This is a genomic window from Robertmurraya sp., from assembly GCF_036676585.1.
Taxonomy (GTDB): Bacteria; Bacillota; Bacilli; order Bacillales; family Cytobacillaceae; genus Robertmurraya_A.
This window is the reverse complement of sequence record NZ_JAKFCQ010000099.1, coordinates 1-52,604: the sequence shown is the minus strand read 5'-3', so window position 1 is coordinate 52,604 and position 52,604 is coordinate 1. Positions and strand designations below refer to the sequence as shown.

Genomic DNA, 52,604 nt, shown 5'->3' with positions numbered 1-52,604 from the left:
GCTCACTGTCCTGTTTTTTTTACATAAACTTTCTCTCTTTAAGGTTTTGTTAAGGTTGATACAACATAATAGGCTCAACAAGAAAAAAAGGAGCCGAATAATGAAAAAAAATAATAGATTTACAAAGTGGATGGCACCATTGGTATGTGCAACCTTGTTATTTGCTTGTAGCAATAGTGAGGAGTCAGTTACTTCAACATCAACTAGTACCTCATCTGGAGTAAATATTGACAAATTAAGTACCATTGGTGATGGAAATATACAAACAGTTGTAAGTGAGCTAGCTACATACAGCGATGATGATCTTTATACAGAGTGGAAAGATGCGGACCCAACGTATATTCAATTGAATGGGGCAACAGCCACCTATGAAGGAGCAGGAGCTGTGGTTGTGTCTGAAAGTACTATTTACATCCGTACGGGTGGGGTCTATGTCCTAAGTGGAACTTTAGATGATGGTCAAATTGTTGTGGAAGCGGAAGATAAAAGTACCGTTCGACTTGTCTTAAATGGAGTAGACATTCATAGCAGTACTTCCGCTCCAATTTATGTGAAGGATGCTGAAAAGACGGTGATATCGTTACCGGAAGGGACAGAGAATACAATTTCTGATGGAACGCAATATGTATACGATGATACAGAAGAAGAGGAACCCAATTCAGCTATTTTTAGTAAAGATAATTTAACCATTAATGGTGATGGTAAGCTTTCTGTAGAGGCGAACTTTAATGATGGAATAATTGGAAAAGATGAACTAAGAATTACAGGCGGCAATATTGTGGTTACGGCTGATGATGATGCGATTGTTGGACGAGACTTAGTAGCTGTTCAAGATGGGAATTTGACACTTACAGCTGGCGGTGATGGAATCAAATCAACAAATGATGAAGATGCTGAAAAAGGAAATATTGCCCTTGAAGGTGGAACATATAACATTGTAGCAGACAATGACGGGATCCAAGCGCAAACTTCCCTGTATGTATTAGATGGAGATTATACCATTGCAACGGGTGGTGGAAGTCCTGAAACAATTGGAATAAATGAGTTTGCTAGTGGAGGACACTCCGATGACTCCACAACTACTACAGAAACAACGAGTGCAAAAGGTCTGAAGGCAACAACGGAGCTTGCAATTGGTGGAGGAACATTTGCGATTGACTCATATGATGATGCCATTCACAGTGGCAATAGTGTTTTATTTGAAGCTGGGGAACTTACAATCGCATCTGGAGATGATGGGATTCACGCCGATTCTTCGGTAGTAACGAAGGGTGGTAATCTTACAATTACAAAGACTTATGAAGGAATCGAAAGTAAAATTGTTGCGATTGCAGGTGGTACGATCGACATTACTTCTGCTGATGATGGACTAAATGTGGGTGGCGGAGCTGACTCCTCAGGAGAGAACATGGTTGAAAGTACTTCAGAGGATCATCTTATTCAGATTACTGGCGGATATGTATCTGTAAATTCACTGGGAGATGGACTGGATTCCAACGGATCATTTGTTATGACGGATGGTACAGTTATTGTGAATGGACCAACGGATGATGGAAATGGTCAAATAGACTATGTTGAGACGTTTGAAATAACGGGAGGAGTATTAGTAGCAGCTGGAAGTACGAAAACACAAACTAGCTCCGAGACGTCTGGACAATATTCAATTATGATGACTTACCCAGTAACACAGGCGGCAGGAACAATTGTTCATCTAGAAGATAGTGAAGGAAACACGATTGCCACATTTGCACCAGAAAAAGATTATCAGTCACTCTATATAAGTTCACCGGACTTAGCGAAAGATTCTAGCTATACCTTATATTCAGGAGGTTCTTCAACAGGAACTGAAACGAATGGTTTATACACTGACAGCGATTATAGCGGTGGAACCATCGTAGTAGATTTTACAATCTCAGATGTGATGACAAGGCTGAATGGGTAAAAAAAGAGGGTGAAGTCACCCTCTTTTTGATTTTTAATTTCTATGAAAAAATGAAACTATTCATACTCTCGAACGTCTATATACTGTATGATCTACTTTTTGAAAGGAAAGGCAGCTATGAAAAGATTTTGGATGTTCATTTGCATGATTCTGATTGCAATTATTATATACTACCAATATATAAAAAAAGAAGATGTCCCATTACCAACCACTCTTCATCCAGTAGTAGAAGAGCGGACAAATCAACTCATTCAAAATATGGCGGATCAGGGAATTACGGTCGTTATTACGGATGGATTCCGCAGTGTGGAGGAACAAAATATACTGTATGAACAGGGTCGTTCGACAGCAGGAAATATTGTTACGTATGCAAAAGGTGGAGAGTCACTTCATAATTTTGGACTTGCAGTGGACTTTGCTCTAAAGACAGAAGCAGGACAGGTCATTTGGGATATGGAGTTTGATGGAAATGGCAATGGATCGGCAGATTGGCTGGAAGTGGTTGAGAAGGCTAAGGAGCTGGGGTTTGAATGGGGAGGAGATTGGAATGGATTCGAAGATTATCCCCATCTACAACTAGATTTTGGACTAAGTCTTAATGAATTGCAAAGAGGTGAAAGACCAACAGAAGAGGCACTGACAGCCTATTAATGAAATGAATCTTACCTGAGTTTATTAAAAGTAATAGAGAATTAGCCGATTACCTCATTTTGGTAGATCGGCTTTTTTTCTCCATATCAATGCCAAAATGCGCATTTATATTTCCTTGGATGATAGTGGTAAAAACATCTTTACTCCTCGTTTGTTAAATGGCAGTATTTTTAAGTCCCCAATCAAATGACTAATGTAACCGCCTAGACAAGCATAGAACACTCCCTCAATTCTAAGTGAGGACTCAAAAAGGGAAGCAATAAAGCCAAAGAAAACCACTCCAATTAATGAATGGGTATAGCTTCGATGCGAAGATACAGATGCTACTATAATATAAATCCCCAATAGAATAACCCAAAGCTCCTCTATAGAAAATCCACCTACAAAAACAGCTATTCCAGTAATGGTTAACATATGTTTTTGCCTAATTAATGATGAGATCAACATGATCATTAAACCGATACCTACTCCTAACCATCTCTCAATCTCAGACTTCTCAAAGAAACTATAGATAACCATCATTATTCCAATGATTAGAGCAGATAGCCGAATTACTTTATGTGAAAGGGTAATTTTTCCACGAAGCTTTCCGTCAATATCCAGGTCTGGGAATAAACCTGAAATTCCTCCCAAACCGACTAACAAAAGTGTTGCAGTCGGTGATGTTTGTAATGAATTTGCAACGACAAATCCTGTTGCTGAACCTACTGCTGCATGCAATGTACCATTCAATTCTTCCACCTCTATAAATCTATTATGTAGTAAATCAAAACACTTTGTATATTCTACTACAAAACATCTGTTCTGTTTAGAAGAAAATTATTATTGGTATCAAATCACTAAGCCTTTCTTTTTGGGAGTGAGTCTTTTAGTATAGAATTTATACATATCACACTAGAAAGAAGAGGGGATGAGAATATGATTACTGTTGAAAATGATTGGTTGAAGGTAGATATAGACAGTCATGGAGCAGAAGTGCGTAAAGTAAAACACAAGAAAAATGGACTAGATTATATGTGGACAGGGGACAACAAATACTGGGGAAGAGTGTCTCCAGTATTGTTTCCGATAGTAGGACGTTTAAAAGATGATCAATATCAAGTCAATGGTCAAACGTATAAGATGTCACAACATGGTTTTTTACGTGACGTTGAATTCAATGTACTAGAGCAGACAGCAACAAATGCTACGTTTATTTTTGAATCTGCTGGACGTTTTAGAGAGGTGTATCCTTATGAGTTTAAAGCGATTATCCGGTATATGCTTGAAGACGACTCATTGATTGTACATTGGGAAATTGTGAATGAAAATGAGAAGGAAATGCATTTTTCTATTGGTGCTCATCCTGCATTTAAGATTCCACTATTAGAAAATGAAACCATTGAGGATTATCGTCTACACTTTACTCCTGCTGAAGATAAGAGTGTGATGGAGTATGAGCTGCAGAACTCTTTGCTTCACTTGAAAGGGAGTCTTAATAATATTGAGACGCTTCCACTAACGAATTCACTGTTTGCGCATGACGCTCTCGTATTCAGCAATATTGACAAGATTACATTGGGATCAAATAAATCCAGTCATGGTGTAGAAGTTATGTTTGAGAATTTTCCGTTTGTTGGAATTTGGTCAAAATATATCGATGAAGATGGAAGTATTGCACCATTTGTATGCATAGAGCCTTGGTACGGGGTGGCCGATACATATGATACATCAGGGAACTTTAGTGAAAAGTTTGGTAATAATATGCTTGAACCAGGAAATACTTTCCACACTGAGTATTCAATGAGATTTAAATAATAAACAATTTAATTTTAGAATGAAAGAACTCTTACTTTTTTAGGAGTTCTTTCATTTTATCTATTACGTTATTTAATCAATAACTTTTTCCGGAGACTTCTTTTTTTGTAAAGATGTCCCCTTCTAAAGACTGATTACAACTTAGATTATAGTAATGTTCTTAGATACAGAGCCAACATTGAAAAACTAATGTCGTAAAGGGGAACTTACTTCAACGATTCCACCCATTATTGGAAATCAGCAAACAAAATTTTTATCCAACCTCAAAGAGTTAAATATTGTAGAATGATTACTATAGAGAGACTTCACGTTTTGGGGGGATTCATTTGACTGCTACGGAACTGGGGAGAGTACTTATCGTAGATGATGAGATATTAATCAGACAGGGGATTAAGCATTATCTTAATTGGGAAAACGAGGGTTTTACAATTGTTGGGGAAGCTTCAAATGGTCAGGAAGCACTTGAATTAATCGAAGCAACAAACCCGCATATTATTGTTACAGATATTGTCATGCCCGTGATGGATGGGGAACAGCTTACGAGAATCGTGAAGCAGAAATTTCCTCAAATTGAGGTAATTGTTTTGAGCAGTTTTGGTGATTTTGAATATGTTCGCTCTACCTTCCAAAGTGGTGTGGTTGATTACATATTAAAGCCAACTCTTGATTCAGAATCACTTTTAAGGGTATTAAAGAATGCCGTGAGTAGAATTCCTTCACTTAATTTAGTGGATCAACAGGTAGAAAACCTTCTTTCTATCGAACAAATATTAAATAAGTTAATTTCAGGTTATATAGTTGAAACTCCGGAATTTAAAAAAATAACCACAGAATTTTCACATAAGCGTTTTTGTTTACTTGGAACCAATCTTAAAATGGGAAAAGCGGAACTATCTAAAGGGATTTTTGAAAAATTAAAATTCGCTCTCCGAGAGCTAAATTACACGGTTCACTTTGAAGATCATGTACTCCTTGTAAATGGAGATGATTTTACGAAACTGATTGAAATTGTTCAGAAACTATCTGAGTCAAAATCTGGGATTGGCTTTGTTTTGACTGAGGAATTTGAGGATATTTCACTATTAGGCAAAATATATAAAGACGAATTATTAATACTATTAAGCTATCGTTATTATTTTTCTAATTACCCGTTACTAAGAAAGAGTGATCTTCCAAATCCTGCACCGAAATGCAAGAATTTTAATTTGGATGGTTTTACTAGTGATTTTAAACGTAAGCATTTTAATTCTGCCTTTGGATATTTACAAGAACATGTGAAAAAATTATCTACTTGTTATACAACCGATGTTCATGAGTATAAGGATTTTTTCGGGAATATCATTTTTAATATCACCATTCTTCTCAGTAATATGGAGTACAATGTGAAGGAATTAGAACAATCTAGGTATTTGTATCTGAAATCGATAGAGGAGTCCCGTTCTGCACAGGAAGCAATCGAGATTTTAGAAGAGTTTATTTACGAGGCAAAACAAGCGATCTTCTCAATTCAACAACAACCGGAAAACGTACATATAAAAAAAATATTGGATTATATTCATGACCACTTTGCAGAACCGTTAACACTCACAGATGTTGCACAGTATTTTCATTTTAACCCTTCTTATCTATCAAGCTATTTCTCCACTCATACGCATGAGGGTTTTAATGAATACCTAAATAAGGTTCGGATCGAGGAAGCGTCAAAGTTTCTCATGCAAGGGACGGAGACTATTTCGGAGATTAGTGTTAAAGTTGGTTATTCTGATCACAGTTATTTTTGCAAAGTATTTAAAAAAATAAAAGGACTGTCACCAAGTCAATTCAGAAGAAAACAATACATGAGATAAGAGCTGGTGGATGATGAGATTAATTCCCGAACGATTCAAACATAATAATTTGTTTATCACCATGTTTATGATTACGGTCTTGATAATTGTAACCGTTTCCGTAACGATTACCTGGACCACCATTCGAATGTCGGAGCAGTTCTTTTTTGATAAGTTTAGCATTACAAACGCGAGAGTGATGAAACAGTTAAATGAGAGTCTCGATAAGTTTAACTACTCTATTGTTATCGCTTCGAATAACCTACAGCAAAGTGTTACCCTTAAAGAAATTTTAACGAAGGAAGACGAATCCAATGTCGAGCGCTTAAGTTCTATTTATACGATGAGTCAACTAATGAAACGGCTTGAACCAAATTTGGATGCATATGAGGTAAGTATTATTGTTACGGGGACAAATGGGATGAGCTATGCAACCGATCGTTCTTATTGGCCCATTCATGACGAAGAGTTAAAAAATAGTTATTTGACTAAGAAAACGTATGACAATCCCAATAAACTTTTTTATCAATATGACTATCGTCCAAACCGGGAGGATGGACGGTATATAGTTGCTACAAAGGCATTATTAGAAAGAACGTCTGGAAATAATTATGGGTCACTCTATTTCGCTATAAAAGAAACAGAGTTTAAAAAGTTTTATTCTAGTTTTACCAGTCCTGGCAATAATGTATTCTTTGTCAATTCTGATGGAATAATTGTTTCTAGCAATCAATCAAAACTAATTGGGCAAAAATCAAACGAGCTGTTAGGTTACGCTACTAAAAGTGGTGAGGATCCCAATGAAGACTATATAATCGGTGACTTTATGGGGAAGGAACAGATTATCTTAATGGAATATATCCCTTCGTTCGATATGTATATGTTTAATATTATTGATAAACAAACGGCATTTGGTAACTTAATCGATACAAACAAAATTTTACTCATTGTGATGGGGATTGTTTTTATTGCCCTTATTATTGTGCTACTCGCCTCTAGAAGATTAACCAATTCCTTATCAAGGATGGTAAAGCAGATTGAAAATACGCCAAAACACGATTTTCACCAATATGTTTCCGTTTCTGGTACTTACGAAACAAGGCAAATCGGGAAAGCCTTTAACTCTATGCTTGATGAACTCCATGAGTATGTTGACCAACTTGTCGTTTCACAAAAACACCGGCGGAATGCAGAACTAGCCGCATTGCAGCAACAAATAAATCCACATTTCTTATATAATACATTAACATCAATCAAGATGATGGCAAACCATGGAAGTAAAGAAGAAACGGAGTCAATGATTAATGCGTTGATTTCTTTATTACAAAACACCATAGGTAATGTTAATGAGACCGTTACAGTAAAACAAGAAATCGACAATCTAAGAAACTATGTATTAATTAATCAAAAGCGATATGGAAATCGGATAAAAGTAAACTTCTTTGTTTCAGGGGATTGTGAGGAGCACAAAATTCCAAAGCTAATCCTACAGCCTTTTATGGAGAATTCCTTTTTTCATGCATTCAACCATAAGCCAGAGGGGTTTATTCATGTTCTTATCTGGAAGGAAGGAAATTTATTGATTTGTGAGGTTGTAGATAATGGAGATGGTATGGAGGTCTCAGCAGACAGTCATCTACCTCCTTCTAATCGCAAGCAAGAGTTTTTTTCAGGTATTGGTGTCAGAAATGTAGATGAACGTATTCAACTTATCTACGGAGACTTGTATGGGGTGCAAATCTCAAGTGAGTTAGGGGAAGGGACAAAGGTACGAATAACGCTTCCGTTATAAAAAAAATCATATAATCTAAAAAAAATACAATATTTTAAAAATGAAAGCGTATTCAATAACTGAAAAATTTACTAATACTTAAAAATATCGTCCTAACGGTTAGCCTTATTGGGGTGCTACCATAATACTTGTAAGCGAGAGAGCGCTTACAAGAGAAAATACAATGGGGGGCAAATCGATGAAAAAAGTTCTTGCACTATTTTTAGTTAGTATTTTATTTTTGGCTGCTTGTTCTTCAGGTTCTTCCAAGGACACTTCCGGAGAGGCAAAGGATTCAAATGAAATAACTGTATGGGCGTGGGATCCAAATTTTAATATTAAAGCTATGAATCTTGCAAAGGATGCATACGCAAGTGAAAATTCGGATTTAGAGATTAAGATCATTGAAAATGCACAGGATGACATTATTCAAAAGTTGAATACTAGTTTAAGTTCTGGAACAACAAAAGGATTACCCAATATTGTTTTAATTGAAGATTATCGTGCACAAAGCTTCCTTCAAGCTTATCCTGATATGTTTCATGAATTAACAGGTGCTTTTAATGCAGATGATTTTGCACAGTATAAGATCGCACCTACAAGTGTTGATGGTAAAAATTATGGTCTTCCGTTTGATACAGGTGTATCAGGGCTATATGTTCGAACAGATTATCTAGAGCAGGCTGGATATACAATAGAAGATTTACAAAATATTGATTGGAAGCAATATATTGAAATTGGTAAGAAAGTGAAAGAAGCTACAGGGAAACATATGCTTACACAAGATCCTAATGACCTTGGTCTCATTCGTATGATGATTCAGTCTGCTGGTTCTTGGTATATGAAGGAAGATGGAAAGACTCCTAATCTAGCTGGAAATGAAGCACTTAAAGTAGCGTTTGAAACGTATAAAGAGATTTTAGATGCCGATTTAGTTAAACCGATTTCTGACTGGAGCCAGTTTTTAGCTGGATTTAATAGCGGTGATGTTGCTACTGTTCCAACGGGCAACTGGATTACTCCTTCGATAAAGGCCGAAGCTTCACAGGCTGGTAAGTGGGCAGTTGTTGCGCATCCGAGACTTCCGGGAGTACAGGAATCAGTGAACGCATCTAACTTGGGAGGAAGTTCATGGTATGTTCTAAATGTGCCAGGTAAAGAGGATGCTGCTGATTTCCTAGCAAAAACATTTGGATCAAACGTAGATTTCTATCAAACCATCAATAAAGAAATTGGTGCGATCGGTACGTTTAAGCCAGCAGCTGACGGTGAGGCTTATCAAGCAGGAGATGAATTCTTCGGAGGTCAAAAAATTATAGCAGATTTTGCAGCATGGACGGAGCAGATACCTCAAATCAACTATGGTTTGCACACCTATGCGATCGAAGATATCTTAGCAGTGGAAGCGCAAAACTATATAAAAGGAAAAGACCTTGATAAAGTACTAGAAGATGCTCAAAAACAAGCGGAAGCGCAAGTGAAATAATCTAGTCTTCATAAAAATAGCCTCGGAAACTCGGCGGCTTCTCCTATTCAGTTTTTGACTGGATCTGATCAATGAGGGGAACTACTTGTTCCGGGGCTAGTTCTATTTATTAAGGTGAGGAGTTGAAAAGTGTGATCACAGTAAAAACAAAGCAAAATTTCCAACCCATGCATTCTACCCGTAGCCTTCGCATTAAAAATACGGCTATTGGCTGGTCCTTTATTGCGCTTGCAACGGTTTTAATATGTTTGTTTTATTTTTATCCGATGGTGCAAGCATTAATTATGTCGATGCAATCCGGGACTGGAACCAATTTAACTTTTGTTGGATTAGATAATTATGCGCGCTTATTGCAGGACCCAACATTTTTAACAACAGTAAAAAATACGGTTATTTATTTGATCATTCAAGTACCTATTATGATTATTCTCGCTCTGTTTATCTCCGTGTTGTTAAATGATAAAACATTAAAGCTAAAGGGCGTCTTTCGTACAGCGATATTTCTTCCGTGTGTCACATCATTGGTTGCCTATTCGGTTATATTCAAATATTTGTTTGGACAAGAAGGAATTATTAATATTTTTTTATTGAAGTTATCGATTATATCAGAGCCGATTCAATGGCTTACAGATCCTTTCTGGGCAAAGATGGCCATTATTGTTGCCATTACCTGGAGATGGACTGGATACAATATGATCTTTTACCTATCTGCATTGCAAAACATTGATCACTCGATATACGAAGCAGCAAAAATAGATGGTGCTTCACCGTTTCAAATATTTTTTAAGATTACGATACCTTTATTAAAGCCCATTATTTTATTCACTTCTATTACTTCAACAATTGGAACACTTCAATTGTTTGATGAAGTCATGAATATTACACAAGGTGGACCGGGAAATGCGACCATGACGATTTCTCAGTATATTTACAATCTGTCATTTAAATATACCCCTGACTTTGGTTATGCAGCGACAGTTTCATACGCGATCGTCATCATGATTGTGATCTTCTCAATTATCCAGTTTAAAGTGGCAGGTGATAAAAATGCTTAAAAGAGTATTCAGTTATGGATTTCTTACAGTTGCGGCAATTATCTCGTTCTTTCCCTTTTTATGGATGATTATCAGCTCAACTAATAAATCAGTTGATGTTACGAAGGGGCGGCTATTACCGGGGAGTCATTTTTTGGAGAACTTAAACAATCTATTGGAGACGGTTGATTTGGTGCCAGCTTTAATAAATTCAGCAAAAATCTCCATTACAACTACTATTCTTTCATTATTGATAGCATCACTAGCAGGCTATGGCTTTGAAATTTATCAAAGTAAAGCCAAAGATATGGTATTTAATTTCTTATTGTTATCCATGATGATCCCTTTTGCCGCGTTAATGGTACCGTTGTTTAGGATGTTTGGATCGATTTCGCAGACATTGCCTTTTATTGGGATCGATACCTTTGCAGCTGTCATCTTACCGACAGTAACCACTGCGTTTCTTATCTTTTTCTTTCGACAAAGTACGAAGATGTTTCCTAAAGATATCCTGGAAGCAGGGAGAATTGATGGTTTAACCGAGCTTGGCTGCTTCTTTAGAATCTATGTTCCGACAATGAAAACAACCTATTCTGCCGCTGCAATTATTACATTTATGGCTAGCTGGAATAGCTACTTGTGGCCGTTAGTTGTTCTGCAATCACCTGAAAATCAAACCATACCCTTACTAATATCCGTTCTTGGATCAAGCTACTCCCCAGACTTCGGGGTGATCATGACCGCGATAGTTATTGCTACATTACCCGCTGCATTCATCTTCTTTATCATGCAAAAGCAGTTCGTTGCGGGAATGATGGGGTCTGTGAAATAGTTTAGTATGAAGTTACAAAATTTAACTAAAAGGTGTGAAAAAATGAAAACGAATAATCCAACAATTAATTGGCTTACTGATGTAAATGTATTCGCTGTCAATCGCCTTCCAGCACACTCTGACCATCATTATTACGAAACAATGGAGGAAGCAAAAAACTCTGAAGCTATGAATATGCGGAAAAGTCTGAATGGAGAATGGAAATTTAGTTATTCCGTCAACCCTGATAACCGCCCGGAACATTTTTATAAACTCGATTTTAATTGTTCTGGATGGGGGGATATTTCAGTTCCTGGCCATATTCAGCTCCAAGGGTATGGTCAGCCACAATATGTGAATACGATGTACCCTTGGGACGGCCATAATGACATTCGGCCACCAGAAATCCCAACCGATCATAATCCTGTTGGGAGCTATATTAAATCTTTTACTATTCCTGAACATATGAAAAAGAAGCCGGTATATATATCCTTTCAAGGTGTAGAGTCCGCTTTTTATGTTTGGTTGAATGGAGAGTTTGTCGGTTATAGTGAAGACTCGTTTACCCCGGCGGAGTTCGAGCTTACTTCTTATGTAACAGATGGGGAAAATAAGCTAGCAGTTGAGGTGTATCAAAGAAGTACAGGAAGTTGGTTGGAAGATCAGGACTTTTGGCGATTCTCAGGTATCTTCCGTGATGTGTATTTGTACACGGTACCGGAAATACATGTTGTTGATTTACACCTTAAACCGGAATTGGATTCTACTTTCACAAAAGGTACATTGTCGGCCGATTTAAAGCTTCAAGGGCTATCTGCTTCAAAAATTTTAGCTGAGTTAGTTAATAGTAACGGAGACCTTGTCTCTTCAACAAATGGAAAAGTGAACGACGGCAAATGGTCCATTTCAATGTCACTTGATAAGCCCGAGCTTTGGAGTGCCGAAAGTCCATATTTGTATCAATTATATATTCAGCTTTTTAACGAGGAAGGTCAATTGGTCGAGGTTGTGCCGCAAAAGTTTGGGTTTAGAAGATTTGAACTCTTGAATAAAGTGATGTGCCTAAATGGAGAGCGAATCGTGTTTAAGGGGGTAAACCGTCATGAATTCAATCCCCGCCGTGGACGTGCGATTACCAAAGAAGATATGATCTGGGATATTCAAACATTAAAGCAAAATAATATTAATGCGGTCCGTACGTCTCATTATCCGAATCAAAGCTATTGGTACGAATTATGTGACGAATATGGAGTGTATGTGATTGACGAAATGAATCTTGAAACACACGGTTCTTGGCAAAAGATGGGGGCGGTCGAACCTTCTTGGAATATACCTGGGAATAAACTAGAATGGCAAGATATTGTTATGGATCGAGCGATTTCAATGGTCGAACGGGATAAAAATCATCCTTCCATTCTTATCTGGTCGTGTGGAAATGAGTCTTATGCTGGGGAGGTCATTCTAAACGTATCTAATTATTTCAGAGAGGTAGATCCAAGTCGTCTCGTTCATTATGAAGGAGTGTTCCATAACCGTGATTATAATGATACTAGTGATATGGAAAGCCGGATGTACGCAAAGCCAGCGGATATTGAAAAATACTTAATGGAAAATCCAGAGAAGCCATATATTAGCTGTGAGTATATGCATGCAATGGGAAATTCGCTTGGTGGAATGTACAAATACACAGAATTAGAACAAAAATATCCCATGTACCAAGGTGGATTTATTTGGGACTATATTGATCAATCCATGTATAAAAAAGACCGTTATGGTCGAGAGTACCTAGCCTACGGTGGTGATTTCGGGGATCGTCCGACCGATTATGGGTTTTGTACGAATGGGATTGTCTATGCCAATCGAGAACTCTCTCCTAAAATGCAGGAAGTGAAATATTTATATCAAAACGTTAAGCTGATCCCAACTGAAGCAGATGTAATGATTAAGAATGAGAGCCTTTTCTCAAATACAAAAAATTATGTGGTTGAGTATGCCTTGTTTTTAGAAGGGAGGGAGTTGTACAGAAATACACTAGTAACTGATGTGGAACCTCAAAGCGAAAGAAGCTTCGAATTTCAATGGCCCGTAGACATTCAAAAAACGAATGGCGAATATTGCGTTCAGGTTTCATTAAAACTAAAAGAAAGCACGATTTGGGCAGAAGCGGGATATGAAATTGCCTTTGGACAGTTTGTCTACCAAGTTGGTTCAAAGGAAATGGCCTATGGTGACGGAGAACTGCGTGTGGTTCATGGTGATGTGAATATTGGCGTACACGGAAAAGATTTCACTGTGATGTTCTCCAAGCAGGTGGGAAGTTTAATCTCATTAAATTATGCAGGAAAAGAATTGATTGCTCTTCCTCCAGAACCATTATTCTGGAGAGCAACGACGGATAATGATCGAGGTTTTTCACAAAGCTTTCATTCCGGGATTTGGTACGCGGCGAGTTTAGCTAGGAAATGCGTAGATGTTAATATAGAAGAAAGTGAGAATCAAGTAAAGGTATCTTTTACGTATCAATTCTCAATCAATAGTGAATTAGAAGTGAAAATAGCTTACACTGTATTCCCTAATGGATGTGTTCGAGTGAATTCAACTTACAAAGGGGCGGAGAACTTGCCGCAGCTGCCGATCTTTGGCGTTACTTTTAAAATACCGGCTGATTACAACCAATTAGAGTGGTATGCGATGGGTCCAGAAGAAAATTATTCTGACCGTGCGATGGGAGCGAAACTCGGCATCTTCAAAAATCAGGTAACTGACAATCTATCAAGTTATTTAATGCCGCAAGAGTCCGGAAATCGTACAGGAGTCCGGTGTGTTAATGTGACAAACCTAAATGGCCACGGATTAAAAATTTCTTCTGTGGAGCAACCAGTGGAATGTAATTTCTCCCCGTATACAGCGTTTGAGCTTGAGAATGCGAAGCATATTTATGAACTTCCCAATATCCATTATACAGTTGTCACCGTTGCTGGAAGACAAATGGGTGTTGGTGGTGACGACAGCTGGGGAGCGCCTGTTCATGAAGAACATCTCATCAAGGCAGATAAAGACATGGAATTTGAGTTTATGATTGAAAGAATCTGAGTGCGTGAGAAGAGTCCCATAAAAGGGGCTCTTTTCATTTTATAGGGAAGATTATGTATACTGCTCTCAAGGTTCAAGTTTTATTAAGTAAAAACCCAATTGTCGTTCAAATAAGGGATTTTTATAGTATCTTTATTATATGGATAGGAAGAATCAGAATAAATATTTCATACTTTAAGACGGAGGATTTTCACGTGAATCACCACCAACTTGATGAGTACTTGCGTATATATAATGAAGTGGAAGAAATGCAAAAAAAGACGAAGAAAAATATTAATGATATTTCAAATCATGACTGGGTTCATCTGAGCGGTGGTGAAATACCTAGGTTACCAGATGATTTCTTTTTTGATAAAGGGCCAATCGTTATTAGCAAGCATAATCGATTTGCTGATATGCCTCTTCATCTTCATTCCTTTATTGAGTTAAACTATGTTTATTCAGGAACATGTAAACAGATTGTAAATGGGGAAGAACTTGTCCTTCAAGAAGGACAAGTATCGATACTAGATGTGGATGTGCCTCATAGTATCCCTGCTCTTGGTGAAAATGATATTTTAATTAATATCATTATGAAAAAAGAAACATTCTCCACTTCTTTTTTAAGCCAGATGGGAAATACGGGAATTGTGTCTAACTTTCTAGCCAATGCCATGTCAGAAAATCAAAAGCATGACCATTATATACTTTTCCACTCACAGGAAAATGAAAACTTACAATACATTATCAAAAATATAATGTGTGAGTTTTTTGATGAGAGAGAATACTCATTGGAATTAGTAAAGTTTTACATACCTGTCATGTTTACGGAGTTAATGCGAGTATTTCAGTATGATAAAAATTTTGAACTAAATCGATTGTCAGGAAAAGCTTCGATTATCGAAGTGTTACACTATATTGAACTTCATTATAATGAATGTAGCCTGACTTCACTTGCAAGCAAATTCAATTTTAATTCCAATTACTTAGGAAATATGTTAAAAGAACGCACTGGTATGACCTTTTTAGAGCTTGTTCAAATGCAAAGGATGATACGTGCTTCCATCTTATTGAAGAATACAACAAAAGGTATCGATGATATTGCGTTTGAAATAGGATATGAGAGCAGTAGCTTTTTTCATAAAAAATTCAAACAGCATTTTGGTTGTACACCAAGTCAATTCCGAAAAAGAAAGTAGTTTATAACTAAATAAATCATTTATCAAAGCGTTCCTTAACCTGTAAAAGGAGCGCTTTTTACTGTAATCCGTTAATTGTATACGTATTCAGAAAGCGGTTTAATAGAGACATGAACTAGTTCAGAAACAGATACCACAAAACAATAGAAAGTTTTCTGGTTGTAGGAGGACTTATGAAGCAAGAAAATAATCTTTTCTCAAAACTAATAGAAAATCCATTTTATCTTGGTGATAAAGATATAGTGTGGGTAAAAGAAACGCTAGATGATATGACATTGGAAGAAAAAATTGGCCAGCTATTTTGTCCAATTGGCATGAGCAATGATGAGGAGAATCTAAAAAATAACCTCCTTGCTAAACATATTGGAGGGATTATGTATCGCCCTGGACAGAGTGAGGATATGCAAAATACTCATAGATTCTTGCAAACGAACTCCAAGATCCCTCTTCTGATCTCAGCAAACCTTGAAGCGGGTGGAGATGGTATTGCGTCTGATGGAACAGCCTTTGGAAAACAAATGCAAGTCGCAGCAACGAATGAAACAGAACAGGCTTATAGGTTAGGAAAGATTTCTTTGAGTGAGGGAGCAGCAACCGGTTGTAATTGGTCTTTTGCTCCAGTAGTTGATATAGATTTAAATTTTAAGAACCCAATCACAAATGTAAGAACCTATGGAGACAATGCCGATCGAGTACTCGAAATGTCAAAGGAGTATTTACGAGCTGCGAAAGAAGAAAATGTAGCTGTTTCTATTAAACATTTTCCAGGTGATGGAGTAGACGAGAGAGATCAACATCTAGTAACATCCGTTAATACCCAATCATGTGAAGAGTGGGATGAATCCTTTGGAAGGGTGTATAAGGGTCTTATTGATGAAGGCGCTTTAACGGTTATGGCAGGACATATTGCCATGCCCGCCTACCAGAAGCATTTTAATAAGGACTTTCCTAATCGAGTAGTTCCAGCTACTTTATCTCCAGAACTTCTGGTGAATTTATTAAGAGAACAACTAGGATTTAACGGTATGATTGTAACAGATGCCACTCCAATGGTAGGTTTTAGTTCTGCGATGGCGAGAGAAAAGTCCGTGCCAACAGCTATTGCAAGCGGATGTGATATGTTTTTATTTAATAATGATTTTCAAGAAGATTATGAGTTTATGATGAAAGGTTACAAAGAAGGGATTTTGACAGAGGAACGATTGAATGAAGCTGTTACTCGAATACTCGCTACGAAAGCTGCGTTGCGTTTACATGACAAACAGGTTTCGAACACTCTTGTTCCTGAGCCTTCAGCCTTAGAAATCATTGGGTGTGAGAAGCATGTAAGTTGGGCAAAAGAATGTGCTGATAAAGGGATTACTCTTGTGAAGGATACTCAATCCTTACTCCCAATAAATCTTTTAAAACATAAAAGAATCTTGTTGCAAATTTTAGGCGATTTCCCTTCTAATGATAGAGTACACAATCATGTAAAAAAGCGCCTTGAAATGGAGGGCTTTGAGGTAACGGAATACGTTCGAGAGGATTTTGGGAAACCGTTAGACAATGTAAAAAGGTTAAAAGATAAGTACGATTTGGTCTTATATATCGGAAATGTTGAAAATGCAAGTAATAAGACGGTATCCCGGATCAACTGGTGTACATTCTTTGGTTTAGGAAATAACATTCCATGGTTTGTTGAAGAAGTTCCCACATTATTTATTAGTTTGGCGAATCCTTATCACCTATTAGATGTACCAATGGTCAAAACGTTTATCAACGGATATTCTAATAATCAATACGTGATTGAGAGTGCAATTGATAAAATTCTTGGAAGAAGCGAGTTTAAAGGCATCAGTCCAATTAACCCGTTTTGCGGTAGAGAAGATACAGCTTATTGATGGGGGAAAAAGGACATGAAATATCAAGCGATTATTTTTGATTTAGATGGTGTGATTTGCAGTACGGACCAATATCATTTTAAAGCATGGAAAACAATAGCTGATCAGTTATCCATACATTTCGATGAAGAGATCAATAATCGATTAAGAGGCGTAAGCCGTATGGAGAGTTTGTCCATTATATTAGAAAACTATAATGGACAGCTTACTGATCTGCAAAAAAATCAATATGCACATGAGAAGAATCTGATTTACCGTCGCTTACTTAATAATCTTAGTGAGACAGATGCTAGCATTGAAGTAAGAGAAACGTTACATGCCTTAAGGAGTAAAGGGTTAAAACTTTCAATAGGCTCGTCTAGCAAAAATGCTAAATTTATTCTTGAAAAGCTAGGACTTGAAGATTTCTTTGATGCGATTGCTGATGGAAATGATATTAAGGAATCAAAGCCAAATCCCGAAGTATTCTTAAAGGCTAGTGAACTTTTATCGGTTGATCCCCGTGTTTGCTTAGTGATAGAAGATTCGGTCGCTGGAATTGAAGCTGCTAGTGCTTCAAAGATGGATAGTGTTGCTATTGGCGATGCGGTAAAAAGTAATCTTGCAACTTATAATATTAATCAGTTTTCTCAAATCATAGAGCTTATATAGAAGGGTCATGTTGGTCTTTCTTATACAAAAGATTGGAAGCGTATTCGCAAACGTTTACTTATACAGAGAGTTAGGAAGAGGTGTAGGGTATGCAAACAGAAACAATAGAATATAGTCAAAACATTGAATCAACTGGAAGCAATCAGAAACTGAAATTTAAGGAAAAATTTTCTTATGGACTAGGTAATTTAAGTGCGAATTTACTAATTACAACAGCCAATACATTCATTACTTTTTATTATACGGAAGTAGCTGGAATAGCGATTGCAATCGTAGGGACATTGTTACTTTTTGCACGTATCTTTGATGGTGCATCTGACTTAGTTATGGGTGTTGTTGTAGATAAAACCAGAACGAAGCATGGAAAGGGTAGACCATGGCTTTTATGGTTAGCTATACCGTATGGACTTGCCATCATACTACTCTTTAGTTCTCCGGATTTTAGTATGACCGGTAAGATCATCTATGCCTTTGTTACGTATGTACTAGCAGTTGGGGTTATTTATACAGCTATATCCGTTCCTTATAACTCTATGACAGCTTTAATTACACAAAATCAAAGTGACCGAGCTGAGCTAAGTGGATTTCGAACGATGCTAGGATTTACTGGTGCAATGGCTCTTACAATGGGGACCATGCCAATTGTAAACTTCTTTGGTGGAGGACAAAAAGGATGGACCATGACTTCCATTATTTTTGCAGTTGTTGGTATTGCTTTGTATCTTATCTGTTTTAAAAACACGACAGAAAGAGTAGTTCCTCCTGTTGAAAGTAAAACAGCAAAAGGTAATGTAAAAACATCCATCGTATCCCTTCTGAAAAACAAATACTGGATAATGGTTATGTCGGTGATGTTTATTGGTTTTATTAACTCTGGTTTAGGTGGAATCAACGTTTATTATGCACAATATATTCTTGGAAATCCAACTTATGTAGGGATCATTGGTTTAGCATCCTTCTTACCAATTATTTTAGGAACTTTTATCGTATCTCCTATTATCGGTAAGTTTGGGAAAAGAAATATGACTATTTACGGAACCATTCTTTCCATAATTGGTAGCTTAATTATTGCCATTAATCCTAGCAGCTTTCTGTTCGTAGTAACTGGTCTTGTAGTAAGGGGACTAGGGCTGGCACCATTGTTAGTAGCGTCCTTTGCCATGCTTGGAGATACAATTGAGTATGGAGAGTGGAAAACGGGTATCCGTTCAGAAGGGCTTGCTTTCAGTGCAGGAACTTTTGGTGAAAAAGTAGGAACAGGTGTAGGTGGTGCCTTAATAGGAGTAATTCTAGGAGCTGCCGGATATATTGGTGGCCAAGCAGAACAAGGTGCTGGCGTATTAAACTCGATTCAATTTGTATTCACTTATTTACCAATCCTTTTTAGCATTATTACTCTAATCATTTTGTATTTCTATAAACTAGACAAAGAATATCCTTCTATTTTAAAAGAATTAAATGAGCGTAAAAGGACTATATAAATAAAGAGATAAGCGATAGGCCCTTCAAACTTTGTGAAGGGCCCACCGTTTCATCTAGAGGAGAATCTAAATGCGAATTACCAAACTAAGAACCAATCATATCAACAATCCGTTAGGTTTTGAATTGACTAGACTTAGTCTATCTTGGATCACAGAGACCAGTCACTCTAAATATCAGGAAGCAGCCCAGGTTTTTATTGCTCTTGATGAAGATTTTGATCAAATCGTTTACGACAGTGGAAAGAGACAGGACATAAACAGTTTAGCATTTTCCCCTGAGATGAAGCTGAAGCCTCGCACACGATATTATTGGAAGGTAATGGTATGGGGTGACCAAGGTGATGCATCAACAAGTGAAGTAGCATGGTTTGAAACCGCAAAAATGGAGGAAGAGTGGCGAGGGCAATGGATGGCTTCAAGTTTGGATAAGGAGATTCATCCGTTATTCAGAAAAATCTTTACTCTGCCGGAAGATATTGTTTCTGCTCGAGCATATGTATGTGGTTTAGGAATCTATGAGCTTATGATCAACGGTCAAAGAATAGGAGAAGAGTATTTTACTCCTGGCTATAATTCTTATGATTTCTGGCTGCAGTATCAAACGTATGACATAACAAGTCAATTAAAAAGTGGGGACAACGCCATTGGGTTGATGTTAGGTAATGGCTGGTATAAGGGCCGCTTTGGTTTTGATGGAGGCTATCATAAGCTTTATGGCAATCAATTTGCTTTCATAGCAGAGGTTGTTGCAACAAAAAAAGACGGTTCTACCATCGTAATTGGATCAGATCCTGAATGGAAGTGTGCTCCTTCTCCCATTATTTTTAGTGGTATATACGATGGAGAAGTTTATGATGCGAATAAGGAAATTAGTGATTGGAGTCTTCCTACTTTTGATGATACGGAATGGACAAATGTCATACCTGCACACGTTAAAACGGAGAGACTTCAAGCCCGCCTAAGCCTACCTGTGAAAATTATGGAGGAAAGAACACCGATTGACATTATTAAAACACCGGCAGATGAAACGGTTTTGGATTTCGGTCAGAATATGACAGGCTGGGTTCGTTTTAAAACATCTGCAACGAGAGGACAAAAGCTGAAGCTCCAACATGGGGAGATTCTTCAAGACGGATGCTTTTATAATGAAAATCTTCGTACGGCTAAAGCGGAATACATCTATATTTCAGATGGTAATGTAAGAGAAGTACAGCCTAACTTCACCTTTTATGGTTTTCGCTATGTAAAACTTACAGGGTTTGAGGGAGAAATTGATCCTAAGGATTTTACTGGTTGTGTCATATACAGTGAACTAGAAGAAACAGGTTCCATTAAAACCTCCAATCCAGATGTCAATCGTCTATTTTTAAATGCAATGTGGGGACAAAAGGGGAATTTCCTTGATGTACCAACGGATTGTCCTCAACGAGATGAACGAATGGGATGGACCGGAGATGCTCAAATCTTTGCTTCCACGGCTTGCTTTAATATGTATTCTCCAGCCTTTTACACGAAATATCTTCAAGATCTAAGAGAAGAGCAGATCCGAATTAGCGGCTCCGTTCCATTTATTGTACCTACTCTAAAGCCAGAAAATGATCCAGGATTTGTGACAGGTAATGGCTCAGCTGCTTGGGGGGATGCAGCAACAATTATTCCTTGGACGCTTTATTTGCATTACGGTGATAAAGAATTGTTAAAGCAACACCTGAACACGATGAAGGATTGGGTGGATTATATCAAAAGAAAAGATGATGAATCGGGTGGAACTAGACTTTGGAAAACGGGTTTTCACTTTGCAGATTGGTTAGCGCTTGATGGCAAAGAGCCAGGAGGTGTGATCGGGGGAACCGATCCTTACTTTGTTGCATCAGCTTATTATTGTTATTCTGCTAGATTAGTAGCGAAAGCAGCAACGGTATTAGAAAAAGAGGAATTGGCTAAGGAATACTCAAACCTTTCTGAAGAAGTAAAAGCTGCAATTCTCCATGAATATTTCACTCCGTCAGGTAGAAGTGCCATTAATACACAAACGGCGATGATTGTCGCTTTGTATATGGATTTAGTACCAGAGCATTACCGTAGTCGTATTATAGAGGACTTAAAACAAAAGCTTCGAGACGATAACATGCATCTAACTACTGGATTTGTCGGAACACCTTATTTTTGTCATGCTTTATCGGAAAATGGGGCGAAGGAAGAAGCTTATACATTGCTGCTGAACGATGACTACCCTAGCTGGCTGTATGCAGTAAAGATGGGAGCAACTACGATCTGGGAGCGTTGGAACTCCGTTTTACCTGATGGAAAAATTAGTGGAACAGATATGAATTCACTAAATCACTACGCATATGGCTCTATAGCGGAGTGGATGTATCGCTATATGTGCGGGATTAACCCGGTAGAAGCTGCACCTGGATTTAAAAAATTCAAACTTGCCCCTCAGCCTTATGGAAAGCTGACTTATGTGAAAGCAAGCTTTCATTCTGCTTCAGGTCTGATTGAAAGCTCCTGGGAGATAAAAGAGGATGGTGTTTTATCGTTTGTTTTCAACGTGCCGTTTAATACAACAGCTGAATTAACTTTACCAGATGCTGATGTAAATATGGTTAAAGTAAATGGTGAGACTTTGGCTTCAAGCGGGTTATCTTCAGAGCAACTTGCAACGGAAGTATGTTGTACACTTATGGCCGGTAAATATGAATTTACTTATCTTCCAACCAAAAGTTATATATTAACTTATAGTTCGGAATGTACGATTAAGGAAATAATAAATAATGAAGAAACGAAGGCTATCTTTACAAAGGATTTTCCTGAATTAGCGGAAAACTCAATGATTGTTCAATATAATTCTGAGAAAAAACTAACAGAACTAATGGTGTTGCCTTTTACAGCAAGTATTTTGACTGAAGAAAGATTAGAAAAGTTAGATGAGAAGCTTCGTCGTCTGATTAAAATTAGTTAGTTTTATATAAATATGAGGATGTTCATTCATCCATTCTACAATTGATAAGCTCTTCTCTAGCGGGAAGAGTTTTATTTTATTCCATACGGTTTTAGCTCTAGGATTTGGAATATTTTTTATTTTTTAAAAAAGTATTTAAAAATTCATAGTATTCCTATAAGATATATAACATGGCATTAGTAGAAACGTTAATAGATAAATTAGTTAGTATAGGGGAAATCAATGAACACTTTAGAAAAGTCGAATGACAATATAAAAAATCAATCGTTAGAACCATTAATTGTATACCTTAATAAAATGAAAGGAGAATCCAGAAACAATACTAAGTTTGATTATATAGATTCCATCATTAGTGTTGTAGGGGTTTTTCTAGCTGTTAGTATCATTTGTATTTTAGCTTTTTCCTCAAATTATTCTATGGTAATAGGTCCTTTAGGAGCAAGCAGTATTTTAGTATTTGCGGCGCATAACGGTCCTTTATCTCAACCTAGGCAAGTGATTGGGGGGTACATACTTTCCACTGTTACGGGTCTTCTCATATGGAGTATATTTGGGAAGAGTCTGTTTATTATAATATTGTCCTTGGTTATTGTGCTAATTTTAATGGCTCTCACAAAAACCATTCACCCTCCCGCAGCAGCTAGTGCGCTAGTAGCGATTAACTTTGAAACAGGATGGGGATATCTTATACCAGTATTTATAGGCATCTTTTTACTAGTGTTTGTTTCCATGCTATATAATAATCTATTTCCTAAGAGACAATATCCAAAACATTGGCTGTAAATATACGATATTTTATTTTAGTGAAATTAAGTACATCCGTAGATTTAATTCTACGGTTTTTTATTTTGCAAGAATTAGTGTCACTTGTGTTTTAGATAGTCTTTGGATTTATCAATTGATATAATATTATATATTCTTTCATAGAACGTAATTAAGGAATGAAAGGGAGATAGAATGTGAAAATTTTAACGGTTGAAGATTTAGTTAGAAAATTTTCATTAACAATACTAACAGGGGAAAATAAATTAAAGCAACAAATAAAACAATCAAGGTCCCACCGTCCAGGCTTGGAATTTGTTGGCCACTTTGATTTTTTCCCGACGGAACGTGTTCAAATCCTTGGTAGAAAAGAAATTACATATTTGCACAAATTGAGTTTAGAGGAACGTCAGATGCGTATAGGTAATATTGTAAAATACCATCCACCATGCTTTATCGTGACTGCTGGACAGGAGGGACTTACCTATTTGACTCAGTATTGTCTAGAAGAGGGAATTCCGTTGTTATGTACAAACGAGCCTCAGCCTACATCTGAATTTATCACAAACCTTGATGATTATATGTTAAAAACATTAGCTCCAGCAATCGCAGTACACGGGGTTTGTATCAATGTATATGGAATGGGCATTTTACTTCGGGGAAATTCAGGTGTCGGTAAAAGCGAAACAGCACATACGATGATTGGGAGGGGTCACAGGCTTGTGGCTGATGATATTGTTGTATTGAAAAAACTCAGTCCACGAACGATTCTAGGAACGCATGATGGGAAAACAAAAGAGTTTCTAGCCCTACGGAGTATCGGGCTACTAAATGTGGTCCGCTTATATGGAAGAAAAGCTTTTCAGGATGAGACGAGGATTGCACTTGATATTGAATTGACAAAATGGCAGAAGAATTCACTCAATAATGAGTTGGATCACGAAGCCAAATATACCGATTATATGGGAGTACAAATTCCCCATATAGAGATTCAGCTTCAACCGGGTCGCGATGTGGCGGGGTTAATTGAAGCAGCGGCAAATAACTGGCTTCTGAAGCAGCAAGGATACAGTGCAGCGGAGGAGTTTATGCAACGGTTAGAGTCTGATATTTAGTAATTAGTGGCATTAATCATTACGGTTAATGTCCTTTTTTAGTTTTTGTATCAAATTATACGCAGCTGTTTTACTCATTAAATAATTTTTACAGAAATACTATACTTTAGGGAAATTAGGTCGATAAAGATAATATAAATATCTCAAATTCAAAATGCTTATACATAAGAAGGGTACAAAGATGAGTATAATTAAAGATTTTTTGTTTCAACTAACGCTTGTGGTAATACCCATATTTATTTACTATACATTCATTACAGAAAAGGTAAAAAGTACGAAAAATAAAAACATCATTATGACCATTTTATGGGGAATATCTATTATATTTTGCATGTCCTTTCCAGTTAATTTTGGTGAAAATGCTCGTTTAGAGTTAAGAATTATTCCTCTATTATTAGGGACGTTATATGGTGGGGTTTGGCCAGGGATCTTCCTTTCTGTCATAATCGTACTTTTTCGGTTGTCCTTTGGAATTAGTATAGGATTTTATAATACGGTACTTGTCTTATTATCATCGCTTCCTGTTATATTGTTTTTTCAAAACTCGTTTTCACTATCGACAAAAGATAAAAGGGTTAAAATTGCGGTGGGTCTTTCCTTTTACTACAGTGTAAGTGGCCTTACTATTTTCTATATTTTGAGAGGCTTTTCCTATGATTTTTTAAAAGTACAGATTGTTCATCTGATCTTTGCAGTAGTTGTTACTTGGTTTTTTACCATTTTGATTGAAAAAATCAGGGAGATTCACCAGCTACGTCTAGAGGTACAAAATACGGAGAAATTACGAGTGATAAGTGAGTTAACAAGTGTTTTTGCTCATGAAATTAGAAATCCGATGCAAGTTACACGTGGTTTTTTACAACTTCTTAATGAACCCGATTTGCCTAAAGAAAAGAAAGATTATATCAAAATATCAATTGAAGAATTAGATCGTGCCAATGAAATTATTGATGATTTTTTATCCTTTGGAAAACCGTCAATTAATAGCATTGTAAAAATCGATGTAGGTTATCAAATAGATCGCGTAGTAAATATCATTCGAAGTTACAGCATCAATCATAATGTTAAGATTAAAACAGATATTCTTGATGACTGTTGGATACATGCTAATCCACAAAAACTGAACCAGTCGTTAATAAATATTTTAAAAAATGCTGTAGAATCAATGCCGAATGGTGGAACGGTTTGGATTAGCTGTATGTCAACAGATGAAGGGTTTATAAAAATTATCATTAAGGACCAAGGCATTGGCATGACAAAAAAGCAACTAGACAGGCTTGGATCTCCGTTCTATTCCTTAAAGGAAAAGGGAACAGGGTTAGGAATGATGGTAAGTTTTCAAATAATCCATTCTTTCAAAGGGAAAATAAAAGTAAATAGTGAAAAAAATAGGGGAACTGAATTTATTATTCTTTTACCTCAGGTTAATTAGGAATATTAATTTATAAAATATAGGCAGATAGGCAAGCTACCAAACCCAGCCTCGGTTAATAAATTAAATGTATAAGCCGAAGGAGTGAGGAAATGGGCAGACGAATAAAACATAATTCACGTGACGTGGAAGAATTAGCAAGGCTCATGCTGGCTGAAGCGATAGGAGAAGGAGTTCAAGGGATGAATAAGGTGGGAACGGTTGTGGCCAATCGGGTCGAGGCCAACTGTGCTCCTGATTTCAAAAACCTGCGTAATATCAGGCATGCCATTTATCAAACGATACCTGGAACTGGGGTCCCTCATTTCGAACCCGTCTTAAATGGATCATTGTATACACAACGTCCCAGTGAAGAAGATCTCCAGCGAGCTAGGAATTTGTTGCATGGTCATAGGGAACCTCGTGCCAGAATGAATTTGTGGTTTTATAACCCAAGTCCTGGTAAAAAGTTTCGAGCACCTTGTGGCGCTACTATGCCTAGATCACCTATGACGAAGTTTGATTTTGCGTACCGGAATCATTGCTTCTATGTCGCTGTACCGGGTTACTGCACAGAGTTTTATAGATAAAATTTTTAGGAGTTGACTTTTATGTCTTGCCAAGACTTTAATTATTATCCAATGAACTATTATTCTAGTTTTTATCCATCTTCTATGACGAGGGAAAGTGGCACACAACCTGCTGGATTCCCGACAGCTATGCCTTCTGGCTTCCCGGCGGGCATGCCTTCTGGACCCACGTATTCTGTCCCGGTGGTTCCGATGGGTACTGGACAGCAACTTGTAGCAGGAGCGGTGGAAGAATCATTTATAGAAAATATCCTACGCTACAACAAAGGTAAAATCGGAACTTTTTACTTTACTTACCAAGGTAACAGCAAATGGAACTCGATGGTTTACCACGGACGCGTAGAAACAGCTGGTCGTGACCATATCATCATTAGTGATCCAACAAGCGGCAAACGCTACCTGCTGATGATGGCAAATCTTGACTGGGTAGAATTTGATGAAGAAATTAACTATCCTTTTCCGACAATCACTCCAGATGTCCAGGCAACTCTTACAACTTCGGACTGAGTTTATAAAACACTTAAAACCCGCTTAATCCTTATTCGGAAAGCGGGTTTTCGTTGTGAGCTATATTTCTAAAGTAGGTAAAAGCCTTTATGTACTATGTATTTAATATTAATTGTTCAATCGCATAGGCGACTCCATGTTCATTGTTGGAACGTGTATGAAATTGAGCAATTTCTTTGACGCTTTGCTCGGCATTACCCATTGCTACGCCACAACCTGCATACTCAATCATTGTTAAATCATTCTCGCCATCTCCTATACAGATGACTTCTTCACGAGTAATACCTAATTTTTCAGCAAGAAGCTTTACGGCATTTCCTTTGCTTACACTTGGGTGTAAAATTTCATAAAAATAGGGAGCACTGCGCACCATCGTATATTTTCCCTTAAGAGTTGCTGGAATTGTAGCTATCGTTTTCTCTAAACTCTCAGGTTCTCCAACAAACATTACTTTCGGTATTAAGATGTCTGATGGTATTTCTTCAATTTCACGATAGTGCAAAGGCACACCATTTACAAATGACTCCACAACGGTAAATGGACTAATGTCTTTATTGGGAGTATAGATTCTTTGTGAATCAAAGAAATGCATGGATGTCTGGAGTTCCTGACTGACTCCATAGAGTGTCATTAAGTCCTCATGTGTTAAAGAAATTTCTGACGCCACTTCCTTTGTTTCGGAATGTTGAACTAGTGCACCATTAAATGTAACGACATATTGGTCATGAAGGTCTAACTCTTCTATGAACCCATGAACCCCTCCGATAGGTCTCCCTGTACAAATGACCACTTTGACTCCTTTTCGCTTAGCTGCTTGGATTGCCTCATTTACTTCTTTTGTTACCTCTTTACGATCATTGATTAAGGTTCCGTCAATATCAATTGCAAGCAATTTATACATGTTTATTGATCCACTCCATTATTAGGTATTTACCTTATGGTAGCACAAAAAAATAGTGGCTGCCTAATTGGATAGATTAGGGTGGTTTTTTTGTTTTGGTTATGCCATGCAAAGCTACCAGTTAAACTTACATACTAGTACTTTTACGGGTTAATAACATGTAAATTAAGTAGGGGGCACCTATGATGGAGATGACGATACCAACAGGGATATCAGCAGGGGCCAATAGGTTTTTCCCAATCATGTCAGCTAGTAACAATAGGCTAGCACCAATTAATGCAGATAAAGGTAAGTTTACAAAATAATTTGGGCCACAGAGACGGCGTGCAAGATGTGGTGCCAGCAAACCAATAAAGGAAATACCACCACCTACTGCCACACACGCTCCAGCTAGGGCAGCTGATAGACAAAGGAGTAAAAAACGGTCCTTCTCAACTCGAATACCAAGTGCTATCGGAATTTCTTCATTCATTTGGAGGAGATTCGTTGTTCGGGCTTTAGAGTATGTGATGGGCAAGAGTAAGATAATCCATGGACACAGTGCCCAAACATAAGGCCACTGTGTTCCCCAAATACTTCCTGTTAACCAAATGGTAGCCTGTTGAAAATCCTTTGGATCCATTTTTAATTGTAATATAACTAGCAATGCTGCACATAAAGCATTGAATCCAAGGCCAGTTAACAGAAGGCGTCCGGGCTCTATGCCTTTCTTCCAAGACAAAAGATAAATGAGAGTGGCTATGATGAGCGCACCAATAAAGGCGAAGAATGGAAGGAACAAAGGCTCTGTCATTATACTTCTATCTTTTTGACCAAAAAGATAGATAAAAAACACAACCGCCAATCCTGCTCCTGAGTTAATCCCTAAAATACCTGGGTCAGCAAGGGAATTCCTTGATAATCCCTGAAGTATAGAACCCGATAACGCAAGACCCATGCCTATTAAAATAGCAATAATCATTCTTGGAAATCTTAGTTGAAACAATACGAGTTCTTGTTTAGGGGTACCGTTACCAGCTAATGTTTGAAAAACTTCTGTATGGTTAATCGGCATGGCACCAGTTGAAAGACTGAACATAAAAACCACTACAATAAACAGGAGAAAAAAGGCTATCCATTTTCTAGATTGTTTGAGTGCAAGTCTCCAATCCACTACATAACCCCCTTACTATTTCGAGACAAATAGAGGAAAAAGGGTACTCCTATAATAGCAGTTACAGCACTAACAGGTGTTTCAAAGGGAGGATTGATCATACGTGCACCAATATCCGCAACTATAAGTAATAATGCACCCAAAAGGGCACTCATCGGGATGACGAACTTGTAATCTGTACCAATTAGTAACCGTACAATATGAGGAACAACTAATCCTATAAAACCAATCGCACCTACTATCGACACTGCCACGCCAGATAATAGAATCACTGAGAGAAGTCCGATCCATCTTACCGTTTGTTGTGACTGACCTAAACCAATGGCTACTTCATCCCCGAGAGATAAGATAGTCAAAGAACGGCTAATTCCTAGAGATAGCAATAACCCCACTATAAATAGTGGGAGCAGGATAAAGACATGCTGCCACTTAGTTCCAGACAAACCTCCCGCAAACCAAAAACTAAGATCCTGAGCCACTTGAAAATATAAGGCTATTCCTGTTGAAAGTGCTCCGAACAGTGTACTTAAAGCTGCACCAGCAAGGGTGAGAGTAACAGGAGAAACTTTTTCCTTAGAAATGAACGAAAAAGTTAACACAAGGACAGCCCCAATAGTTGAGCCGGCAAATGACCAGAGTAATAGGAACCAGTAAGATAGATTTGAAGTAAATGCTAGAGCAATAGCAATTGATAGTCCTGCCCCATGAGTAATACCGATAATTGATGGATCTGCCAGGGAATTCCGTGTGATTCCCTGCATAATTGCTCCAGCTACTGCTAATGATGCTCCTATTAGAGCAGCTGTAATTGCTCGTGGAATACGAATCTCCCTTATTAGCTGGTGTTCCATTTGATTGCTTTGGAAGGAAACAAAAGAACTCCAAATTTCTTTAGGTGTAATCCAAATAGCGCCCAGTCCAATCGAAAGGAGTAGACTGAATACTACAAGTATGAATCCAAACAAAGCCCATTTTGTAGCTTTTCTTTGAGTTGCAAAGAGAGTTTCCTTTTTATTTACAGCCGTTCTAGACATTTATATCAATCCCTTGTTATAGTATTCTAAGTGAAAATGATAATCGTTATCGTTTGGTAATCGATTTTAATCTACTATTCTTTCAAACCATTTGTCAACATTTTTTCTAAATTTAGGAAAGGGGAGGAAAAATCCATCATGCAAGCAAATGACCTGTTAACTGATTATCACGTTCGACTGGTAAAAGTTCGTAACGGGCTGTCCGAAGTGTTCGAGGCTACGAGCAAACAAAATCACTTATTGTATGTATCTAGTGGGCGGGGAAAATTTATTCTGAATAATGAAGTGATCGCTCTTGAAAAATATACAAGTCACTATATCGATAGAGGAAGGTTCGTAGTAACCGCAGCTACAACCTTGCTATGTGTTTATATTTTATCTTGGCCAAAGGAAAGGGATATGTTATCTGCCTATTTATTAGACTCGTTTGCACAAATACCTTCGTCACAAGTAATACCAATATGGGAGGAATTAAGGCGAAGCCAAAATGAAACATCTATATCAGCCATTTGTCACTTTCAATCACTAGTATGGAAATTGCTAGCGACCATAACAGACGTAGCAAAAATGGATCAAATCGAACAAGTCGTTCATTACATCCGTACAAATTTAGATAGTCAAATTTCTATAAAAGATTTAGCTTCTAAAGCAAGTATGAGTACGGTCACTTTTTCACGATTATTTCGAAAAAGGATGGGGTGTGCTCCTAAGGAATTTCTTATTGAAGAGCGAATAAAGGCTGCAAAAAAAATCATGCTTCAAGAAAAAGACGTAACAGCGAAAGAAGTAGCTTTTCAAGTAGGGATACAAGATGAGTTTTATTTCAGTCGCTTATTCAAAAGCAAGGAAGGGATTCCACCTACAGGGTATTTAAAGAGAGTTAGCCCTCGAGTGGCCGTTGTAAGTCAGCTATTTCTACAAGACCACCTGCTAGCTTTAGGTATTCAGCCTGTTGCGGCTCCATCGTACCCTTCCGTTTATCCTTTAACTAGAGGGGTGCCTAGTTATTTAGAAAAAGAATTATATGGCACGATGTTATTAAATGCAGAGTCGCCTTTTCAACCATTAGAAATCCTTTCCGCACAGCCTGAAAGTATCATAAAAACCCCTTTACATAATGGAGATCTGCAGAGAATATTATTTTCGCATCAGGAAAAGTTACATCATTTGTCGTTAAAGACAAGTTGGAATCAATACCTTCAAGAAATTGCGATTTTAGTTGGTCAGGAAACTAGGGCAGAGGAGATAGAAAAGGAAATTCATCAATTGGAGCTTAAGGTAAGGGATGAACTCTGTCCGATAACAAAGAAGGGCAGCTGGGCAGTTTTATGGATTAGGTCAAAAGAAATTCGCCTTTATGGCAAGGAAAATCATGCTGTTGTTGACCTCCTGTTTCAAAAACTCGGGTTTCAGCCACACCCTGACATACCTTCAGAAGGATATAAGAGTATTACTTTGGATGAGTTAGTAACCCTAAATCCGGAAAAACTACTTATCTTATGGAGCAATGAAACGGATGTATGGAGGTTGGCTCACATGCCAGAATGGAAACTGATTCGAGCAGTCGAAACAGGGGAAGTCTACTATCCAATTAGCTACGAATGGGATCCATGGGGACCAATAGGAAGAAAACAATTACTTCTTCAATTTTCTGATTCTATGAAACAAGGAAAGTTAAAAATATAGATAAACTTGATGCATTTTATTATGCAGCTAATTTCAAGAGTTTGTATTTTGTTAGATAGCTTGTTTGATTTATCTATGTAAGATGTTAAAAAAATCCATGTTCGTCCTAACTGAAAATGTTTACCATTGAGAATGAAAATCATTATTGTTTAGGAGGCAACAAAAGATGAAAAGGTTTTTTACGTTTAGTAATTTATTATTCCTCTTAGTTATATTAATTATCTTTTCCGCGTGCGGCAAGAAAGAGCAATCAGCCGTTAATGGAGAGGTTGTTAACAAAGACAAAGAAACTACGGGGGAAACTAGAACAGTTGAGCATTTATATGGTGAAGCAGAGGTGCCAGCGGATCCTAAAAAAGTTATTTTACTTTCACACGTATCCTGGGAAGGATCGCTTGTTTCTGTTGGAGTGAAACCGTATGCAGTTATGGCATATGATAATGAATTTCCTCCACACTTAACACAGGAACTTGAAGGTGTAAAGGCATTACCTTATGCTGACGAGATAAACTCTGAAGAAATCGTAAAACTTGATCCTGATTTACTTATAATTAGTGACCGTTACAAACCGCTATACGATCAACTAGCAGAAACAATCCCAACTGTAGTTGTAGAGGTTGGCGGAGATTGGAAAGAGGATCACCTCAAAGTAGCAGAAGCAGTAGGTAAACTTGAGGAAGGGAAAAAAGTCATTGAAGACCTGGAGAAAGAAGCGACTGATATTGGAGAGCGAATTAGAGAAGTAACCGGGGATCAAACATTTATGGCTGTTGCGATTAATAAGAAGGACATTCGTGTGTTTGGTCGTACGAATCATGCGACAAATTCACTATTATTTGATGACTTAAAGCTTACCCCTGCTGAAAATCTTCCGGAAGATTTCGGTGAAAATATATCAATAGAAGGTCTTGCGAAATACAATCCAGAGCACATACTGGACGTAACTTATTTTAACAGTGGCGAATTCTATGATTCTGTAACAGAAGGTGAAGTATGGAAAAACCTAAAGGCGGTTCAGAAAGGGAATGTACATACACTTTCAACTACTTGGGGTTTTTGGGATCCGATTGAAAGAAAGAAAGGGTTAAAGGAAATAGAAGAACTCTTATTAAAATAACGAATAAATTTGTCTACGGAAAATTTGATTCTCCTTATAATTGAGAATCAAATTTTTTATCAGTAGATGAGAATAATTATCAATTACTGTGGCGGAAAACTTAGTGAAAGGATGAAAGTATGTATCAATCAGCGAAACAGATTGCGGAATTTGAATCATTTCAAGTATTTATCAACTGTTATTTAAAGGAAATAGATAAGGGGAATTGGGTAGATACTGAGGATTGGATAAAGCACAAGTCAATACCAGTTACACTAACAGGAAAGTCAGTAATAGAATTAGAACTTACTAACCTCACATTAACATTCGCTTTAGAGGTTAATTATCACTCCTTAACTGGGAGACACCTAATAGGACAAGTTTTAAAGTATTGTCCTGCTACATATCAGTGGATTATTCAAGATTATCTTCCGTTTATGATTACTCTAATACAAGACCTTGATCTGGCAGAACAAAAAAATAAATGTACAGATCTATCTCATTTTGATGAACTCACCATTCGCTTGATTGATAGCTTTCAAACAATGACTACATATATTGAGGCAAGAAGGAGAGACGCAGAAAGACTGTATTCAGAAGACGCTACCTTTATTGAAACAGAGCAGTCCCTTCTTTTTGGTCATTGGATGCATCCTACACCCAAAAGCAGACAAGGAATGGCTAGCTGGCAACATCCTAGTTTCGCACCAGAACTAAATGCCAGCTTTCCTCTTCATTATTTTCAAGTGGATAGAAATTTAGTGGAAGAGGCATCATCACTGCCAATGAGTGCAAGTGAAATGATACAAAATAGTTTAGAAAGAAAGGGGCCAGCGTTACAGTTAGGTAATAATGACTGCATTATTCCTGTTCATCCCTTACAAGCACAATGGTTACTTCAGCAGGATTATATTAAAGAGGCAATGAGCCATAATTTGGTTAAGTATTTGGGAGCAATGGGAGAGCAATATCTAGCAACCTCTTCTATTAGAACCGTCTACAGTGAAGTGGAAGAGTGGATGTATAAATTCTCTATTCCTGTTAAAGTCACTAACTCATTAAGAGTCAATCAGACCCACGAGCTAATAGCAGGAACGATTATTTACAACTTAATGAAAAAATTAAATTACTCAAAAGACTATTTTCGTTTCATAGAGGACCCAGCATATATAAAATGTAAGTTTCCTGGTAGAGAAGAATCAGGGCTTGAACTAATTATTCGTTCAAATAAGTTTCTTAAAGGCAATGACATGAATATTTGTTCTATAGCTGCACTGGTTCAAACGCCACTTCCAGGATATCGTTCTAAGCTTCATTGTATCATTGACCGTTTAGCTAAATCGGAATCACGTTCCACCAAAGAGGTTAGCATAGATTGGTTTCAAAAATATTGGAGGTGCTCAATAGAACCTCTCATTCGTTTGTACGATGAACACGGATTAGCTCTGGAAGCTCATCAACAAAACAGTCTATTAGACCTCTCAACAGGGTATCCAGAGACGTACTATTACCGAGACAATCAGGGCTATTATCTTTCGAAAACTCATTGTGAGACTCTTTTCGAGTTAGAGCCTTCTTTAAAAGGATTACCTGAATTATTTTACGAAGATGCACTAATCCAGGAGCGATTTACTTATTATTTGATCCAAAATCAACTATTTTCCATAATAAACCGGTTTGGACAGGATTCTTTGATTAGTGAGGAAAGCCTTGCTCAATGGGTAAGAGAACAGCTTATACAAATGGAATTGCAGTTAGTCTCACTGGGAAAACAACTTGTACAAAAAGTCTTATACTCTGTAACCCTACCTTATAAAGCAAATTTACTAACTCGACTTCATGACGTAGATGAACTATTAGCAGAAAATGAACAAGCCGTATACACGAAGGTACCCAATCCTTTTACCTGTTTAAAAAAGGAGAAAGATTATGAAAAACCTACAACCATTGTCGTCTAGTATATTTGAAAAACGAGTAATGAAACAGCTTGTGGAAGCTATAATTTTTGAAGGAATTCTAGAGTATGACGAAATACCACTAATAAAAGGTGAAAAATTTGTAGGCTTCTATTTGTATGGAAAGAAGAACACCTACTACTGTAAGGGAAAGAGAACAGCTTTTAATCGGGTTCGTTTAAAAGAAGGAAGTAGTATCTATTATATTCAGGAGAATCAGACATTAACGGCAGTCCGTTTAGACGAATTTGTTGTCGACTTTTTGGGAGATTCTATAATAGCTGAGGCATTTCTATATGAACTTAAGCAAACCATACAGTTTAGTGAATGGAATGAAACCTATTTATGTAAGCCAAAATCAAGAAGAAATAGTAGCTTTCAAGAATTAGAGTCGGAATTAACGGAAGGCCACATGTATCACCCGTGTTTTAAAGCACGAACGGGTTTTTCAATCAGTGACCATGCGTTGTATGGACCAGAGGCTAAAGGTGTATTTCCTTTGAGATGGGCTACCGTAAAAAGGACTTCTGCTAGAGTGTCCTTGCTTGAGGATGAAAAGAACTTCTGGAAAAGAGAATTAGGGTCACACCTTTGGAAAAATATAATGGATGAACTAGTTGAGTTAGGAAAAAGCTTTGAGGAATATACCTTTCTTCCTATCCATCCTTGGCAAATGAAGTTTATAGAAGAAAAGTCTAATGAAGAATTAATTCTACTTGAGAGCAGGGGCGATACCTATCGTGCCACACAATCCGTTAGAACGCTATGGAATACTGTTCATCCGAAAAAGGCTCATCTTAAGCTCTCTATGAATATGATCAATACATCTTCCTTAAGAACGTTAGAATCACATACTGTTTGTGCTGCTCCTCATATCTCTAAGTGGATTTCAGAGGTCGTGAAATCAGACGAATTTCTAAAAGATCGTTCTTCATTAATTATTCTTAAGGAATATGCAGGAGTAGCTTTTCAGCCGGAACGAAAAAGCAGTGTGAAGCTTGGAGCAATTTGGAGAGAAAACGTATTAGATTATATGGAAGAAGGAGAAGAGGCAGTCCCTTTTACTGCGCTTCCTTTAGTAGAGCTTGATGGATTTCCATTTGTTAATGATTGGTTACGTTGTTATGGAATAGAGAAGTGGTTAAAACAGTTTCTACAAATAAGTGTAATCCCTGTATGGCATCTTCTTGTGGCACACGGAATCGCAGTTGAAGCTCATGCACAAAATATGATTTTAATTCATAAAAATGGTTGGCCAATCCGTGTGGCATTAAGAGATTTTCATGACAGCATGGAATTTAATAGGGAGTATTTATCCAAGCCCAACAGTACTCCAAACTTTTCGAATATCCATGAAAACTTTCGAACAATAGAAGCTAACCAATTTTACTGGATGTCCTCAACGGAGGCATTAAGGGAACTAGTAATGGACACCTTGTTTGTTTTTCATTTAACAGAGCTTTCTAATTGTTTAGAGGAGCACTATCAGTATGACGAGGAGAAATTTTGGGAACAGGTAAAATCAACAATAAATGAGCATATTACTCTGTTTCCCAACCTACTCTTGCGTCACTCTCTTCTTCAATCTGACGCTCCTAACATTCAGGTAGAATCATTGGTAAAAAGGAAAATCATCAAGGGGGAAGGGGAAGTTAGACACTATGTCTACAATTCCCTTTCCTCTACCAATAAAGCACATAAGGAGAGGTAAGATGTTTTATGTGAATGATCAGTATTACTCAATAGACGATTTAGAAAAACAATTTTGTGTATTTGACAATATTCCCGTTTTAAGAGATTCAGAGAATTTAAGAATAGCAGTATGTATTTCGGATGTCTTTGTCATGCTTAGTTTATATTTTTATATTCGAAATAAAGGCGGCTCCTTCGTTCCTATCAACCCTTCACAGCCGGAAGATGGGGCAACTCGTATAGCAGTAGGAACAGGTAGTCATATCCTTATCTATCAAGAGATCAAAACGCCTATCGTTATTTCAGAAAATACGAACGAGGCAGAAGGAGTACTTGTACAAATGAGTTCCGGTACGACTGGTGCACCAAAATGTATAGAAAGAACTTGGAAATCTATTGAGGAAGAGTTAAATAACTATGTATCACTTTTGGCTTTTAATCATCAAACAACTTCTATAGTAGCCTGTCCGGTTAGCCACTCGTATGGTTTGATAAGTGGCGTTTTGGCTTGTATAAGAAGAGGTGCAGAGCCAGTAATACTTACTAATCTTAATCCAAGGTATATATGGAAAAAACTTAAGGATCACCCACGACACATTTTATATGGTGCACCCTTTCTTCTATATTCTATGGCACTCATGTCTAATGGGGAAGACAAAATGGATTATGTTATTTCTTCAGGGACGACGTTACCTGCGGAATGGCTCAGGTTATTAAAGAGAGTATCGAATAAAGTACTTCAACAATATGGATGTTCTGAAGTAGGTTGTGTTAGTTTGCATAAGAGTGTTAACGAATCCAAGGAGGTTGGCTATCCATTATCACATCTTAGTGTTCATGCTGGAACAAAAGAAAATCCCGAAGAAATCATCATTAACCTTTCCAACAAGTCGATTTATACGAAGGATTTGGGTTATATAGAGAATGGCATACTATGTTTTCTGACAAGAATAGACGACATGATCAATGTGTCAGGACTGAATGTATATCCACAAGAGGTAGAAGATGTACTTATGGCAGAACCGAGGATAGAGGAAGCCGTGGTCTACAAGAAGAGTAATAGTTTCTCTGGTGAGCGAGTTTGTGCGCAATATGTTTCGTCTGAGCCACTGTTGGAGGATGAATTACGAGAGTGGTGTCAAAAATTTTTGGCTCCTTACCAAATCCCTATGGAGTTTAACTCAGTAAACAAAATAGAAAAGTTACCGAATGGGAAAATAAGTAGAAAAATACTTGGAGGAGTTCTCATATGAAAAGAGACGAAATTTTTTCGGTATTATATGACATAATGAAAAATCATCTGGAGCTTCCGACTATATCGAAATTTCATGAACATGCTCGCTTAAATGACGATTTATTTATGGATTCTATACTTATACTTCAGCTAATCCTCCATCTTGAAGTACACCATCAATTTGAAATCCCGGATGAGATGATTGTGGCTAGAGATTTTCAAACAGTGGGTAGCTTAGTAAGTCTACTAGAGAGAATACTTATATCTCAATCAGGAGGGGTACAATGATCAAGGTTCACTGCTTTGTAAGCTGTGTGTGTGAAGTGATAAAGAAAACATCAGGTGTTGATCACAGACCTTATTATTTTGGAGTGTGGGATGCAGATTTTGATGTGTTGGAACAAGGTGTTCTAACCTACCATTCTCATAAAATTAACCATGATTTCTTCCAAAATTGGTATGAGCTATTATATAATATTAAGCTTCGAAAATGGTACGATGAAAAACAATCCAAACAAGGGAATATGAAGAACCTGATCAAGTTAGTTGAAGACAATACACCTAATCAATATGTTATGGTTATGCTTGATTTATCAAAGCTTCCTGAGCGGGAAAATAAGTTTCACCAGAGCCCTTTTCCTCATTATGTTATGTTAGAAGCGACTGAGAATAAAGAGGAATGGTTTATGTACGATCCTGATTTTAGATGGGAAGGAACCCTACCAAAGAATCGAATCTTAGCTGCAATGGATGAACCAACCGTGGGAGGTGGGTACGTATTTGATGCATCAACTTTGTCTCCACCTTCCGATTTAACCGTTAATGCCTATTTTAACACCTGTATGGAATATGATCATAACCGTATGACAGAAGCGGTTTCAGACATTATTAACTTGTATACAATCGGAGAAGAATCTCATCGGATATCTGAACTATCAGAAGCTTTAAGACAACTCCCTGTATTGGCGATAAGAAAGTACGCTTATGAACATGCTTTTGCTTACTTTTATGAATTAATTGGGTGGAACGAGGAAGGTTTTGAAGCCTGGTGTGAGGATATTGAGAAGTTAGTAAAAGGATTTACAGCTATTTATTACAAGGCGATGAAACTGGCAATGACAGGTGATTTATCACTAAGGAACGACTTAATTAATGGTATTAAAGAACAGGATCAACTAGAGTTTAAAATCAAGTTCGGCTTAAAAAAGTGTTACGAAAAATGGTCCAAACTTCATAAAGTAAGAGTTGCTGATAGGAAGGAGGTTGCACAGTGAAACTGTCTGTATGTACTATTTCTTTTCGCCATCATTTATATTCTCTAGACGAGATTGCTAGGTGGGCCAAGCAACAAGGCTTTCATGGAATTGAACTTTGGGGAATTCATGCAAAAAATATAGAAGAGCATAGTTATTATGGGAAGGAATGGCTACATTCTTTAGGTTTAGAAACAAGCATGTTGAGTGATTACCTACCACTAGATGCGCCAATTCCGGTTTTAAGGGAGCAAATGCAAAGATTGAGCTCACTTGCTAAGCATTGGGGAACCAAAAAAATTAGAGTATTTTCAGGACAAAAGGGAAGTGCCGAATACAGCAACCTAGAAAGAATAGAATTAGTCACCCGGTTAAAATTACTTTGTAAAATGGCTGAAAGTGAGGGACAGCAGTTATTACTTGAAACACATCCTAATACCTTTACCGATCATCCTAAATCGACTCTGGAGTTACTCCTTGAGACCAATCATCCTAATCTACGAATCAATTTCGATGTTCTTCATGTGTGGGAATCAGGTGCAAATCCTATTGATGCGTTTCAATTGCTTTATCGATATATATCTCACTTTCATTTTAAGAATATTAGCTCTAGATTAGAGTTGGGAGTGTTTTCTCCGGATAATGTTTACCGACCCTCAGGTAACAGAAAGGGAATGGTATCCATTTTTGAGGGTGAAGTAGATTACCGTGCTTTTCTAAAGGCCGCTTCCAATAAGATGGATATTGAGGCCTCTCTCGAATGGTTTGGTTCAAATCCAAAAGAAATCCTTAAGCAAGATCTCAGAGAATGCCATGGTTTGGCTAGAGAAGTGTTTGTTGAATCTAAGAATTGATCCATTAAATACTATTTCTGCAATCTTGAAGCAGATGCCTATTTATTTTGTGATTACACTAAAGAAGGTCAACCATGTGGAATGGTTACCCTTCTTTGTTTTCCTGGCTTTAATAATCCTAGTAGGCTTATAGATTTCGTTCCAATAATATTCCAACTTGTTCTGCCATCACTTCCGGGGAATACGGCATTCCATTTTTGAACCACCATTCTACTATCCCTACGTAAGAAGTAACAATAAATTGTAGAATAATATCTTTATTTACATCGGAATTTACTCCAGTTATAGCATCTACTTCATCAGTAAATTCCTCAATAAGAAATTCAATGAATTGCTTTCGAAAAGAAGGAGCCCCTTTACTTGCTAACATGGTAGAAAAAAACAAATAATTATTTTCTAGATATTTAAACCACGGTAAATTAGCTTCTCCGTATTCTAATTCAGATGCAGATTCGCATAGCTCCCGCAGATTATTAATATGTTCTTCAATTAGTTTTTCCAATAGATCATATTTATCAACATAATGAAGGTAAATAGTTCCTCGGCTTACATTTGCTTGATCAGAAATATCCTGAATTGTAATATCATCAAAATTTTTTTCTGACATTAATTGAACAACTGCATTTTTGATTGCCTCACGTGATTTAAGTATTCTTCTATCAATTTTACTCATTATATGTGTCACCAACTATCAAAAATAATATATATGATTTTAATTATAAACAAATGTTTAATAATGAAACAAGTTTTATTCAAAGATATTGAACAAAAATCAACCGTTTGTTTATTAATTAACAAACCCCTTTTTTTTGGCAATTGAAAGTGCTTTCCTTTTATATATAATTGAAATTATGAGACACGGGTTGTAACTGTTAAATCAGGCAAAATCGTTACCTTAAAACAGGGTAAGGTTTTGCCTTTCTTATTATTGGAGGTAATAAAGTAAGGTTGAGAAACTATACTGTATCGGAGACAGACGAGAGAAGAACCAGTTTGATTCTATTTAAATATTACTCTAGGGGGAATGACAACATGGAACGTTTATGGACGAAGCCATTTATTCTAATGACCGTGGGGATGCTTTTCCTTTTTACTGGGTTTTATATGCTTCTACCAACACTGCCGCTATTTATTAAACACATTGGGGGAAGCGAAAGTCAGGTGGGTCTGGTAGTGGGTGCGTTTATGCTATCTGCTGTTATTCTTAGACCAATCATCGGAGGGCTATTAGATCGTTACGGTAGGAGACCATTTATTTTATGGGGTCTTCTAATTTTTACATTGGCTATGTATTTCTATAGCTGGGTTGGTGGAGTTTTTGTTTTACTAGGCCTACGGATCTTGCAAGGATTGAGTTGGGCCGTTTCAACCACTGCCATTTTTACCGCCATTACAGATATCATACCATCTACCCGAAGAGGTGAAGGAATGGGCTGGTTCAGCACAGCTATGACCCTCGCCATGGCAATTGGGCCAATGTGCGGAATATGGATTACACAAAACATATCCTATCAAGCGTTGTTTTTCATCTCAGTCGGTCTTTCTTTAGTTGCCCTATTGTTGATGTTCGGTGCTAAAATACCTTTCCAACCGAAGAAAACGGGGACGCAAAAAATAGAGCTTTTTGAAAAATCAGTCCTACCTATTACTATCTCAGTCTTCTTTTTAAATATTGCGTATGGTGGAATTACAGCTTTTGTCCCGTTATTTACGTATTCCCTTGCCGTTAATTCTGGAGCCTTTTTTCTGGTTTATGCTGCCACTCTTGTTCTTAGTCGCCCTATTGCAGGAAAACTTTCAGACCGGCATGGAGAGAAGTTTGTGATTATTCCAGCTCTTGGTATGACAATTATAGCGCTCATCTCCTTGAGTCTAGCGGAAGGATTAATTGGAATACTCGTTTCAGCCGTTTTATACGGTATCGGTTTCGGTTCGGCATCTCCTGCTTTACAAGCAGCCACCGTACGTCTTGCACGTCCAGATCGTAAAGGAGTAGCTAATGCTTCTTTACTTACCGCTACAGACCTGGGTATTGGACTTGGATCAATAGTATTAGGATGGATATCGCAGTATACAAGTTATTCAGTACTTTTCATCGTTAGTGCAGTGTCTGTTGGTTGTGCATTAGTAGTCTTTAGATTTTATGTAAATCGTTTGGTACAGAAAAATAGGAATCTCGATCCAGCCGTTTAAAAGGGATGTCGAACCCAAAATAGGTCTTACCTAATTGATTCAAGATGGACTATTTTAATACTTATTAACCCCTAAATAATATTTGGAAGTGAGGAAGATAAAATGGATTATGTAAAACTTGGAAATACTGGTTTGGAGGTGTCAAGACTTTGTCTTGGATGTATGAGTTTTGGTGAACCGGATCAAGGATATCCTGCTTGGACATTAAATGAAGAGAATAGTCGTCCCATTATTAAAAAAGCTCTTGATTTAGGAATCAATTTTTTTGATACAGCAAACTATTATTCAAACGGAACGAGCGAGGAAATTGTTGGACGTGTATTAAAGGATTATGCAAATCGGGACGAAATAGTTATCACAACCAAACTTTATTTCCCGATGTCTGACGGTCCTAATAGTAAAGGTCTTTCTCGAAAAGCAATTATGAGGGAGATTGATCATAGCCTTAAGAGACTAGGAACAGACTACGTAGATTTATATCAAATTCACCGTTGGGATTATAACACCCCTATTGAGGAAACGATGGAAGCTTTACATGATGTGGTTAAGGCAGGGAAGGTAAGATATATTGGTGCTTCATCGATGTTTGCATGGCAATTTTTAAAGGCGTTACATGTAGCTGAAAAAAATGGATGGACTCGTTTTGTATCAATGGAAAATCAACTAAACCTTTTGTATCGTGAAGAGGAAAGGGAGATGCTTCCGCTATGTAAAGAAGAAAAGATCGCTGTTATTCCGTGGAGCCCGCTTGCAGGCGGGAAATTGACTAGAAATTGGGAAGATAAAACGGTTCGATCTGAAAAAGACAGTACGAAGAGTACTTTTTACAATGCAGATACAGATCGTTTAATTGTTGAAAGAGTGGCAGAGTTGGCAGTGAAACATGAAGTTCCACGTGCACATATCGCACTTTCCTGGGTACTTCAGAAGGAAACTGTAACTGCTCCAATTGTTGGTGCTACCAAGTTATCTCACCTAGAGGATGCGGTAGCTGCTCTTTCTATTAAGTTGACACCTGAAGAAATTGCTTATTTAGAAGAGCCGTACGTACCACATCATGTTGTTGGTTTTAAGTAATAGTATATAAATTTAAACCCCTGAGCCTATTAATGAAAAGGTTTGGGGGTTTACATTTTCTCAACGTACACAACTTGATATTGTAATTGTCATGTAGTAAGACATATTTTTCATTTATGAAGTAGGTGTAATAGTATTGTGCGGCTGTGTTTCACCATGTAACATAATAAGAATTAGCAAAGAACCTTCATAACTATTTTATGGTCGAAGAAAGGGAGATAAGTATGCAAAAACGAATCTTAGGAAAAAGTTTAGAAGTTTCTGCCATAGGATTTGGTTGTATGGGAATGAGCTATGGTTTTGGGCCAGCTTCCGAAAAGAAAGAAATGATTTCTCTAATCCATTCGGCAATCGATCGTGGGGTTACCTCTTTTGATACCGCTGAAGTGTATGGACCATATGCAAATTAAGAGCTAGTAGGTGAAGCGCTTGAACCCTACAAGGGGAAAGGCGTCATTGCTATTAAATTTGGTATTATAACAATCCCCTTAACTCAAAATTTGAAACTATTATTATTGATCGAATGTTCTAATGATGCAATGGAATTTAGTGTTACTGAAGAAGTAACAAAGATTGAAGAAGGTTATCTTGTTATCAAATAATACAAGCATCCGTGTTAATCAATTGAGTCAACTGGTACTGGTATTACATCAGCAATTTGAAGAATATCCTCTCCAAAAAAGCAGTATAAGTCTGTCGTTTTTCCATCCAGGTTCATGTTTCGAATAACAAAACCAGCGTAAGCATGGTTAATAAGTTTTTGACGGAGAGCTTTATTTGCTTCTTCTTTATTTAAAAGAATGGCCTTATCTAGCCAGGTAATGTTTCTTTTTTTTCCTAGATAATCACAATACTTATCACGTTCTTCCATAAACAAATTATACGATTCAAAATCCTTTATATGTGGTTCACCTACATATACTTTATAGACATATCCTTGGACAGGCTTGTCATATTGAACGACTTTCGGTTCACCATCTTCCCAAAACTCTGTATCCGATTTTTCAATAACTGTCTCTGTTCCGAGGGCAAAAGGTTTCGAAGAATGGATATCAGAAGTAAACCAAGTGCCAATCGTATCAATATCGTTGGGTAACTTTTTCTGAACAACTGTTTCATTTTCGAAATGATGAAATTTCCGTATAGAACCGTGATAAACGATCATATAGACACCTCCAATTAAGAGGATGTCCAAGTCCTATCTTTTTCATGACAGCTACCTCATTTAAGAATTTGAAATGGACCCCATAAGAGATGAATTACTTCTTTTGACCTAAACGCCTTTTTAAGAACTGTAAGAAATCATATGTTAGATACGATATAGAAAATATAATAAGTAACTTGAATAGCTTAATTAATAAGCTATCTGCAAGATTAGTCATGTTTAAATGAGATAAAATTAGATCATATATTTCAATATAAAAAACATGAACTACATATATACCCAAGGATCTTCCGCCTATTTCAGTAATAAATAAATTCTTTCCTAAATTATAATTATTTAATGCAAAACAAAAAAGAACGAAAGTTAAGATGATTGTAGATAGGAAATATTCCCCGTGTGCGGCTGAAAGTACTTTTTCTAATAAGTACCCCTCTGTCACTTGAATTGTAAGAAGACAAAAAATGATTATTAATTGAATTTTTATACTTTTTCCAATGGTCCTTTTTAATCTTTCATTAAACGCAAAAAAGAAACCTAGTGTTGTATAAAATAGTCCAATAAATAAAGAATCACGTGTACTTATAGGAAAAGCATAAAACACTGAATACGATTGTCCGAAAAGACCTATTATGTTTAATAGTAAGCTAATAAGTAGTAGATGGTTGATTTTTTTAAACTTATAAAAAACAAAAAGGATGACAAAACTCCAAATTAATGCGGTTAAAAACCATAACTGGTATCCACTCGTACCTTTGCCGTAGTAGACGAGGTCAGGAAACGTAAAATGATTAATATATTCCTTCAATTCCCTTCTTTGATTACCAGTTCCTATAGAAGTCATAAGTACATCTATCACTATATAAAAGAATATCCAGCATAAATACAGTTTTAAAAGTTTTATTATATACCTTGTAAAGGCCCTTTTAGAATCTCTATTGTTTTTCATCTTTTTACCGAAAAAATAACCAGAAGCAGTAAAAAAGAATGGAACCGCGAACCTTGAAACGTTATCGAGAATAAATAATCCAATTTGGTTATCCCTTGGAAATACATGAATCACTAAAACAGATAATATTGCAAAAAATTTAATCAAGTCAATCGCATAGTTTCTCTCCATGTCTGGCTCCTTAAACAACTTTCAATAATTGAATTTATTATTTACCATTTAAAGATGTTTGAACCAAATGCATAAATCTCTAGGAGCCGATTATGTAATTGATTACAAATCATAAAATTACCGATATAACATAATAGGAGGGGGGCTAATGGAATGAAATCATTCTTTGGTCATTATGGCAATTCATTCGAAATGTATTCGCTTCAGCATGTAATAGCACTAATGTTTATTATATTGGTCGTAGGGACTGTCATTTGGTTCCGAGCACATTTTCGCAAACCCGGGTGGAATCGTAATTTCCGTTACGGATTAGCATTGCTAATGCTTTTATTACATATAGGTTTACATTTATGGTACATCAATACCGGCAATTGGACACCTGATCAATCGCTTCCGTTTCATCTATGTACATTAACCCTGCTTTTATCGATTTTGCTGCTACTTTTTCCAAATTTCTACTTGTATGAGTTCGTCTTTTTTGCAGGTACACTTGGTGCACTGCAAGCGTTATTAACTCCAGTGCTTGATGTTGCTTTTCCGCATTTTTGGTATTTTTACTTTTTTATCGGACACGGGGGAATCTTGTTAACGGCGCTTTTTATGACTGCAGTAGAAGGTTTTAGACCGACTTGGACATCAGTTGCAAGGACGATGCTATGGTTAAATGTTCTAATGGTGTTTGTGATCCCGGTAAATGCATTAACAGGAGCAAATTATATGTTTCTCGCAAGAAAACCTGACACTGTATCTTTGCTTGATTTTCTTGGACCATGGCCTTGGTATATTCTTTCACTTGAGATAGTTGCACTCGTTTTATGTATATTGCTTTATTTGCCTTTTATATTATTTGAACGATGTAAGCTGTCCGGAAAATTAAAAAACACAAGAAGGGTTAGGATATAAGTAGAATCCTCAGTGTTTATATAGGGTAGGAAATTTATCATTTGATGCTATTGCAATTTTTCATAGGACTGTACAGATCAACGATAAGACTTTATAGGGAATATTTGCTATAATTGAAAAAAAGAAGTCTGGAGGACTTTAAGATTGGAAAAACATATTGAAAATATAATAATCCAATTTTTATCCAATAAAATAGCTCCTGTACTAATCATTCTCTTCGGATCGAGAGTGACTGGAAGAACTAATAAGGATAGCGATATAGATATTGCTTTTCTATCAGAAAGTGAAATAGAGAAGTATGATCTATTTTTAATAGCACAAGAATTAGCTTCAAAAATAAATATCGAAGTTGATCTTATTGATCTATCAAAGGCAAGTACTGTGTTCCAAGCACAGATTATTCATACAGGAAGAACAATATATTGTGAAGACGAACATATAAAGGCAGAATTTGAACTCAAAACGTTCAAGATGTATGCCAAATTAAACGAGGAAAGAGCTCCCATCTTAAAACAAATAGATGAAAGCGGGTCAATCTATGAAAAATGATGTCATTTTAAATAAAATAAATATTGTTGAACGCTGTATTAAGCGTATTCATGAAGAATATGGAAATAACCCAGAGCATCTAAAAAATTTTACTAAACAAGACTCTATAGTATTAAACCTACAACGAGCATGTGAAGCAAGTATAGATCTTGCTATGCATATAGTAGCTGAAAAAAAACTTGGTCTACCGCAAAACAGTCGTGATGCTTTTACATTATTAGAGCAAGAGAATATTATATCATCTTCATTATCAAGTAAAATGAAAGCTATGGTTGGATTTAGGAACATTGCTGTTCATGATTATCAAGATCTTAATTTAGAAATACTGCAGAAAATTCTAGAGAATCATATAGTAGATTTTAATCATTTTACAAAGACAATACTTCTATTTTAACTCTGAGGGAATAACTGATTATTTAGTAAGTGTTAGTTGGAAAAATAATCCTAATGACACTTATTTCTTGCAAAGTAAAGGATCATAACTTAATCGTATTGCAATATTTACTGGGACAAAACCATAGCGAAAGGGATGTAAATAAAATTACATCCCTTTCGTATTGTACACGTGTATTTAGTACAGTTTTAATGCACAGATCAAAGATTGTTAAAAATAATGGATTTGTTGATATTTATAGGAGGAAGTATCCAATATTAATTAGTTAACATTATTTGTTATTTATCTTCACCATAATATTTGTTATTATATAAACAAGCCAAGACAGAGCTATGAAAATGTGTCAGGACCGGAAGGTAGCAGCACTAAGTAGAATCCTGTTTGTGGCGATACATACGAAGTTTAACCCACAAAGACTCTTTCTTTGTGGGTTTTGCATTATTCAAGAGGGGTGCGCTTTCCTGAAACCTCCTCAACTTCCTTAATGAAATCCTCCTAATGATACAAATTAACCGGTAACCCCTAGTCCTCCATGTAGTGTCATAGCCTGAGGGTGTCCCAAAATAATAAGTTTTGGAGGCACCCCTTTTTGTAACTCGAGAAGTTTCTGAAAATAAGCAAAATAGGCTTTTATATCAGTAGCAACACCCACCCATTGTACATATTTTGTTGGGGAGGATTCGAAATCATTATAATCACCTATTTTTAAAGTACTTTTGTCATACCTCGTTTTTTAAAAATGAAAATGCCCTTGGTTAAATTATTTAGGAGGTTAAATAAATGTACGATTTTCAAAATGAACTTCAAGCGTTAAATCTCGGTGATTTCCAAGCTTCCCAACCAGTGACGTACGATCCAAACCAACTCTATGGTGATCAGGACCGTTTATTCGTAGGTGTGGGTAGTTTTGGCCGTTGTTCTAGTTGCTTTAGCAGCTGTTTCAATTGCTTTAATTGTTTTAATTGTTTCAGTTGCTTTAACTGTTTTAATTGCGGCGGTGGGCATCGATGCGGCGGACATAATTGCGGCGGTGGGCATCGATGCGGTGGTCATAATTGCGGCGGCGGACATCGATGCGGTGGAGGACAACGCTGCGGAGGAAGGTAGTTTTCGCTTGATAAACGGAAAGCCAGTTGCTTATAGAGAAGAGCCCTTGCAATCGTCGCAGGGGCTCTTTTCTATAAGTATAAACATAAGGGACAAATTGCGGTACATAGGATAATAGTGATGATAATTAATGATGAGGACCTAAGGAGGAACGAAAGTGACAAATTTAACCCCTTCTGCGCGTCTGAAAGTAAAAAGGGACACGTTTTTTCTCCCATACCCCCACAGCGGTGTGTTTTTTCGGAACAATGTAAGTTCCTTCCGTATGGAAGGCAGTATGATCGATAAGTGGGTTGAAAAGTTAATGCCGATGTTTAATGGCCAGCACACTTTGGAGTATTTGACAAACGGATTACCGGGTCCATACCGGGACAGAGTGTTTGAAATTGCAGAAACGCTAGTAAGCAACGGATTTGCTCGAGATGTAAGCCAAGAACGTCCGCATCAATTGACGGAACAGGTTATAAAAAACCATGCTTCTCAAATCGAATTTGTCGATAACTTAATAGATTCAGGAGCGTTCCGTTTTCAATGCTATCGACAGTCGAAAGTGTTGGCTGTAGGATCAGGACCATTTTTTATTTCGTTGATTTCTTCGTTACTTACTTCCGGACATCCCAAGTTCAAAATCCTGATAATGGATACGGATCAGACCAATAGACGACGGTTGAACGAACTTGTGGCTCGTGCCCGTAAAACAGACGATGAGGTGGAGATAGAGGAGCTTAACCAAAACAAGGAAAGAGATTGGCAGGAAGTGATCAAACCGTTTGATTACATTTTGTATGTTTCAGAAAAGGCTGATGTAGAGGAACTACGACTTCTACATAAGGTTAGCAGGGATGAGAAGAAGGTGTTTCTCCCTGCTATTTGCTTGGAACAGGTCGGGTTAGCTGGACCGTTCGTGCATCCAAATTCAGAGGGGTGTTGGGAGTCTGCATGGCGCCGTCTTCACCAAACAGCACTCACCAATGACCAGCCATTTTCCGCATATTCTCCGACAGCAGGATCCATGCTTGCTAATGTGATTGTATTTGAGTTGTATAAGCATGTTACAGGTGTGTCTGAAAAGGAACAGAAAGAACGATTCTTTCTTCTAGATTTAGAAACACTTGAAGGCAACTGGCATCCGTACATTCCTCATCCACTAGTAACTGGACATCCGTCTGTTAGATTAGTAGAGGATATCGATGTAAGACTGGAACAGAGAACAGAGAATCGTGATCCGAGCCCATTATTGGTTCACTTTAATCAGCTGACATCCAAAGTGTCAGGGATTTTTCACAAATGGGAGGAAGGAGATTTAAAGCAGTTACCATTATCGCAGTGCTCCGTTCAGGCAGCCAATCCATTAGCGGAGGGACCTGCTGACCTATTGCAGGAGAGGGTATGTTCAGCACTGACACATCAGGAAGCGCGAATAGAAGCAGGGCTGACCGGAATAGAAATGTATGTCTCAAGAATGGCCGACATCTTTGAACTGCCTCCACAAGTGAAAGTAGCTGCTGGTGTTATGTTAGCGGAAGGGGTTTGCCGGGGGCTGCAAAAATGTTTGGAAGAGGAGTTAATCAGACAAAGCCGTGAGCCGAGTTATTCCGTTTCTATAGTGAAGTTGAGGAAGGTAGAGGATCAACGCTGCCGTTTTTATTTGCAGTCCCTAACGACTATGCAAGGTGCACCGACCATTGCCTTAGGCGAGAATGTGTGGGGATTTCCGGTTGTGTGGGTTGGCACAAGAGACGGATGGTATGGCAGTGTAGATATTAATAGAACCTTGGCACTGCGAAACGCGCTGCAGAAGGCTATTGCAAAAGGCCAAAACCATGGAGAATTGGAAACACCGCGATCATTGGAATTTACTTCGTTATCTTTGGATGAAAAAGAACCGCAAAGTATAGAAATTCCTACGTGTGAAGACAGGATTCAGTCCGAGGACCTCCAGGAAGCAATTAAAGTCCTTGAACGGAACAGAAAGCAGCTTCATGTGTATGAACTTGATGTGGAACCTTTTCTTAAACAGGAATTGGCAGGGGTATTCGGGGTATTGGTTCAAGAGGAGGGATTCAAGTGAGTGCTGTTGTGTTAGTGGTCGGAGAAGGGATATTGTCAGACCTCATATGTGAAGAAATGTCCTCTCAATACCTAGTGGTTCGTAAACCTAATTTCGAGAGCATTCTACCAGCCACCATCGATTTGGCATTGGTGCTGCAGGATGTATGGAATCCCTCTGTTTTTCAACAAGCTGAACAGGTTTTTCGTCGTATCAACACTTCATGGCTGCGAGGTTTTGTTTCTTTTGGAGAAGGAGTAATAGGTCCTCTGGTTCGGCCTGGTACCCCGGGTTGCACTCAATGTGCGGAGACAAGACGGCTTTTGACAGGAAACGACCGTAGAGACATGAGGGAGATGCAGAGGCGGTTGGAGTCAAATGGGGGAATGCACGAGGAAGCTTGGGCATCACGCACGGGACTCCAACAGTTGGCTCACTTAATCGAAGCCGAGGTAAAAAGAATCATACAAGGAGAAGAGGCGGCCTCCGAAGGAAAAGTCTGTTTTCTCAATCTGAAAACCCTGAATAGTTCATGGCATAAGTTCCTGCCTGACCCTTTGTGTACCGTTTGCAGTTCAATACCAGTCGATTCACCCGAAATGGCAGGTATTTCATTGAGACATACTCCGAAGTTTAACCGTGACCATTTCCGCACCCGTTCGCTAGATAGTCTGAGTACAGTTTTATTGAAAGACTATCTAGATCCACGTACTGGGCTCTTAAATGAAAAACTTGTCAACCTTGTTCATACATTTGCGGATGTAAGTGTTAATCTGCCTTTGTTCGAGGGAGATGAGGGAACAGCGGGCCGGACCAACTCCTTCGCGGTAAGTGAGTTAACGGCGATATTGGAAGGATTGGAGCGGTACTGTGGACTTCAGCCCCGTGGTAAACGGACCGTGGTCCATGATAGTTATAACCGCTTGAAAAATCAGGCACTCCATCCGATTGAAGTAGGTGTGCACGAAAAAGAACAGTACCAAAGACCTGATTTTCCATTTGAAGAATTTGATCCCGATCGCCCCATCAATTGGGTATGGGGATATTCATTTTTTCATGAACGTCCGATCTTGGTCCCCGAGTTGCTGGCCTATTACAGTTTGGGCTGCGGATCAAGAGGGTTCGTCTATGAGACTTCCAACGGATGTGCGTTAGGAGGTAGTTTAGAAGAAGCTATTTTCTATGGTATTTTGGAAGTGGTGGAGCGTGATTCGTTTTTAATGACTTGGTACGCGCAGCTTCCTTTGCCGCGTCTTGATCCATACTCCACTGCAGATCAAGAGCTTCTGTTAATGATTGACCGGATGCAAACGGTTGGCGGATATGATTTACATTTATATAACTCGACCATGGAGAACGGAATCCCCAGTATTTTAGCCATCGCGAAAAATAGAAAGCAAACAGGTTTGAATCTGATTTGTGCGGCTGGAGCTCATTTGGACCCAATACGGGCTGTGAAAACCGCGGTTCACGAGTTAGCTGGGATGATGCTGTCATTGGATGAGAAATTGGAGAAGAACAAGTCGGAGTATGTGCGTATGTTACATGACTCAAGCTTGGTAAGACAGATGGATGATCATGGTATGTTGTATGGATTACCGGAGGCCGAAGAGCGCCTAAAGTTTTTGCTAGAGGACAATCGCCCATTAAGAACCTTTGATCAGGAATATGGTTCTAGACGTAAGCATTTAGATCTTACCGATGATTTATTGGAACTTCTTCAAGAATTTCGCCGATTAAATCTCGATGTGATTGTGGTGGATCAGTCGACACCGGAAACGCTTCGAAACAATCTATATTGTGTGAAAGTGCTGATTCCTGGAATGCTTCCGATGACATTCGGACAGCATCTTACACGAATAACCGGACTCGAGAGGGTGTTAAGGGTCCCGATGGAATTGGGATATACAACGGAACCGCTGAGGACCGAACAGCTTAATCCCCATCCTCATCCGTTTCCATAAGCAGTCTCTAGGAGGCGATTGTTATGAATTGTGATGAGTTTCTGCACAATTTGCATTTCGATATTGAGAAGGCAAGCATTCCGAATTGGGAAGTGGATTGGGAGGATGGACCACTTGCCTATAAACTATACCGCGGTTTGCCTGTCGTACCATTACCCCTGAACGTACCGTTGACACTTGAAGGTTCTAAACATCGCTTAAAGCCTGATCTTCGTGAAATCGGTCATTTTCTTTGGTATGTCTACGGGCTGACTCAATTTAGTCAATCTGTTA

General features: G+C 37.6%; 43 protein-coding genes, 1 other RNA gene and 1 pseudogene. 38 read left to right on the top strand and 7 right to left on the bottom strand.

Going from position 1 to position 52,604, the window contains the following annotated elements; translation table 11 throughout:
* The first annotated feature begins 100 nt into the window (after nt 1-100).
* Both ACGLXV_RS13785 and ACGLXV_RS13780 read left to right on the top strand, forming a co-directional pair.
* The gene (locus ACGLXV_RS13785; protein ID WP_391559074.1) at nt 101-1,942 is read left to right on the top strand and encodes a carbohydrate-binding domain-containing protein; all 1,842 of its coding nucleotides are present in this window, start codon (nt 101-103) and stop codon (nt 1,940-1,942) included.
* 144 nt (nt 1,943-2,086) lie between these two features.
* Nucleotides 2,087-2,593 (top strand): M15 family metallopeptidase, encoded by a 507-nt coding sequence (locus ACGLXV_RS13780; protein ID WP_391559077.1) that lies wholly within the window; start codon nt 2,087-2,089, stop codon nt 2,591-2,593.
* A gap of 105 nt (nt 2,594-2,698) precedes the next feature.
* Here the strand turns inward: ACGLXV_RS13780 and ACGLXV_RS13775 are convergent, their stop codons facing one another.
* Complete coding sequence (locus ACGLXV_RS13775) at nt 2,699-3,325, bottom strand: metal-dependent hydrolase (RefSeq protein ID WP_391559073.1); 627 nt, start codon at nt 3,323-3,325, stop codon at nt 2,699-2,701.
* A 186-nt stretch (nt 3,326-3,511) separates the two neighbouring features.
* Here ACGLXV_RS13775 and ACGLXV_RS13770 point away from each other — a divergent pair, with 186 nt between their 5' ends.
* From ACGLXV_RS13770 to gerQ, 17 genes are all read left to right on the top strand, one after another.
* Nucleotides 3,512-4,390 carry an aldose 1-epimerase family protein gene (locus ACGLXV_RS13770; RefSeq protein WP_391559072.1) on the top strand — a complete coding sequence of 293 codons (879 nt, stop codon included), beginning with the start codon at nt 3,512-3,514 and terminating at the stop codon, nt 4,388-4,390.
* Nucleotides 4,391-4,716: 326 nt separating this feature from the next.
* Nucleotides 4,717-6,237 carry a response regulator gene (locus tag ACGLXV_RS13765; RefSeq protein WP_391559071.1) on the top strand — a complete coding sequence of 507 codons (1,521 nt, stop codon included), beginning with the start codon at nt 4,717-4,719 and terminating at the stop codon, nt 6,235-6,237.
* Between the two features lie 13 nt (nt 6,238-6,250).
* On the top strand, nt 6,251-8,008 hold the full coding sequence (locus ACGLXV_RS13760; protein WP_391559076.1) for a cache domain-containing sensor histidine kinase: 1,758 nt from the start codon (nt 6,251-6,253) through the stop codon (nt 8,006-8,008).
* Nucleotides 8,009-8,186: 178 nt separating this feature from the next.
* Entirely contained in the window at nt 8,187-9,473 is a 1,287-nt protein-coding gene (locus ACGLXV_RS13755) for an ABC transporter substrate-binding protein (RefSeq protein ID WP_391559070.1), read from the top strand.
* Nucleotides 9,474-9,640: 167 nt separating this feature from the next.
* On the top strand, nt 9,641-10,528 hold the full coding sequence (locus tag ACGLXV_RS13750) for a carbohydrate ABC transporter permease (RefSeq protein WP_391559075.1): 888 nt from the start codon (nt 9,641-9,643) through the stop codon (nt 10,526-10,528).
* Nucleotides 10,521-11,339: a carbohydrate ABC transporter permease gene (locus ACGLXV_RS13745; RefSeq protein WP_391559069.1), complete on the top strand. Its 819-nt coding sequence runs from the start codon at nt 10,521-10,523 to the stop codon at nt 11,337-11,339. Before ACGLXV_RS13750 ends, ACGLXV_RS13745 begins: the two co-directional genes overlap by 8 nt.
* A 42-nt stretch (nt 11,340-11,381) precedes the next feature.
* Entirely contained in the window at nt 11,382-14,411 is a 3,030-nt protein-coding gene (gene lacZ, locus ACGLXV_RS13740; protein WP_391559068.1) for a beta-galactosidase, LacZ type, read from the top strand.
* Between the two features lie 194 nt (nt 14,412-14,605).
* Complete coding sequence (locus tag ACGLXV_RS13735) at nt 14,606-15,589, top strand: AraC family transcriptional regulator (RefSeq protein WP_391559067.1); 984 nt, start codon at nt 14,606-14,608, stop codon at nt 15,587-15,589.
* A 173-nt stretch (nt 15,590-15,762) separates the two neighbouring features.
* The gene (locus ACGLXV_RS13730; protein ID WP_391559066.1) at nt 15,763-17,472 is read left to right on the top strand and encodes a glycoside hydrolase family 3 protein; all 1,710 of its coding nucleotides are present in this window, start codon (nt 15,763-15,765) and stop codon (nt 17,470-17,472) included.
* Between the two features lie 15 nt (nt 17,473-17,487).
* The gene (pgmB, locus tag ACGLXV_RS13725) at nt 17,488-18,123 is read left to right on the top strand and encodes a beta-phosphoglucomutase (protein ID WP_391559065.1); all 636 of its coding nucleotides are present in this window, start codon (nt 17,488-17,490) and stop codon (nt 18,121-18,123) included.
* Nucleotides 18,124-18,212: 89 nt separating this feature from the next.
* Entirely contained in the window at nt 18,213-19,604 is a 1,392-nt protein-coding gene (locus ACGLXV_RS13720; protein ID WP_391559064.1) for an MFS transporter, read from the top strand.
* Between the two features lie 70 nt (nt 19,605-19,674).
* Complete coding sequence (locus ACGLXV_RS13715) at nt 19,675-22,569, top strand: alpha-L-rhamnosidase (RefSeq protein WP_391559063.1); 2,895 nt, start codon at nt 19,675-19,677, stop codon at nt 22,567-22,569.
* 222 nt (nt 22,570-22,791) lie between these two features.
* Nucleotides 22,792-23,352, top strand: coding sequence for an HPP family protein (locus ACGLXV_RS13710; RefSeq protein ID WP_119708569.1), 561 nt, complete (start codon nt 22,792-22,794; stop codon nt 23,350-23,352).
* A gap of 176 nt (nt 23,353-23,528) precedes the next feature.
* On the top strand, nt 23,529-24,446 hold the full coding sequence (gene hprK, locus ACGLXV_RS13705; RefSeq protein WP_391559062.1) for an HPr(Ser) kinase/phosphatase: 918 nt from the start codon (nt 23,529-23,531) through the stop codon (nt 24,444-24,446).
* Nucleotides 24,447-24,627: 181 nt separating this feature from the next.
* Nucleotides 24,628-25,878, top strand: coding sequence for an ATP-binding protein (locus tag ACGLXV_RS13700; protein WP_391559061.1), 1,251 nt, complete (start codon nt 24,628-24,630; stop codon nt 25,876-25,878).
* 92 nt (nt 25,879-25,970) lie between these two features.
* On the top strand, nt 25,971-26,447 hold the full coding sequence (locus ACGLXV_RS13695; protein WP_119708566.1) for a cell wall hydrolase: 477 nt from the start codon (nt 25,971-25,973) through the stop codon (nt 26,445-26,447).
* A 21-nt stretch (nt 26,448-26,468) separates the two neighbouring features.
* Nucleotides 26,469-26,954, top strand: coding sequence for a spore coat protein GerQ (gerQ, locus tag ACGLXV_RS13690; RefSeq protein ID WP_119708565.1), 486 nt, complete (start codon nt 26,469-26,471; stop codon nt 26,952-26,954).
* 94 nt (nt 26,955-27,048) lie between these two features.
* Here gerQ and yidA read toward each other — a convergent pair whose 3' ends face one another.
* The 3 genes from yidA to ACGLXV_RS13675 form a co-directional block, all read right to left on the bottom strand.
* Complete coding sequence (gene yidA, locus ACGLXV_RS13685; RefSeq protein ID WP_391559060.1) at nt 27,049-27,855, bottom strand: sugar-phosphatase; 807 nt, start codon at nt 27,853-27,855, stop codon at nt 27,049-27,051.
* 127 nt (nt 27,856-27,982) lie between these two features.
* Complete coding sequence (locus ACGLXV_RS13680) at nt 27,983-29,008, bottom strand: FecCD family ABC transporter permease (protein WP_391559059.1); 1,026 nt, start codon at nt 29,006-29,008, stop codon at nt 27,983-27,985.
* Nucleotides 29,008-30,042 carry a FecCD family ABC transporter permease gene (locus ACGLXV_RS13675; protein WP_391559058.1) on the bottom strand — a complete coding sequence of 345 codons (1,035 nt, stop codon included), beginning with the start codon at nt 30,040-30,042 and terminating at the stop codon, nt 29,008-29,010. Before ACGLXV_RS13675 ends, ACGLXV_RS13680 begins: the two co-directional genes overlap by 1 nt.
* A 138-nt stretch (nt 30,043-30,180) precedes the next feature.
* Between ACGLXV_RS13675 and ACGLXV_RS13670 the strand changes: the two genes are divergently transcribed.
* From ACGLXV_RS13670 to ACGLXV_RS13635, 8 genes are all read left to right on the top strand, one after another.
* On the top strand, nt 30,181-31,728 hold the full coding sequence (locus ACGLXV_RS13670) for a helix-turn-helix domain-containing protein (RefSeq protein WP_391559057.1): 1,548 nt from the start codon (nt 30,181-30,183) through the stop codon (nt 31,726-31,728).
* A 166-nt stretch (nt 31,729-31,894) separates the two neighbouring features.
* Nucleotides 31,895-32,845 carry an ABC transporter substrate-binding protein gene (locus tag ACGLXV_RS13665; RefSeq protein ID WP_391559056.1) on the top strand — a complete coding sequence of 317 codons (951 nt, stop codon included), beginning with the start codon at nt 31,895-31,897 and terminating at the stop codon, nt 32,843-32,845.
* Nucleotides 32,846-32,964: 119 nt separating this feature from the next.
* Nucleotides 32,965-34,782 (top strand): IucA/IucC family protein, encoded by a 1,818-nt coding sequence (locus ACGLXV_RS13660; RefSeq protein WP_391559055.1) that lies wholly within the window; start codon nt 32,965-32,967, stop codon nt 34,780-34,782.
* Nucleotides 34,754-36,490 carry an IucA/IucC family protein gene (locus tag ACGLXV_RS13655; protein ID WP_391559054.1) on the top strand — a complete coding sequence of 579 codons (1,737 nt, stop codon included), beginning with the start codon at nt 34,754-34,756 and terminating at the stop codon, nt 36,488-36,490. The genes ACGLXV_RS13660 and ACGLXV_RS13655 overlap by 29 nt, the downstream gene beginning before the upstream one ends.
* Nucleotide 36,491: 1 nt before the next feature.
* On the top strand, nt 36,492-37,724 hold the full coding sequence (locus ACGLXV_RS13650) for an AMP-binding protein (RefSeq protein ID WP_391559053.1): 1,233 nt from the start codon (nt 36,492-36,494) through the stop codon (nt 37,722-37,724).
* On the top strand, nt 37,721-37,993 hold the full coding sequence (asbD, locus tag ACGLXV_RS13645; RefSeq protein ID WP_391559052.1) for a petrobactin biosynthesis protein AsbD: 273 nt from the start codon (nt 37,721-37,723) through the stop codon (nt 37,991-37,993). The genes ACGLXV_RS13650 and asbD overlap by 4 nt, the downstream gene beginning before the upstream one ends.
* Complete coding sequence (locus ACGLXV_RS13640; RefSeq protein ID WP_391559051.1) at nt 37,990-38,979, top strand: DUF6005 family protein; 990 nt, start codon at nt 37,990-37,992, stop codon at nt 38,977-38,979. The genes asbD and ACGLXV_RS13640 overlap by 4 nt, the downstream gene beginning before the upstream one ends.
* Nucleotides 38,976-39,812: a sugar phosphate isomerase/epimerase family protein gene (locus ACGLXV_RS13635; protein ID WP_391559050.1), complete on the top strand. Its 837-nt coding sequence runs from the start codon at nt 38,976-38,978 to the stop codon at nt 39,810-39,812. The genes ACGLXV_RS13640 and ACGLXV_RS13635 overlap by 4 nt, the downstream gene beginning before the upstream one ends.
* A 127-nt stretch (nt 39,813-39,939) precedes the next feature.
* Here the strand turns inward: ACGLXV_RS13635 and ACGLXV_RS13630 are convergent, their stop codons facing one another.
* Nucleotides 39,940-40,485 (bottom strand): TetR/AcrR family transcriptional regulator, encoded by a 546-nt coding sequence (locus tag ACGLXV_RS13630; protein ID WP_391559049.1) that lies wholly within the window; start codon nt 40,483-40,485, stop codon nt 39,940-39,942.
* A 359-nt stretch (nt 40,486-40,844) separates the two neighbouring features.
* Here ACGLXV_RS13630 and ACGLXV_RS13625 point away from each other — a divergent pair, with 359 nt between their 5' ends.
* The 3 genes from ACGLXV_RS13625 to ACGLXV_RS13615 all read left to right on the top strand — a co-directional run bounded on the left by ACGLXV_RS13625 (nt 40,845) and on the right by ACGLXV_RS13615 (nt 43,492).
* The gene (locus ACGLXV_RS13625) at nt 40,845-42,005 is read left to right on the top strand and encodes an MFS transporter (RefSeq protein ID WP_391559048.1); all 1,161 of its coding nucleotides are present in this window, start codon (nt 40,845-40,847) and stop codon (nt 42,003-42,005) included.
* A 102-nt stretch (nt 42,006-42,107) separates the two neighbouring features.
* Entirely contained in the window at nt 42,108-43,082 is a 975-nt protein-coding gene (locus tag ACGLXV_RS13620; protein WP_391559047.1) for an aldo/keto reductase, read from the top strand.
* 224 nt (nt 43,083-43,306) lie between these two features.
* The gene (locus ACGLXV_RS13615) at nt 43,307-43,492 is read left to right on the top strand and encodes an aldo/keto reductase (RefSeq protein ID WP_483880583.1); all 186 of its coding nucleotides are present in this window, start codon (nt 43,307-43,309) and stop codon (nt 43,490-43,492) included.
* Between the two features lie 206 nt (nt 43,493-43,698).
* Here the strand turns inward: ACGLXV_RS13615 and ACGLXV_RS13610 are convergent, their stop codons facing one another.
* On the bottom strand, nt 43,699-44,247 hold the full coding sequence (locus tag ACGLXV_RS13610; protein ID WP_391559046.1) for a hypothetical protein: 549 nt from the start codon (nt 44,245-44,247) through the stop codon (nt 43,699-43,701).
* Between the two features lie 94 nt (nt 44,248-44,341).
* The gene (locus ACGLXV_RS13605) at nt 44,342-45,364 is read right to left on the bottom strand and encodes an acyltransferase family protein (RefSeq protein WP_391559045.1); all 1,023 of its coding nucleotides are present in this window, start codon (nt 45,362-45,364) and stop codon (nt 44,342-44,344) included.
* A 153-nt stretch (nt 45,365-45,517) separates the two neighbouring features.
* On the opposite strand from ACGLXV_RS13605, the gene ACGLXV_RS13600 reads away from it, so the two are divergent.
* The 8 genes and pseudogenes from ACGLXV_RS13600 to ACGLXV_RS13565 all read left to right on the top strand — a co-directional run.
* Nucleotides 45,518-46,267 (top strand): YwaF family protein, encoded by a 750-nt coding sequence (locus tag ACGLXV_RS13600; RefSeq protein ID WP_391559044.1) that lies wholly within the window; start codon nt 45,518-45,520, stop codon nt 46,265-46,267.
* Nucleotides 46,268-46,411: 144 nt separating this feature from the next.
* Nucleotides 46,412-46,816 (top strand): type VII toxin-antitoxin system MntA family adenylyltransferase antitoxin, encoded by a 405-nt coding sequence (gene mntA / locus ACGLXV_RS13595; protein ID WP_391559043.1) that lies wholly within the window; start codon nt 46,412-46,414, stop codon nt 46,814-46,816.
* Nucleotides 46,806-47,210, top strand: coding sequence for a type VII toxin-antitoxin system HepT family RNase toxin (gene hepT / locus ACGLXV_RS13590; protein ID WP_391559042.1), 405 nt, complete (start codon nt 46,806-46,808; stop codon nt 47,208-47,210). Before mntA ends, hepT begins: the two co-directional genes overlap by 11 nt.
* Before the next feature lie 315 nt (nt 47,211-47,525).
* An RNA gene (gene ffs, locus ACGLXV_RS13585) (signal recognition particle sRNA small type) lies at nt 47,526-47,604 on the top strand.
* A 386-nt stretch (nt 47,605-47,990) separates the two neighbouring features.
* On the top strand, nt 47,991-48,317 hold the full coding sequence (locus ACGLXV_RS13580) for a heterocycloanthracin/sonorensin family bacteriocin (RefSeq protein ID WP_391559041.1): 327 nt from the start codon (nt 47,991-47,993) through the stop codon (nt 48,315-48,317).
* Between the two features lie 157 nt (nt 48,318-48,474).
* Nucleotides 48,475-50,388 carry a putative thiazole-containing bacteriocin maturation protein gene (locus tag ACGLXV_RS13575; protein WP_391559040.1) on the top strand — a complete coding sequence of 638 codons (1,914 nt, stop codon included), beginning with the start codon at nt 48,475-48,477 and terminating at the stop codon, nt 50,386-50,388.
* On the top strand, nt 50,385-52,331 hold the full coding sequence (locus ACGLXV_RS13570) for a TOMM precursor leader peptide-binding protein (RefSeq protein ID WP_391559039.1): 1,947 nt from the start codon (nt 50,385-50,387) through the stop codon (nt 52,329-52,331). The genes ACGLXV_RS13575 and ACGLXV_RS13570 overlap by 4 nt, the downstream gene beginning before the upstream one ends.
* A gap of 23 nt (nt 52,332-52,354) precedes the next feature.
* Nucleotides 52,355-52,604: pseudogene (locus ACGLXV_RS13565) on the top strand (NADH oxidase); the annotation flags it as partial.

What these genes read in the sequence shown, in the direction of transcription:
- ACGLXV_RS13785 (WP_391559074.1), top strand. Translation starts at nt 101, where the DNA reads ATGAAAAAAAATAATAGATTTACAAAGTGGATGGCACCATTGGTATGT.
- ACGLXV_RS13780 (WP_391559077.1), top strand. Translation starts at nt 2,087, where the DNA reads ATGATTCTGATTGCAATTATTATATACTACCAATATATAAAAAAAGAA.
- ACGLXV_RS13770 (WP_391559072.1), top strand. Translation starts at nt 3,512, where the DNA reads ATGATTACTGTTGAAAATGATTGGTTGAAGGTAGATATAGACAGTCAT.
- ACGLXV_RS13760 (WP_391559076.1), top strand. Translation starts at nt 6,251, where the DNA reads ATGAGATTAATTCCCGAACGATTCAAACATAATAATTTGTTTATCACC.
- ACGLXV_RS13755 (WP_391559070.1), top strand. Translation starts at nt 8,187, where the DNA reads ATGAAAAAAGTTCTTGCACTATTTTTAGTTAGTATTTTATTTTTGGCT.
- ACGLXV_RS13750 (WP_391559075.1), top strand. Translation starts at nt 9,641, where the DNA reads ATGCATTCTACCCGTAGCCTTCGCATTAAAAATACGGCTATTGGCTGG.
- ACGLXV_RS13745 (WP_391559069.1), top strand. Translation starts at nt 10,521, where the DNA reads ATGCTTAAAAGAGTATTCAGTTATGGATTTCTTACAGTTGCGGCAATT.
- lacZ (WP_391559068.1), top strand. Translation starts at nt 11,382, where the DNA reads ATGAAAACGAATAATCCAACAATTAATTGGCTTACTGATGTAAATGTA.
- ACGLXV_RS13730 (WP_391559066.1), top strand. Translation starts at nt 15,763, where the DNA reads ATGAAGCAAGAAAATAATCTTTTCTCAAAACTAATAGAAAATCCATTT.
- pgmB (WP_391559065.1), top strand. Translation starts at nt 17,488, where the DNA reads ATGAAATATCAAGCGATTATTTTTGATTTAGATGGTGTGATTTGCAGT.
- ACGLXV_RS13720 (WP_391559064.1), top strand. Translation starts at nt 18,213, where the DNA reads ATGCAAACAGAAACAATAGAATATAGTCAAAACATTGAATCAACTGGA.
- ACGLXV_RS13715 (WP_391559063.1), top strand. Translation starts at nt 19,675, where the DNA reads ATGCGAATTACCAAACTAAGAACCAATCATATCAACAATCCGTTAGGT.
- ACGLXV_RS13710 (WP_119708569.1), top strand. Translation starts at nt 22,792, where the DNA reads ATGAACACTTTAGAAAAGTCGAATGACAATATAAAAAATCAATCGTTA.
- ACGLXV_RS13700 (WP_391559061.1), top strand. Translation starts at nt 24,628, where the DNA reads ATGAGTATAATTAAAGATTTTTTGTTTCAACTAACGCTTGTGGTAATA.
- ACGLXV_RS13695 (WP_119708566.1), top strand. Translation starts at nt 25,971, where the DNA reads ATGGGCAGACGAATAAAACATAATTCACGTGACGTGGAAGAATTAGCA.
- gerQ (WP_119708565.1), top strand. Translation starts at nt 26,469, where the DNA reads ATGTCTTGCCAAGACTTTAATTATTATCCAATGAACTATTATTCTAGT.
- yidA (WP_391559060.1), bottom strand. Translation starts at nt 27,855, where the DNA reads ATGTATAAATTGCTTGCAATTGATATTGACGGAACCTTAATCAATGAT.
- ACGLXV_RS13675 (WP_391559058.1), bottom strand. Translation starts at nt 30,042, where the DNA reads ATGTCTAGAACGGCTGTAAATAAAAAGGAAACTCTCTTTGCAACTCAA.
- ACGLXV_RS13670 (WP_391559057.1), top strand. Translation starts at nt 30,181, where the DNA reads ATGCAAGCAAATGACCTGTTAACTGATTATCACGTTCGACTGGTAAAA.
- ACGLXV_RS13665 (WP_391559056.1), top strand. Translation starts at nt 31,895, where the DNA reads ATGAAAAGGTTTTTTACGTTTAGTAATTTATTATTCCTCTTAGTTATA.
- ACGLXV_RS13660 (WP_391559055.1), top strand. Translation starts at nt 32,965, where the DNA reads ATGTATCAATCAGCGAAACAGATTGCGGAATTTGAATCATTTCAAGTA.
- ACGLXV_RS13655 (WP_391559054.1), top strand. Translation starts at nt 34,754, where the DNA reads ATGAAAAACCTACAACCATTGTCGTCTAGTATATTTGAAAAACGAGTA.
- ACGLXV_RS13650 (WP_391559053.1), top strand. Translation starts at nt 36,492, where the DNA reads ATGTTTTATGTGAATGATCAGTATTACTCAATAGACGATTTAGAAAAA.
- asbD (WP_391559052.1), top strand. Translation starts at nt 37,721, where the DNA reads ATGAAAAGAGACGAAATTTTTTCGGTATTATATGACATAATGAAAAAT.
- ACGLXV_RS13640 (WP_391559051.1), top strand. Translation starts at nt 37,990, where the DNA reads ATGATCAAGGTTCACTGCTTTGTAAGCTGTGTGTGTGAAGTGATAAAG.
- ACGLXV_RS13630 (WP_391559049.1), bottom strand. Translation starts at nt 40,485, where the DNA reads ATGAGTAAAATTGATAGAAGAATACTTAAATCACGTGAGGCAATCAAA.
- ACGLXV_RS13625 (WP_391559048.1), top strand. Translation starts at nt 40,845, where the DNA reads ATGGAACGTTTATGGACGAAGCCATTTATTCTAATGACCGTGGGGATG.
- ACGLXV_RS13620 (WP_391559047.1), top strand. Translation starts at nt 42,108, where the DNA reads ATGGATTATGTAAAACTTGGAAATACTGGTTTGGAGGTGTCAAGACTT.
- ACGLXV_RS13615 (WP_483880583.1), top strand. Translation starts at nt 43,307, where the DNA reads ATGCAAAAACGAATCTTAGGAAAAAGTTTAGAAGTTTCTGCCATAGGA.
- ACGLXV_RS13610 (WP_391559046.1), bottom strand. Translation starts at nt 44,247, where the DNA reads ATGATCGTTTATCACGGTTCTATACGGAAATTTCATCATTTCGAAAAT.
- ACGLXV_RS13605 (WP_391559045.1), bottom strand. Translation starts at nt 45,364, where the DNA reads ATGGAGAGAAACTATGCGATTGACTTGATTAAATTTTTTGCAATATTA.
- ACGLXV_RS13600 (WP_391559044.1), top strand. Translation starts at nt 45,518, where the DNA reads ATGAAATCATTCTTTGGTCATTATGGCAATTCATTCGAAATGTATTCG.
- hepT (WP_391559042.1), top strand. Translation starts at nt 46,806, where the DNA reads ATGAAAAATGATGTCATTTTAAATAAAATAAATATTGTTGAACGCTGT.
- ACGLXV_RS13580 (WP_391559041.1), top strand. Translation starts at nt 47,991, where the DNA reads ATGTACGATTTTCAAAATGAACTTCAAGCGTTAAATCTCGGTGATTTC.